Consider the following 56,797-nt stretch of genomic DNA (forward strand, 5'->3'; position numbering starts at 1 on the left):
GAGCGTGGCCGAGGCGGCCGAGCGTCACGGCTATTCCGTCGCCGCCGCCAAGGTCAGCATCCATCGCAGCTTCAAAGCTCTGACCGCGCGCTTCGCGGCTGGAGCAGCAGGGTCCAACGATGAAGACTGACGACCTGATCACCAGCCTGGCGCTGGACTTGCCGCCCACGTCTCAAAGCGACGTCGACCGTCGTGTGTTGCTGTTCATGCTGCCGGCGGCGGGCGTCGCCCTTTCCGGTGTTGTGTGGTGGCTGGGACTGAGGCCGGATTTGATGTCGGCCATCGCCGGACCGACCTTCTGGGCGAAGGCGGCCTATACGGCCGCCCTGTGCGCCGCCGGCTTCTGGCTCCTGGATCGACTGGGGCGGCCGGGAGCTTCGACGCGACGTCCATTAATTCTGCTTGCAGCCATTCTTGCCGTCGCGGCCGGATGGGCTGTCGTGGAGTTGCTGGGCGCCGCGCCTGACGCGCGAATGGACATGGTCATGGGTCGCTCCGCCAGGGTCTGTCCGACGAACATCCTGTCGCTCGGCGCTCTGGCGGCGCCGTTCATCTTCTTCGCTGCGAGACGATTCGCCCCTGTGAAACCCGCTTTCGCCGGCGCCGCCGCCGGTCTTCTGACCGCAGGGCTGGCCGCGACCGCCTATGGCCTGCATTGCCCCGAGCACACGGCCGCCTTTGTGGCGGTCTGGTACACCTTGGGCATGGGCCTCGTCGCGGCCTTGGGCGCTGCTCTGGGTCGTTTCGCCTTCCGTTGGTGAGCATGTGCGCGACACTGCCGTTGAGCGGTCTTGAGGCGCTTCCGAGTGGTTTCGACAGACAGTGTGGTAGGCCCGGAGGGACTCGAACCCCCAACCAGACCGTTATGAGCGGTCGGCTCTAACCATTGAGCTACAGGCCCCCAAGGCGCGCCCCGGCGGTAGGGGTTTCGCCTAGCAGGCGCGGGCGCGGCTTGCCAAGCGGGGGCGGGCAAGAAGGCGATCTTTCGGCGATTTCACGAAGATGAACGGAAACTGCCAAGGCGCACGGGCGTTGGTTCAGGCGAGAACGGCCAAGGTCGTTGCAACGGATCGGCGAACGCGCCGGTCCCGGATCGCTTACGGAGAAGACTGCATGACCCGCACCCTGGCCGCCGCCCCCCTGAAGACCCTGTCGTTGAAGACCGTCGCCCTGGGCGGCGCCGTCGCCGCCGCCGCCTTCCTTGCCGCCGCCACGCCGCGCGCCATGGCTCAGACGGCCGAACCCATGGGAGCCATGCACATGATGCAACCCGCGCCGTCGCTGAACCTGTCGGCCTATGGCGAGGTGAAGGCCGCGCCGGACATGGCCACCATCACCTTCGGCGTGCAGACTGAGGCCGTCACGGCTCAGCAAGCCATGCGTGACAACGCCACGCAAATGACGCGCGTCGTCGCCGCCCTGCGCCGCGCGGGCATCGCCGAACGCGACATCCAGACCTCGGGTCTGAACCTGTCGGCGCAGTACGACTACGTCCAGAATGAACCACCCAAGCTGCGCGGCTACCAGGCTGTGAACCGCGTGACGGTGGTCATCAACGACCTGAGCAAGGTCGGCACGACGGCCGACGCCGTGGTTGCCGCCGGCGTCAACCAGATCGACGGCATCAGCTTCGGCCTGAAGGATCCGACCGCCGTCGAAAACCAGGCGCGCCAGCTGGCCGTGCGCAACTTGCAGGCCAAGGCCCAGCTGTACGCCCAGTCGCTGAACGTCCAGCTGTCGGGCATTCGCAACCTGACCGAGGGCGGCGGCTATGCGCCTCAGCCGCCGATGCCGATGTTCGCCGCCCGCGCTGTGTCGATGGATCGGGCCGAGAGCACCCCGGTTTCCGCCGGCGAACTGACGGTGCGGATCGACATCACGGGCGTCTACGACATCGCCCGCTGATCGCATCAACCGGATGAAGAAAAGGCCCGCCGTCGCCGGCGGGCCTTTTTGCATTCTGAGAGGCGAAGCGCCTTAGCCGGCGTTCTTGATCGCGTTGGCGTCGTCCAGCAGGACCACGTTCGGGTTCCACTGGCGCGCCTCTTCCTGCGGCAGCTGGCCGTAGGTGACCACGATCACCTTGTCGTTCTTCTGCACCAGGCGGGCGGCGGCGCCGTTGACGCCGATGACCTTGGAGCCGCGCGGCGCCTCGATCGCATAGGTGGTGAAGCGCGCGCCATTGGTGATGTTGAGCACATCGACCTGCTCGTGCGGATAGATGCCGGCGGCGTCGAGCAGGTCCATGTCGATGGCGATCGATCCCTCGTAATCGAGATCGGCCTGGGTCACCGTGGCGCGGTGCAGCTTGGACTTCATCAGGGTGACCAGCATCGTGCGGTCTCCAGCAAGAAAAACGCGGGGCGCAGGCCTCGCTCACAGGCGGCTCATATAGGGATTTTCGGGCCTCGCATCAATCCGCACGCTGCGTCGCAGCAATCGGGTGCGGCTGCGAACGCGACGTCGACCGACGGATTGCACGCGCTTCATTTGACGACGGCCCGCGTCCCCCTATGCTGGCGACGCCATTTCCGGCCTGCGAGCGCGCGTTTTCCCTCCGATGAAGCAATTCTTCCTGACGGTCCTTGGTGTCTTCACCGGGCTGATCCTGTTCGTCGTCGTCATTCCCGTGGTGCTGCTGACGGTCGCCGTCGCCTCGTCGTCCAAGCCGACGACGCCGGCGACCACCGTGCTTGAGCTGGACCTGCGCGGCGGCGTCAGCGACCAGCCGTCGTCCAATCCGTTCGCGGCCTTCGGCAGTTCCGGCCTGGCCCTGACGGACGTGGTCGATGGCCTGCATCAGGCCCAGAGCGACAGCAGCGTCAAGGCTCTGCTGATCCGCCTTCCGGAAAGCGGCATGACGCCCGCCACGGCCGACGAACTGCGCCAGGCCATCCATCGCTTCCGCAACGCAGGCAAGCCGGTCATCGCCCACAGCCAGGGCTTCGCCCCGTCGGGCGCGGTGATGTCCACCTATATGGTCGGGGCCTCGGCGTCGGAGCTGTGGATGCAGAACACCGCCGGCTTCCAGGCCACGGGCTTCTCGGCCGACAGCCTGTTCCTGGGCCGCGCCTTCCAGAAATACGGCGTCAAGCCCGAGTTCGAACAGCGCTACGAGTACAAGAACGCCGTCAATGAATACACCCAGAGCGATTACACCGGCCCGCACCGCGAGGCGATGACGGCCTGGATGACGTCGATCTACGACACCGCCCTGGCCAACGCGGCCAAGGATCGCAAGACGACGGCCCCGGCGCTGAAGACGGTGATCGAGGCCGGCCCCTATTCGGCCGAGCAGGCGCTCAGCAACCGGCTGATCGACAAGGTGGGCCAGGTCGAAGAGGCCGAGATCGCCATCAAGACCCGCGCCGGCAAAGGCGCCGAGATCGTCGAGTTCGGCAAATACGCCAGCCAGAAGGGCGAACGCACGGGTTCGGGCAAGAACGCCATCGCCATCGTCGGCGGGGAGGGGGCCATCGTCACCGGACGCGGCGGCGGCGCCAGCTTCGGCGGCGGCTCGTCCATCCATTCCGACGACACGGCCGAGGCCATCTACGACGCGATCGAGGACAAGAGCGTCAAGGCGATCGTCTTCCGCGTCTCTTCGCCGGGCGGTTCGCCCGAAGCGTCCGAGCAGATCCTGGCCGCCGTGCGCGCGGCGCGGGCGGCGGGCAAGCCGGTGGTGGTGTCCATGGGCGCCTATGCGGCCTCGGGCGGTTACTGGATCAGTTCCGAGGCCGACTGGATCGTGGCCCAGCCGACGACCCTGACCGGCTCGATCGGCGTGTTCGGCGGCAAGTTCGTCTTGGCCGATGCGCTGGGCCGGTTCGGCGTCGACATGCGTGAGCTGACGGTGGGCGGGGAATACGCCGACGCCTTCTCGCCGACGCAGGAGTTCACGCCCCAGCAGCGCGCGGCCTTCGCCGGTTCGATGGACCGGATCTACGACGACTTCATCACCCGTGTGGCGACGGGCCGCAAACTGTCGCCGGACCGGGTGCGCGAAATCGCCAAGGGTCGCGTCTGGACCGGGGCCCAGGCCCTGCCTCTGGGCCTCGTCGACCAGCTGGGCGGCGTGACCGAGGCGGTGAATAAGGCTCGCCAGCTGGCCAAGATCCCCGACAACGAGCCTGTCCGCTTCAAGCATTTCCCCAAGCAGCAGTCGCCGTTCGAGGCCCTGTCGGAAATGTTCGGCGTCCAGACCGAGGCGGCCAAGGCCCTGGTCATGCTGGGCGGCGTCATGGCCGATCCCCAGGCCCAGGCCGTGATGCGCCGGATCGACAGCGACCGCATGCGCAGCCAGGGCGCGGTGGTTCTGGCCGATCAGCCGATCTTTTGACGGGGCACGGCGCACGCGACCGTGCGTCGCGGTCCATTGACCGCAGGCCCCGATGGACCGACATTGCGTATCAGGCGTTCCTCGGATCGCCTGAAAGGATGATCCATGTTCCAGCCTGAACGTCTCGCCGCCATCGGCCATGCCGCCCGCCACCGTCCCAACGGCCTGGTGGCGTCCGTCATGTGGGTCGCCGGCATGATCGCCGCCGTCTGCGCCATGGCGGTCGGCGCCGTCCTCGCCGTTTTCACCGCTGCGGCCGTGGCGGTGATCGCGCTGTTCGCCGGCGTTCTGGTCTTTCTGGTCGGTCTGGTCATGCGCACCCGCCGCAATATCGCGCCGCGTCGCCGCAACAGCGATCCCGACCTGATCGAGGCCCACAAGGTGGACGGCGCCTGGGTCGCCTATGGCTGGGAGCGCAACGGCCGCTGAGCCGACGCCGCCCATGACGTCCTACATCGACGCGCCTTCGCCCAACTTCGACGTGCGCCGTGCGCCGCCGGACATGCTGGTGTTGCACTACACCGGCATGCAGACCGGCGAGGCCGCGCTGGCCCGCCTGCGCGACCCGGAGGCCAAGGTTTCGGCCCACTATCTGGTCGAGGAAGACGGCCGCGTCTTTCAGCTGGTGCCCGAGGAGCGCCGCGCCTGGCACGCCGGCCGCGGCGTCTGGCAGGGCGAGGACGACTGCAACGCCGCCTCCATCGGCATCGAGATCGTCAATCCCGGCCATGAGTTCGGCTATCGCGCCTTCCCCGAAGCCCAGATCACGGCCGTCATCGCCCTGATCTCCGATATTCGCAGTCGCTGGACCATCGCCGACAACCGCATCATCGCCCATTCCGACCTGGCGCCGGATCGCAAGGAAGATCCGGGCGAGCTCTTCCCCTGGAAACGTCTGGCCGAGGCCGGGCACGGCCTGTGGTTCGAGCCCGCGGCCGAACGGGTGCAGGCCTTGGGCGGCCTGCTGCAGAAGGGCGATCAGGGCATCGGCCCGATGGTGCTCAGCGCCGGCTTGCATCGGCTGGGCTATGGCCTGAAAGCAGGCGGCGACTACGACGCCGCCGTCGAAACCGCCGTCCGCGCCTTCCAGCGTCATTGGCGCCCGGCCCGCGTCGACGGCGTCGCCGACGGCGAAACCCGCGCTCGCCTGGTCGGCCTGCTCCAACTGGCCAGCGCCGAGAGTGTCACGGGCGTATTGAATTGACGTTCGCGCCGCTAACGCGCATCTAGCGCGCGCCAGACGGCTGGGCGGTCGCGGCGGACTTCGCGTCCGTCGAGGAAAGTCCGGGCTCCACGGTGAAAAGGCGGCGGATAACTTCCGCCCGGGGTGACCCGAGGGATAGCGCCACAGAAAGCAAACCTCCGGCCTTGCGAGGCCGGTAAGGGTGAAAGGGTGGGGTAAGAGCCCACCGCGGACCTGGCAACAGGGACGGCATGGCAAGCCCCGCCTGGAGCAAGACCAAATAGGGACATCGCGCGGGCTCGCTCGCGGGGCTCACCGCCTCAGATGTCCGGGTAGGTCGCGAGAACCGATCAGCAATGGTCGGTCCAGAGGAATGATCGTCGCCGTTCTCAGGAACGGAACAAAACCCGGCTTACAGGCCGTCTGGCATACTTTTCTTTAGGCCTATCGGCCTTCGGCCTGCTTGAGGCCGATTTTCTCGGCCTACCGCGCTTCGCGCTGCTTGAGGCCGACTTTTTTCTTTGGGCCTATCGGCCTTCGGCCTACTTGAGGCCCGTAGGGTTGGCGTTGGCGCCCTCCCTAAGCGCGTCGCCTAATCCGAGTTGGGATTATCCCCGCAATTCAGCGTTCTGGCGGCGGTCCCGCGTGTTGGCGGGCGTTAACCTATTGTCTGGCAATGGAAGGTTAGAACGCCTCACAGCCTGTGAATACTTTGTTTGTTCCGTGTATGTTCCAGCTGTTCGAGCGTGCTTAAGTCGTCACACGTCAAAACATGGTTAAATCTTGGCTTTGATCCCATTGAGGCCCATTTCATCCCATGCTATCCCAGCACCATGATTTGGGGCTGAGAGGCGGGCGCGGCGGGCGTTCGTCAGGGCATCTAGGGACGGGCCGAAGGGCTCGATTGGACAGGGCGTGTTTCTCTCGACCTATGAGAAGCAGCTGGACGGCAAGCGCCGTCTCCTCATCCCCAACGATTTCCGCACGACCGAAAACGGCGCCGCTGGCGGCGTCTTCATCTTCCCCTCGATCGAGGCCGACTGTCTGGAAGCGGGCGGCGATCGCCTGTTCGCCGTCTATGCCGAAATGATCGAGGCCCTGCCGTTCGGCTCCGAGGAGCGTTCGGCGCTGGAGTGGCAGGTGATGGGCGAGCAGGTGCGTCTGGCCTACGATTCCGGCGGTCGGATCACCTTGCCTGAGGCGCTGTGCGCCGAGGCGGGTTTGGGCGACACCGTCGTCATCGTCGGCCTGAACGACCGTTTTCAGATCTGGTCGCGCGAGAAATGGGCGGCCCGCCGCGCCGAACAGCGCGCCTTGGCCAAGGCCGGCATGGCCCAGATCGGCGCCCTGAAGCTGGCGGCCCAGATGAAGCTGGCGGGAGGCGGATCGTGACCGACGTTCTCCCCAACGCCCCTCACGCCCCCGTCCTGCTGGCCGAGGTGATCGAGGCCTTGGCGCCCACGCCCGGCGATGTCGTGATCGACGCCACCTTCGGCGCCGGCGGCTATACCCGCGCCATTCTGAAGACCGGCGCCCAGGTCGTCGCCCTGGATCGCGACCCGACGGTCCAGCCGCACGCCGACGCCGTCGCAAGCGACTTCCCCGGCCAGTTCCAGCTGATCCGCACCCCCTTCTCGGGTCTGGCTCAGGCGTTCGCCGACAGCGGCAAGGCGAAGCTGGACGGCGCCGTCTTCGACATCGGCGTCTCGTCAATGCAGCTGGATCAGGCCGAGCGCGGCTTCTCCTTCATGCGCGACGGTCCGCTGGACATGCGCATGTCCGATGAGGGCGCGACCGCCGCCGACATCGTCAACACCTGGGACCACGGTCCCCTGGCCCACATCTTCAAACTGTATGGCGAAGAGCGCCAGTCGGGCCGCGTCGCCACCGCCATCCTGCGTCGCCGCGCCGAACAGCCGTTCACCCGCACCCTGGATTTGGCCGAGGTGGTCGAAAAGGCTCTGGGCGGCCGTCGCGGCGCGCCCATTCATCCGGCGACGCGGGTGTTCCAGGCCCTGCGCATCGCGGTCAACGACGAACTAGGCGAGCTGGAACGCGGTTTGGAGGCCGCCGAGGCGACGCTCGCCCCCGGTGGACGCCTCGCCGTCGTCACCTTCCATTCGCTGGAAGACCGCATCGTCAAGGCCTTCCTGACCGAGCGCACGGGCAACAGCCCCGCCGGTTCGCGTCATGCGCCGATGGCCGTCGATCCGCGCAAGCCCAGCTTCACGCTCCAGTTCAAGGGCGCGCGCGAGGCGGGCGACGAAGAGCGTTCCACTAACCCGCGCGCCCGCTCGGCCAAGCTGCGCGCCGCCGTGCGCACCGACGCCCCGGCCTGGGGTCGGATCGATGGGAGAGCGGCGGCATGACCACGGCGCCCTTCTTCACCTATTCCCGCACCGCCCTTCAGCGCCTGTTCGACTGGAAGGTGCGTGGCGTGCGCTGGGTCGAGATCATCGGCGTGGCCCTGGTCGCGATCATGATCGTGTCGGTCTATGCCGCCAAGGCCGCCGCAGCGCGTGAGAGCAGCCGCATCGCCCAGATTGAACAGGACATCCGCGAGAACGGACAGCGCGTCCGCCTGCTGCGCGCCGAGGTCGCCCGGCTGGAGCAGCCCGCGCGTCTGGAAAGCCTGTCTCGCCAGATCGGCATGGCTCCCGTCGCCGTCGCCCGTCAGGCCAAGGAAGGTCAGCTGACCGCCCTGAAACCCGTCCCCGCTCAATCCGCCGCATCTGCTCCCGCAGCCGCGCCGGCGCCCGCCGCCGTCGCCGACGACGCGCCCGTTCCCACGCCTTCGCCGGAGCCGGCGCAATGAGCGTTCAGGATCATCGCTATCACCGTCCCGCGCCGGGCGCCGATTTCCAGGAACGACTGCAAGGTCGCCTATCGCCCTTCTGGCGCTGGCTGACCGAACTGGTCTGGCGGCTGGAGCACGGCTTCGAGCGCGCCCGCGCCGACGCCCGCCCGGAAGAGGACACCCGCGTCCGAATCTTCCTGATCCTGATCGTCTTTTCCTGCGTGTTCGGCGGCCTGGCCATCGGCGCGTCATACAAGGCCCTGTTCGCCCCGGCCAACGGCCTGGGACGCGGCGTCAATCCGAACGCCCTGGTGCGCGGCGACCTGACGGACCGCAATGGCGAACTGCTGGCCACCAACATCGTCCACTACGGCCTCTACATCGACCCCGCGGAGATCTGGGATCGCGACCTGGCCTATCGCCAGATCCGCCGCGCCCTGCCGCGCATCTCGGCTGAGCGTCTGAAGAAGGTGCTGGGCGGCGACCGTCGCCTGATCGCCCTGACCGGCCTGACGCCTCAGGAAAAGGCCGCGGTCCACGACCTGGCGCTGGGCGGCGTCACCTTCGAGCCCGAGGACCGTCGCGCCTATCCGTTGGGGACCTCGGCCGTCCATCTGATCGGCGACGCCGACACGGGCGGGCAGGGCGTCTCGGGCGCCGAACTGGCCTTCAACGACGAGATCCGCGCGGCCGGTCAGCGCGGCGAGGCCTTCCCCCTGTCCATCGACTTGCGCGTGCAGGGCGTGCTGGAAAACGAACTCGCCGCCGCCGCGATCAAGAACCAGGCCAAGGGCGCCGTCGGCATCGTCACCGACGTCCAGACCGGCGAGGTGCTGGGCATGGCGTCCTGGCCGACCTTCAACTCGGCCGACCGCGGCGCGGCGCCCGACGGCGCCACGCTGAACCGCGCGGTTTCGGGCCACTACGAAATGGGCTCGGTGTTCAAGACCTTCACCGTCGCCGCCGGCCTCGACACCGGCCGGGCCGACATGAACACCCTGTTCGACGCCTCCCAGGCCTTCCAGATCGGCGATCGCAAGATCAAGGACTTCCACGCCCAGAACCGGGTGATGACGCTGGAAGAGGTCTATCTGCACTCCTCCAACATCGGCACGTCGCAACTGGCGGTGCAGATGGGCCCCAACACCATGCGCGACTATTTCCGACGCCTGGGCCTGCTGGACGCCGCCAAGATCGAGCTGAAGGAATCGGCTAAGCCGGTCGTGCCGCGTCGTTGGGACAACTCGACCCTGGCGTCGCTGTCCTTCGGCTACGGCATCATGATCACCCCGGCCCAGATGGTTCAGGCCATGGGCGCCCTGACCAATGGCGGTCGGATGATCCCGCTGTCGCTGCGCAAGGGCGGCGCCCGCAACGTCCAACCGCAACAGGTCGTCACCGAAGAGACCTCGCGCGCCATTCTCGACCTGCTGCGTCGCAACGTCGTCAAGGGTTCGGGCGGTTTCGCCGACGCGCCGGGCCTGCGGGTCGGCGGCAAGACGGGCTCGGCCAACAAACTGGTCGGCGGCCGCTATGACCCCAGCCACGCCCTGGGCTCCTTCGCGGCGGTCTTCCCCGTCGACGGCCCGCTGAACGGCAAGCGCTACGCCATCCTGATCGTGATGGACGAGCCGGGGACCTATCCCAAGACCGGCGCCTATGTCGCCGCGCCCGCTGTGCACAATATCGCCGACCGCATCGCCGGCTTCCTGGGCGTCGAACGCCGCGACGACCGCTGGCGCACGGCCTCGGGCGAGAAGATCCCGCAATATCAGGACGTGGCGGGGGACGGGCTTTGAGCGCGCTTCACCTGTCCGACCTGCTGCGCCGCGACGTGTCCTCGGACCCGGTCATCACAGGCGTCACCGCCGACAGCCGCAAGGTCTCGCCCGGCGCCCTGTTCGTCGCCCTGCCGGGCACGGCCGCCGACGGCCGCGCCTTCATCCCGCAAGCTCTGGCGCAAGGCGCGGCTGCGGTTTTGGCCCCGACCGATACGCCGGATGGCGCGGCGCCCGTTCTGGTCACCTCGGGCGACGTGCGCCGGGCCTACGCCATCGCCGCGCGCGGCTTTTACGGCGCCCAGCCCAAGACCTGCGTCGCCGTAACCGGCACCAACGGCAAGACGTCGGTCGCCACCTTCTGCCGCCAGATCTGGGCCGGGATCGGCCACAAGTCCGCCAGCATGGGCACGCTGGGCGTGATCGGCCAGAAGGGCGTCAAGACCTACGCCCTGACCGGCCCCGGCCTGACCAGCCCCGACGCCGCCGAGGCTGCGCGCCTGATGGCCGAACTGGCCGCCAAGGACGTGACACATGTCGCGCTGGAGGCCTCCTCCCACGGCATCGATCAGCGCCGCCTGGACGGGGTCGCCTTGAAGGCCGCCGCCTTCACCAACCTGACCCAGGACCATCTCGACTATCACGGCACCATGGCGGACTATCGCGCCGCCAAGATGCGCCTGTTCGAAACCCTGCTGCCGCGCGGCCGCACCGCCGTGCTGAACGCCGATTCCGACGCCTATTCGGTCTTCGCCTCGGCCTCGATCATGGCGGGCCTGGGCGTCATGGGCGTGGGCGAGCGCGGTCGCGACCTGACCCTGATCGGCCGGCGTGCGACGCCTGAGGGCCAGCGTCTGACGATCGACGTGCGCGGCGACATTTGCGAAATCCTGCTGCCGCTGGCCGGCGCGTTTCAGGCGTCCAACGCCCTGGTGGCGGCCGGTCTGTGCATCGCCGCCGGCGATCCCGCCGACGCCGTCATCGGCGCGCTGGAAGGCCTGACCGGGGCGCAAGGCCGCCTGCAGCGCATCGACGGCGGCCTAGAAGGCCAAGAGAACAGGGGGAGGGGCGAGGTCTATGTCGACTACGCCCACACGCCCGACGGGCTTGAGACGGTCTTGAACGCGCTGCGTCCGCACGCGACTGGCCGACTGATCGTCGTCTTCGGCGCCGGCGGCGATCGCGATCGTGGCAAGCGTCCCCTGATGGGCGAGATCGCAGGGCGTCTGGCCGACATCGCCATCGTCACCGACGACAATCCGCGTTCCGAAGACGCCGCCGCCATCCGCGCCCAGGTCCGCGCCGGCTGCCCGGACGGGATCGAGATCGGCGACCGCCGCGCCGCCATCGAGGCCGCCGTCGAAATGATGCGTGACGGGGATGTGGTGGTCATCGCCGGAAAAGGGCATGAACAGGGTCAGATCGTCGCGGGCGTGACCCACCCCTTCGACGACGCCACTGTCGCGTCCGAGGCCCTGTCTCTCTATGCCTGAAAACTCCGCCCGCCCGCTCTGGTCGGCCGCCGAAGTCGCCGCCGCCACGGGCGGCGTGCTGCACGGCGACGACCGCCCGATTACGGGCCTGACCTACAACAGCCGCGAGATCGTCCCCGGCGATCTGTTTCTGGCGCTGAAGGGCGAACGCGACGGACATCAGTTCGCCAGCGGCGCCTTCGCATCGGGCGCTGCGGCCGCCCTGGTCGAAAACGAGGTCGACGTCGGCCCGTGCGTCGTTGTGCCCGACACCTTGCGCGGCCTCGAAGCCCTGGGCGTCGCCGCTCGCGAGCGCGCGCCCCATGTAAGGCGCGCAGCCGTCACCGGCAGCGTCGGCAAGACCAGCGTCACCCAGGCGATCAAGGCGGGCCTCGACCTCGCCGGTCCCGCTCACGGGTCGATCAAGAGCTACAACAACCACATCGGCGTGCCCCTGACCCTGGCCCGGATGCCGGTCGAAACCCGGCGCGCCGTGTTCGAGATCGGCATGAATGCGCCGGGCGAGATCGCGCCGCTGTCGCGCTTCGTCGCCCCCCACGCCGCCTGCGTCACCACGGTCGGTCCGGTCCATATCGAGGCCTTCGCAGACGGCGAGGCCGGGGTCGCGCGTGAAAAGGCGACCATCTTCCAGGGTCTGGTCCCGGGCGGTGCGGCCGTGGCGAACGGCGACGTCGCCTTCTCGGCTATCCTGTGCGACGCGGCCAAGGCGGTCGGCGCGCGTCTGCTGACGTTCGGATCCGACGCCGGCCATGACGCCCGTCTGCTGGACTTCCGGCCGGACGCCGAGGGCGCGGCGGTCGCCGCCGAACTGTTCGGGCGACGCATCGACTATCGCCTGGCCCAGTCCGGCGCCCACTGGGGCCTGAACAGCCTGTGCGTTCTCTTGATGCTCGACGCCCTGGACGTGTCGCTAGACACGGGCCTGGAGGCTCTCGCCGGGTTCCAGCCTCTGACCGGACGCGGCCAGACGCGCACGGTCACGACGCCGGACGGCGCCTTCACCCTGATCGACGAAAGCTACAACGCCAATCCGCTGTCCATGGCCGCCGGGTTCAAGACCCTGGGCGCGCGCTCGACCTCGGGCCGCCGCGTCGTGGTGCTGACCGACATGCTGGAGCTGGGCGACCAGAGCCGCGACCTGCACGAAGGGCTCGCCGCCCCCATCGACTCCGCCGGTCTGGACCTGGTCCACGCCGCCGGTCCCGAGATGCGCTGGCTCTACGACGCGCTTCCGGTCTCGCGACGCGGCGTCTGGCGCGCGACGGCGGCGGAACTGGCGGCCGAGGCGGCCCTGCTGGTCGCGCCCGGCGACATCGTCATGGTCAAGGGTTCGAACGGCTCCAAGGCCTCGCTGGTGGCAAAGGCGCTCGCCGACCTTCAAGGCCGCGACACGACGCCCACGACGCGATAGGGAAGCCGAATGTTTTACCTGCTCTATCTCTACTACGCCGACGTGGCGCACCAGTATCCGCTGCTGAACCTGGTTCAGTACCAGACGGTGCGCGTGGCCCTCGCCATGGCCACCGCCATGATCGTCGCCGTCGCCATGGGCAGCCGCTTCATCAACTGGATCCGCGCCAAACAGGGCCGGGGCCAGCCGATCCGCGACGACGGCCCGGTGTCCCACCTGTCCAAGGTGGGCACCCCGACCATGGGCGGTCTGATGATCCTGGCCGGCATCGGCGTGGCGGTGCTGCTCTGGGGCGACCTGACCAATCCCTACATCTGGATCGTCAGCTTCGTGACGGCGGCCTTCGGCGTGCTGGGTTTCATCGACGACTACGCCAAGGTGACGAAACAGACCTCGGCCGGCCTGACCTCCAAGCAGAAGCTCCTGGCCCAGACCGTCGTCGCCGTCGTCGCCGGCGTCCTGACCGTCCTGTGGATGACCGTCTCGCCGACCTCGCCAGGGCTCGAGACGTCGATCGCCTTCCCCTTCTTCAAGGCCGTGCTGCTGAACATCGGCTGGTTCTATGTGGCGTTCGCGGCCTTCACCATCGTCGGCTTCTCCAATGCGGTGAACTTGACGGACGGTCTGGACGGCCTGGCGACCGTGCCGGTGATGATGGCGGCGGGCGCGTTCGGCGTGATCAGCTACCTCGCCGGCAACTTCGTCTTCGCCCAGTATCTTCAGGTCCACCACGTGCCTGGCGCGGGTGAACTGGCCATCTTCTGCGCGGCCATGATCGGCGGCGGCGCGGGCTTCCTGTGGTACAACGCCCCCCCGGCCAAGATCTTCATGGGCGACACCGGTTCGCTGGCTCTGGGCGGCGCGCTGGGCGCCATCGCCGTCACCACCAAGCACGAACTGGTCCTGGGCATCGTCGGCGGCCTGTTCGTCATGGAGGCCGCCTCGGTCATGATCCAGGTCGGCTATTACAAGCTGACGAAGAAGCGCATCTTTCTGATGGCGCCGGTCCACCACCATTTCGAGAAGATGGGCTGGCCGGAATCCACGGTCGTCATCCGCTTCTGGATCATCGCCGGCGCCCTGGCCCTGCTGGGCCTGTCGACGCTGAAGCTGCGCTGATCCGATGATCCCCGTTCCCGGCTTTGAAGGCAGGCGGGTCGCGGTCTTCGGCCTGGGACGGTCGGGGATCACGGCTGCGCGCGCTCTTCAGGCCGGGGGCGCGATCCCGATCCTGTGGGACGACGGCGAGGCCGGCCGCGCGCAGGCGAAAGGCGAGGGCTTCACGGTCGAGGACCTGGCTGCCGCCGACTGGTCCGACTTCGCCGCCCTGGTGCTGTCGCCCGGCGCGCCCCTGACCCATCCCAGGCCGCACTGGACCGTGGACCTGGCCCGCGCGGCCGGCGTGCCCGTCCTCGGCGACATCGAACTGTTCGCCCGCGCCCTGGCCGCCCGGCCGAAGGATCAGCGGCCGCGCGTCGTCGCCATCACCGGCACGAACGGCAAGTCCACCACCACCGCCCTGATCGGCTGGGTGCTGAAATCGGCGGGCCTGACGGTCCACGTCGGCGGCAATATCGGCGTCGGCGTCCTGGCCTTGCCCGAACCCACGCCCGACGCCGTCTATGTGATCGAGGTCTCCAGTTATCAGCTCGACCTGACAACCACCTTCGCCCCCGATGTCGCCATCCTGACCAACATCAGCCCCGACCACCTGGACCGTCACGGCGGCATGGACGGCTATGTGGCGGCCAAGGCGCGCATCTTCGTCAATCAGGGACCGGATGGTGTGGCCCTGGTGGGCGTGGACGACCCCTGGGGGCAGGGGATTGCGCGTGACCTGTCAGATCGCGCCACCGTCATCTCGACTCACCCCTCACAGAGAGCAGAAGGATATGTTGCGCAGCCGGGCGCGGTTTCGAAGGATGGTGAACGGGTCGCCGATCTCACCACCGCTCGCTCACTCCCCGGCCGTCACAACGCCCAGAACGCGGCCTTCGCCTATGCGACCGCCGGCGCGCTTGGCATTGATCACGACGCCGCCGTCGCCGGCCTGCTGTCCTTCCCCGGCCTGGCCCACCGTATGGAGGCGGTCGGCCGCCTCGGCTCCGTGCGCTTCATCAACGATTCCAAGGCCACCAACGCCGACGCCGCGCGTCAGGCCTTGGCCTCCTATCCGTCCGTCTTCTGGATCACCGGCGGCGTGCCCAAGGCCGGCGGCATCGCGGACCTCGCCGACCTCTTTCCCCGCATCGCCAAGGCCTATCTGATCGGCGATGCGGCCCCGGCCTTCGCCGAAGCACTTGCTGATACGCCCCACGTCATCGCCCACACCCTCGACGCCGCCGTGGCCGCCGCCGCCGTCGATGCGGCCTCTGCCGGCGGCGATCAGATCGTCCTTCTGTCCCCCGCCTGCGCCAGTTTCGATCAGTTCAAGGACTTCGAGGCGCGCGGCGAGGCCTTCCGCGCCGCCGTTCTGGCCCTCGGCGCCGTCCCGGAAACCGCGTCATGAGCGCTCCCTACACCCCCGCCTTTTCCCGTAACGACCAAAGCCATGTGGCCCAGTGGTTCTGGACCGTGGATCGCGGTCTGTTGGGCGCGGCGCTCGCCCTGATGGCTCTGGGCGTGGCGCTCAGCTTCGCCTCCAGCCCCGCCGCCATCCTGGCCGATGAATCGATCACCGACCCCTTCCATTATTCCTGGCGGATGATGGTCTTTTCGGGCGTGGGGCTCAGCATCATGCTGACGACCTCGCTGATGTCGCCGCGCGGCGTGCGGCGGATCGCGGTCCTGGCCCTGTTCGGGGCCATCGTCGTGATGATGGCCTTGCCGTTCATCGGCGATACGGTGAAAGGGGCCGCCCGCTGGGTCAACTTCGGCCCCTTCAGCCTGCAACCGTCCGAGTTCGCCAAGCCCGGCCTGATTGTCTTCGCCGCCTGGATGTTCGCCGAGGCGCAAAAGGGCCAAGGGGTGCCCGGCGTCACCATCGCGTTTGGTTTCTACGCCCTGACCGTCTCGCTGCTGCTGATCCAGCCCGACATCGGCCAAACGCTTCTGATCACCACCACCTTCATGGCCGTTTTCTTCATGGCGGGGGTGCCGTTCAAATGGATGGCGGTTCTGGCCAGCCTGGGCATGGCGGGGCTGGTGTCGCTGTATTTCGTCTTCGGCCATATGCGCGACCGCCTCAGCCGCTTCTTTTCGCCCGAGACGACCGACACCCACCAGATCGACAGCGCGTCCGAGGCCATTCGCGCCGGCGGCCTGCTTGGACGCGGCATCGGCGAGGGCGTGATGAAGCGTCGCGTGCCCGACCTGCACACCGATTTCATCTATTCCGTCGGCGCCGAGGAGTTCGGCCTGATCCTCAGCCTGATCATGATTAGCCTCTACGCCTTCATCGTCATTCGCGGCATGCGCCGGGCGATGAAGCTGACCGACCCGTTCGAGCAGACGGCGGCGGCGGGCCTGTTCATGCTGATCGGGCTTCAGGCCTGCATCAACGTCGCGGTGAACCTGAACCTGATCCCGACCAAGGGCATGACCCTGCCCTTCATCAGCTACGGCGGCTCCTCCATGCTGGCCATGGGCCTGACCATGGGCTTTGCACTCGCCCTGACGCGGCGCCGCCCCGGCGCCTACGAACCCGGCGCCAGCCTGACCATGGGCCGGCGGTTGCTGTAGTTCTCTTTCGTCGTCCCGCGATCTCGCTACGCCAGTCGGAGGAGGACGAAAGAGCGGTTAGCCAGCCTTCTTTGACGAAAACATCCGGACGATTTCCGTCGCTTACCGCTCGCGATCGACCGTCTCCTGCCCACGCCGCAAAACCGTGCGATCCTGTCGCCGCCCCATTCCTCGCCGCACCGTTCCTGGCCGACATTAGACAGATTAGACGAATTAGACGGTGTTTTTGCCTGCCCACCGTCTGAACTTCAGACTATTCAGACCCTCTTTTTCGGAGCCTCGCCCATGACCAAGCTCTGCGTTGTCGCCGCCGGCGGCACCGGCGGCCATATGTTCCCGGCCGAGGCGCTGGCGCGCGAGATGGCGGCGCGCGGCTGGCGCGTCGTCCTGGCGACCGATCATCGGGGCGAACAATACGCCCACGCCTTTCCGGCCGAGGAACGGCTGGCGCTGGACGCCGCCACCGGCTCCGGCCCACTGGGCCTGATCAAGGCCGGCGTCGCCATCTTCAAGGGCGTGGTCCAGGCGCGAACGGCCTTCGACCGGCTGGGCGCCGACATCGTCGTCGGCTTCGGCGGCTATCCGTCCGCCCCGGCCCTGGTCGCCGCCGTCACGTCCCAGCGACCGACGGTGATCCACGAACAGAACGCGGTCCTGGGCCGCACCAACCGCATCCTGGCCCCCTATGTCGGTCAGGTCGCCTCATCCTTTCCGACACTCGAACGCGCGCCGGCCAAGGTCCAGGGCCGCTCGCACGTCGTCGGCTCGCCGGTGCGGTCCGAGATCCGCGCCCTGTTCGACCGCACCTATGTCGCCCCCGCCGCTGACGGCCCGATCCATCTGCTGGTCACCGGCGGCAGCCAGGGCGCCCGCATCCTGTCCGAGACCACGCCCCGCGCCCTGGCCGCCCTGCCGGAAGCCCTTCGCCGTCGCCTGAAGGTGCAGCAGCAGTCCCGCCCCGAGACGCTGGAGGCCGCCCGCCAGATCTATCTGGAGGCCGGGATTGAGGCCGAGGTCGCCCCCTTCTTCCGCGACATGGCTGAACGGCTGTCCAAGGCGCATCTGGTCGTCGGCCGTTCCGGCGCCTCGACCTGCGCCGAACTGGCGGTCGCGGCCCTGCCGTCCGTCCTGATCCCGCTGAAGATCGCCACCGACGACCACCAGCGCCTGAACGCCAAGGCCCTGACCGATGCGGGCGCGGCCGAGGTCATTCTGGAAGACGACCTGACCGTCGATCGCCTGGCCTCGACCCTGACCAGCGTTTTGTCCGATCCGGCGCGCCTGTCGGCCATGTCCGCCGCCGCCCGCAGCGTCGCCATCCCCGACGCCGCCCAACGCCTGGCCGACCTCGTCGAGGCGACGGCGGGACGTGCATAATGTCTCCTCCCCACGTGTGGGGAGGGGGACCGCGTAGCGGTGGAGGGGTTCTTCGCGCCGAAGGAACCCCTCCGTCACGGCGCGAAGGGCGCGCCGCGCCACCTCCCCATCGCTTCGCGACAGGGAGGAGACATCAACCCTCTCGGCCCTGACGCGTTAGGAAGCCATGCCTCCCGAAATCATCGCCGTCACCCGCCAGATCCGCGCCCTGTGGCATCGGTTCGACTGGCTGCCCGAATGGGCGGTCATCGGCCTGGTCCTGCTGGTCTTCGTCGGCGGCGGCTGGCTGACGCACAAGATCGTCTTCGCCATCCTGCGTCGCGTCGTTCGGAACAAGGATCTCTTCTGGCGCGGCGTGGTCGAACGCGCCCGGGTCAAGCTGCGCGTCCTGATCATCATCATCGGCATCGGCATCGGCGTGACCGTCTCGCCCATGGATCCCGGCCCTTCCGAGGATATCCGCAGCGCTCTGCTGTTCCTGTTCATCCTCACCCTCGGCTGGATGGCGTCGGGCGTGCTCGACATGTGGTCGGTCATGCATCTCAAGCGGTACAATATCGCCGTCGAGGACAATCTGCTGGCCAGGAAGCACCTGACCCAGACCCGCATCCTGCAGCGGGTCGCCAAGGTCGTGCTGTTCATCGTCACCGTGGGCCTGGCTCTGATGACCATCGCCGGCTTCCGTCAGTGGGGCGTCAGCCTGCTGGCCTCGGCCGGCGTGGTCGGCATCATCGCCGGTCTGGCGCTTCAGCCGATCCTGACGAACATGGTCGCCGGCATCCAGATCGCCCTGACCCAGCCCATCCGCCTGGACGACGCCGTCATCGTCGAGAACGAGTGGGGCAATGTCGAGGAAATCACCTCGACCTATGTGGTGGTCAAGCTGTGGGACTGGCGCCGGATGGTGCTGCCCCTGTCCTACTTCATCACCAAGCCCTTCCAGAACTGGACGCGCGAGAACGCCCGCCTGATCGGAGTCGCCTTCTTCTACGTCGATTACGAAGCGCCCATCGACCGGCTGCGCACCGCCTTCGAGGGCATCGTCAAGGCGTCGAAACACTGGGACGGCGACGTGCAGGTGATGCAGGTCACCGACATCACCGAACGCGTGCTTCAGGTGCGCTGCCTGGCCAGCGCCCGCTCGGCCCCGGTCGCCTTCGACCTGCGCTGCGAGATCCGCGAGAAGCTGATGGCCTTCATGCGCGACGAATGCCGCGGGGCCCTGCCGCGCGACCGGATCGAATGGCCACAAGGGTCGGACAAGCCCGCCGAGGGGGCCGTTAGTCCGCCAGCGCCCTTTGTCCCTGGCTGATGGCCTGCTCCAGCGTCAGCGCCTGGGCCGGCCGTTCGGCTCCGCAGGCGATAGCCAGCAGCTCGGCTGCATCCCCGCCCGGCGCGGCGTCATAGGCGGGGGCGGCGTCGGGCGTCGCCGGCCCTTCCGTCCCGTCCGCCTTCAAAGAGGAGAAGTCCAACCGATCCGCCGTCCTCGCGCGGCAGTCGAACGCCCACCGCGACCAGCCCCCGACATAGGTCACATCTCCGACCTTGAACCCGGCCTCGGTGACCTGCAGCTCCCGCATCCGCGCCACGTCGCCCTCGCGTTCGATCGAGGCCACGTCGGCATAGATGGCGAACCGCCCCACGCCGGTCGGGACCAGCTGCGGATCGGCGAGCGCGAGCAGCAGGGCGATCATGCGACCAGGGTCTCCGCCTGTTTCAGGTCCACGCTGACCAACTGGCTCATGCCGCGTTCGGGCATGGTGACGCCGTACAGCCGGTCCATCCGGCTCATGGTCACGGGGTTGTGGGTGATGACGATGAAGCGGGTGTCGGTGCGGCTGCGCATCTCGTGCAGCATCCGACAGAAGCGGTCCACGTTGGCGTCATCCAGCGGCGCGTCCACCTCGTCCAGCACGCAGACCGGCGCGGGGTTAGCGAGGAAGACGCCGAAGATCAGGGCCGCCGCCGTCAGCGCCTGCTCGCCGCCGCTCATCAGGCTCATGACCGACAACCGCTTGCCGGGCGGGCAGGCGTAGATCTCAAGCCCGGCCTCCAGCGGGTCGTCCGACTCGACCAGCTTCAGCTCCGCCTGGCCCCCGCCGAACAGGGCTTCGAACAGGGTCTTGAAGTTGGCGTTGATCACGTCGAACGCCGCCACCAGCCGCTCACGGCCCTCGGCGTTCAACTCGTCGATGCCGTCGCGCAGCTTGGCGATCGCCTGGGTCAGGTCGATCCGTTCCGACTTCATGCTGTTCAGCCGCTCGCCGTATTCGACCGCCTCGTCTTCGGCGCGCAGGTTGACGGCCCCCAGGGCCTCGCGTTCGCGCTCCAGCCCATAGAGCAGGCTCTCGGCCCCGGCGGCGTCGGGCGGGCGGGCGATGGCGTCGTCCGTCAGCTTCTGACCCAGCTCCTGCGGCGACATCTGCGCCGTCTCGCGCAGGGTGGTCTCGGCCTCGGCCAGCTTCTCGGCTGCGGCCTCGGCGCGGGCGGACAAGCCGGCGCGCGCCTCGCGGGCCTGCGACGCGGCGGTCTCGGCGGCGCGCGATGCACGGTCGGCCTCGCTCGCCTCGGTCTCGGCGACGGCCATGGCGTCCGACGCCGCCTGTTTCCTCTGTTCGGCGGCGACCAGGGTGTCCAGCAGCTTGCCGCGCTGCTCGGCGAAGCCCTGGGGCGCGACCTCGGCCTGTTTCAGCAGGGCGGCGGTCCGGTCGGCGTCCTTGGCCAAGGCGGCGACGCGGCCGGCGCTGTCCCTGGAGCGCGTGACCCAGCCCTCGCGCGCGCGGGTCAGGCTGCCCAGCCGCTGCTCGCGGCCCTGACGATCGCGGGCCTCGGCGTCGCGGTCCGACAGGGCGGTCTGGGCGGTGGTGCGGGCGGCGTCGGCCGTGGCGCGGGCGGCAGTCAGCTCATCGCGCAAGCCGGCGATCGTCTCCGAGGGGGCGTCGGTGGTCTGGGCGGCGTCCAGGGCGGCTTGCGCCTCGGCTGCGTCGGCCGCCAGCCGGGTCACGGTGTCGTCCAGCGCCTGGGCGCGGGCCTCGCGGCGGGCCTGCTCGCGGGCCAGGGTTTCCACGCGGTCGCGGGCGGTGGTCACGGCCTTTTCGGCGGCGAAGGGCTTCAGGCGCGCGGCCTTGACCGCGTCTTCAGCGGCGCGAAAGGCTTCTGTCGCCGATTTCTGAGCCGCCTGCGCCTGATCCAGCGCTGGTCTGCCCTTGTCGATCTCGGCCTCCAGCTCGGCCAGTCGCGTGCGCTGGGCCAGCCGCACCGCGGCCGGGCGCGGCGCCTCGGCGCGGCTGACGAACCCGTCCCAGCGATAAAGGTCGCCCTCGACCGTCACCAGGCGCGCGCCGGGAGGCAGAAGTCCCGCCAGCCGGGCCGCCTCGGCCTTCGGCGCCACACCGCAAAGAGCGAGGCGCGCCGTCAGCTGTGCCGGCGCCTGAACATGATCCGAAAGCGGCGTGATACCGGCGGGCCAGGACGGGGAGGGCGCATCCGCTCCGCCCCAATAGGCGGCGGCTTTGGCGTCCAGCGCCGCGTCCAGATCGTCACCCAAGGCGGCGGCCAGGGCGGCCTCGTAACCCTTGTCGGCCCGCACTTTGTCCAGGGCGGGGGGATGGTCGTGCTTGCCGGTGACCAGCAGTTGGGCCAGGCCGCGCGCCTCGGTTTGAAGTCGGCCCAACCGGTCCTCAGCGGCGCGGGCGGCGGTGCGGGCCTCCTGTTCGGCGCGGGCCAGTTCGCCGCGTGTCGCCTCGGCCGCCTCGACGGCGTCGCGCGCCGCGGCAAGGTCGGCCTGCGCCGCTTCCAGCGCTTGGCGGGCGGCTTCCAGCTCTAGCGTTTCCAGCGGCCCTAGAGCCTCGCGTTCGCGTCGGGCTTGATTGTGCTGGGCGGTGATGCGGGCCAGTCGGGCCTCGGCGTCGCGCTTGCGGGCCGTCTCGGCGTTGGCGCGGGCCTCGACGGCGGCCAGCATCCCCGCCAGCCGTTCGACCTCGCCGTCGGCAGCCTTGCGGGCGTCCTCAGCGGCCGCCAGGGCCTTGTCCAGTTCGGGGCCGCGTTCGGGGGCGGCGGCGATCTCGGCCTTCAGCCGGCTCAGTTCGTTCTCCAGCCGGTCCAGTTCGCGCTGGGCGTCGGCGGCCATGCCGTCTTCGCGCGCGGCGTCGGCTGCGATGCGTGCGGCCTCGGCCTTGAGGCGATCCACTTCCGCGCGGGCCGCCTGTTCGGCCATGTCCAGCCGATCGCGCTCCAGGCTGGCGCGGTGCAGCAGCGCGGAGGCGACGGCGTCCTCCTCTCGCGCGGGCTTCAGAGCGTCCTGAGCGGACAGGGCGGCCGTCTGGGCGGCGGCGGCGGCAGTCGTGGTGTCGGCCACCGCCCGGTCGGCTTCGCGCAGTTCGGCGGCGGCGGCCTCTGCGGCCAGACGCGCGTCGTTCCAACGCACATAGAGCAGGGCGGCCTGAAGGGCGCGGATCTCTGCTGAGATCTTCTTGTATTTCTCGGCCTGGCGGGCTTCGCGCTTCAACCGGTTCAGCGCCGTCTCCAGCTCGCGGCCGATGTCGTCCAGCCGGTCCAGGTTGGTCTCGGCGGCCTTGAGGCGCAGCTCGGCCTCGTGCCGACGGGTGTGCAGACCGGCGACGCCGCCCGCTTCTTCCAGAATGCGCCGGCGGTTCTGCGGCTTGGCGGCGATCAGTTCCGAGATTTGGCCCTGACGCACCAGGGCGGGTGAGTTGGCGCCGGTCGAGGCGTCGGCGAACAGCAGCTGGACGTCGCGGGCGCGCACCTCCTTGCCGTTGATGCGGTAGGTCGAACCCTGGCCCCGGTCGATGCGGCGCGACACCTCCAGCACGGGGCTGTCGGTGAAGGGCTGGGGCGCGCGGCGCTGCGTGTTGTCGATGGTCAGGCTGACTTCGGCGTGGCTGCGCGGAGGACGGCCAGCGGCCCCGGCGAAGATGACGTCGTCCATGCCCTGGCCGCGCATGGCCTTGGCCGAGTTGGCGCCCATGACCCAGCGCAGGCTTTCAAGGACGTTGGACTTGCCGCAGCCGTTCGGGCCGACGACGCCGGTCAGGCCGGATTCGATGTGCACCTCCGCCGGATCGACGAACGACTTAAAGCCGACGAGCCGGAGGCGCTGGAACTGCATCGTCCTGGCGGACTACCGAAGCAGCGGATCGATGGCGGCCGACAGGGCCTCCAGCGAATGCTCCATCACCATCGTCCCGTTGACGAAGAAGGTGGGCGTGCCGGTGACGCCGGCGGCGCGCGCGCCTTCGATCTGGGCGTCGAGGGCCGTACGGATGGTGGGGCCGTTCAAGCAGGCTTCGATCTGCTCGCGGGTCTTGCCGCTGGCGGCGATGCCGGCGGCGAACCAGGGTTGGGCGCCGGTCGTCTGCAGATTGGCCTGATCGCGCATGAAGACGGACGCCACGTCGAAATAGCGTTCGGGCGCGGCGCACAGGGCGACCGCAGCCGCGGCGGCGGCGACATTGGCGGGCGCGGTCGGCAGGTTGCGGTGAACCAGCCGGACCTTGCCGGTGTCGATATATTTGGCCTTGAAGGCCGGCAGCACGGTGTTGTGGAAGTCCGCACAGTGCGAGCAGGTGAAGGACGCGTATTCAATCACCGTGACCGGCGCATTCGCCCGACCCAGGATATGATCCTGGGCCGTGACGGGCGGGGGCGCATCAGCGGCGAGCGCCGGCGTCGCCAAACCGCCGGTCAGGGCGGCGAGGGCGAAACCGGCGGCGATGAAGGCGCGTCGCATCATCTGATTTGGCCTCGGTTACTTGGCCAGGGCCGCGTCGATGGCGGTGGACAGGTCGGCCAAGCTGGCGCCTTCGCCGCCGGGCGAGATGACCTGGGTTTCGTTGACGTAGAAGGCCGGGGTGCCGGTCACGCCTTGGGCGCGCGCGGCCTGCACGCGCTTCTCCATGGCGGCGACAGCGTCCTTGTCGGTGACGCAGTCGTTGAACTGCTGCTCGGACAGGCCAGCGGCCTGGGCGGTGCGCAGCAGCCAGTCGCGCGGCGAGGACGTCAGCATCTCCTGCTGCGTCGCCATCAGCTGGTGAACCACGTCGAAATACTTGTCCGGGCCGGCGCAGCGCGCGACCAGGAAGCCGGCGGTGGCGGCGTCGATCGGCGGGGTCGGCAGTTCGCGGAAGACGTAGCGGACCTTGTTGGTGTCGACGTATTTGGCCTTGAACGCCGGCCAGGTGTTCTTCTGCCACAGGGCGCAGTGGGGGCAGGTGACCGAGGCGTATTCGACCACCGTGACCTTGGCGCCTTCGGGCGCGCCCAGACCCATGTCGCCTTCCGCCGCACCCTTGGCGCCGCCGCCGCAGGCCGCCAGAGCCATGGTCGCCAGTGCGGCGCCGGTGATGGCCGCACGACGGCTCATGCGGGCGAAGCGGGATTCAGTGTCGGCCATGAAGGTTCCTCGGATCGGATCGTTGGCGATGATCGCGCGATTCCCCGGGAATGGCGCAACCCTGAACTAGTCTGGAACAGGTGCGGCGAAGTTTTGTCAACAGCGCCTTATCCGCGCGCCCAGGCCCGATCGATCGTCGGTGCGGGGATGAAACTTTGCGGCCTGTCCTGACGCGGCGGCGGATCGCTTATGCCCTGCTGGATGAAGCGCATCGCCGACAGCAGGCCGGACCGTGAGAAGGGCTTTGGGATCACGCCGTGCGCGCCCAGAAAGTCCTCGGGGATCATCTTGGGGTTTGCCGTCAGAAAGACGACGGCTGTGGACGGCCAGCGATCCTTGATCAGGCGACACACGTCCAGACCGCTGGAGTTATCCGCCAGCTGGATGTCGACAAAGGCGATGTCGGGCGGCGCGTCGAGCGACAGCGACTCGACCTCGCTCAGGGACATGGCTTCTCCGACCAGCCGGTGGCCTTCGTCCTCAAGCATCGCCTCGAGGTCCATCACAAGCAGGGCCTCGTCCTCGACGATCAGGATGTCGAAGTGAGGCCCGGCGGCGCGCACCTAGCCGCTCACGGGGAAGTCGACGACCGCGCGCGTTCCGGGGTCGGCTGGCAGCCACAGCGTCTTGCCGCCGATCTGCTTTGAAAGACGACCGATCAAAGTCTTGCCCAATCCCTGATGCGCAGCGCCGGGAATGCCGGGGCCGTCGTCCTGAACAACGACCTGGCCGCCTTGTTCCGTTCTTTTGGCCAAGACCTGCAATCGGCCGCCGCGATCCTCGGGGAAGCCATGCTTGATCGCATTGGTCAGCAGTTCGTTGATGATCAGCCCGATCGACGAGGCATGGGTCGAGGGGATGAACATGGGCTCCACATCGACGGACACCTCGATATCGGTGCGTCCTGTCGAGCCAATCACATCGGCGACCAGGGTGTTGGTAAAGGCGCCGACGTCGAACTGGGTGACGTCTTCGGACTGATAGAGTTTGCGGTGAACGGTCGCCAAGGCGTCCACCCGCTCCAGCATGGAGTCGAGGGTGGCGGTCAGGGCCGGATCGGACAGCGAGCGCGATTGCAGCCGCAGCAGCGAGCCGATCATGGTCAGGTTGTTCTTGACCCTGTGATCGACCTCGTGAAGCAGCAGGGTCTTGGCGGCGAGCGCCTCTTGCAGATCGGCGGTGCGAGCGGCGACTTCGCGTTCGACCAGGGCCTTTTGCTTTTCGACGTAGACCTGAGCCTCAATCCGCTCGGTCACATTCAGCTGCGAGGCGAAGAAATACTCGATCTCCCCCTGGGCGTTGCGCACCGGGCTGATGAACAGGGCGTTCCAGAAGGTGCTGCCGTCCTTGCGATAGTTCAGCAGATCGATGTGGATGTCGGCGCCGGCCTCGAGAGCTTCGCGGATCTTGGCGACGGCGGCCTTGTCGGACTTCGGCCCCTGAAGGAACCGGCAGTTCTGGCCGATGATCTCATCGCGCTCATAGCCGGTCAGATCCTGGAAGGCCTTGTTGGCGAAGACGATCGGATTGTCGTCGCGACGCGGATCGGTGATGACCATCGGCATGCGCGTGCCACGTATGGCGGCGGCGAACGGATCTCCACGCCCGATTTCGTGTTCGACGACATCGGTAAGTCGCCAGTCGTCTTGCTGCTTCATCGGGACTCGGAATACAGGCGCGCGACCGGAAGCGCCGTGCGGATATTTGTCGCTTTACAACCTCTTCCTACAGCACCGGGGGGCGACTGCCAACCAAGGCGCGGCGCTCAGTCGGGCTTGATGTCGGAGCGCGACAGGGCGACGCGGCCCAGCCGGGCCAGGGCGGCGCGCAGATTGTCGGGGGCTGAAGAGATCGATGCGGCCAGATCGGCCTCGGCCTGGGCGGGCAGGGGCGGCGGCTTGGCGCTGCGTTTGGGACGAGCGGCGGCCTCCTTCAAAGGGGCGACCGGACCCTGGGCGATGCGCAACCGATCCACCGTCCCGGCGCCCAGGAACAGGTTGACGCGGGCCAGGATGTCCTCGGACTGGTGCTGGATCAGCAGGGCGGCGGCGCCGGCGACGCGCAGCTCCAGCACGCCGGGCTGGCCGCCCTTGCCCTTGGTCAGCTTCTGCGGTCGGGTGACGCGGGCCAGGCGGTCTCCGACGATCTCGCGCCAGCGGGGCTCCAGCGCGCCTGCGCCGCGACCGAACTGCTCGTCCAGCTTCTTGATCAGGGGCGTCAGAGCCTTGCCTGCGCGCGGCGCCGGTCGGGGGACCGGACGGGTGCGGCGGCGAGACAGGATCTCGCGGACCTCGGCGTCTGTGGGCAGCGTGCGGCGCATGGGTCTATATAGCCCGACCGATGCCTGACGTCTCTCCCGACATAGACCTGATCCGCTCCCAGCTGCTGGCCTGGTACGACGCCCATGCGCGCAGCCTGCCCTGGCGAGCCGCCGTCGGCGCGGCGCGGACCGAGCCATACCGCGTCTGGTTGTCGGAGGTCATGCTGCAGCAGACGACCGTGCCGCATGCGACGCCGTATTTCCACGCCTTCACCACGCGATGGCCGACGGTCTCGGACTTGGCGGCGGCCGAGGATGCGGAGGTGATGGGGGCCTGGGCCGGGCTGGGCTACTATGCGCGTGCGCGCAATCTGCTGGCCTGTGCGCGGGCGGTGGCGGGCGAGCATGGCGGGGTGTTTCCGGACACCGAGGCGGCGCTGCTCGCCCTGCCGGGCGTGGGCGCCTATACGGCGGCGGCCGTCGCCTCCATCGCCTTCGACCGGGCGGCCAATGTCGTGGACGGCAACGTCGAGCGGGTCATGGCGCGGCTGTTCGCGGTCGTGACGCCGGTCCCGGCCGCCCGGACCGAACTGAGGCGGCTGGCGGGCCTGTTCGTCACCGACGAGCGGCCTGGGGACTGGGCGCAGGCGTTGATGGATCTGGGGGCCACAGTGTGCCGGCCCAAGTCGCCGTCGTGCGGGACCTGTCCGGTGGCCAGCGAATGCCTGGGTCTGGCCACGGGCGACCCGGCCCGGTTTCCGATGAAGACGAAGAAGGCGGACCGACCGCATCGGCGGGGCGCGGCCTATGTGCTGATCGACGAACTGGGGCGGGTCGCAGTCGAGACGCGACCCGAAAAAGGGCTGCTGGGCGGAATGCTGGGCCTGCCGACCAGCGACTGGACGACGGGCGAGCCTGCTGCCGCAGCGCCTATCGCGGCCGACTGGCGCGAGGCGGGGGCGGTGGAGCACGTCTTCACCCACTTCAGCCTGACGCTGACGGTGATGACCGCGCGCAGCCAGGCGGACGGCCCCTATCGCTGGATGTCGCTCGAGGCGGCGCGGGCCGCCCTGCCGACGGTCTTCGCCAAGGCGCTGGACCGGGCGAGCGTGCCTGATCTGTTCGGCTGAAGCCTAACGCAACGTGCGGATCGAAACCTTGCCCTGCTTGTGATGCGGGATGACCACGGCGCGACCGTCGGCGTGCTGGATATTCAGATCGACAACGGCGCCGCCGACTTCCAGACCTGTGATCTTGAGACGGTCCAGACCGGCGGGCAGGACGGGGTCAGAGAGATCGACCGTCTCGGTCCAGGCGTCGATCGACAGGCCCAGGGTGGCCTGAAGCATCAGGAAGACCGATCCCGCCGCCCAAGCCTGGGGCAGGCAGGCGACCGGATAGGCGATGGGCGGCTCGCCCGGCTCACGCGGGAAGCCGCAGAACAGTTCGGGCAGCCGCAGGTGGAAGTGGGCGGCCGCAGCGTAGATCTCGGCCAGGATTTGCGCGACCGCATCGCGCTCGCCGTAAGCCGCCATGCCGGCGGCGGCCATGGCGGTGTCGTGCGGCCAGACCGAGCCGTTGTGATAGCTCATCGGATTGAAGCGGGCCTGTCCGACCTCCAGGGTGCGGATGCCCCAGCCGGTGCGGAACTCGGCGGTCAGCAGGCGTTTGGTGACGCGCCGCGCGCGTTCCAGCGACGGCAGGCCGGTGAACAGCAGGTGCCCTGCGTTGGAGGCGATGGCGCGACATTGCTGGCCGTCGCCGTCGAGGGCCACGGCATAGAAGCCCTCATCTTCCATCCAGAACTTTTCCTCGACCAGCGAGCGGACCTGTTCGGCGCGCATCCGCCATTCGGTCGTGCGATCGTCGTGCAGGCGCTCGCCCAGATCACCCAGCGCTTTCCAGGCGGCGAAGGCGTAGCCCTGAACCTCCAGAAGCGCGATCGGACCTTTGGGGAAGCGACCATCGGCGTGGAAGATGGAATCCTCTGAGTCCTTCCAGCCCTGGTTGGACAGGCCGGTGTCGGCGCCGCGCTGGTAGTCGATCAGGCCGTCATTGTTGCTGTCGCCATAGTCGCGCATCCAGTCGGCGGCCGCGATCAGATTGGGCCAGAGCTTGCGGATCAGATCCAGATCGCCGGTGCGGTTGGCGTAGGCGCCGGCCAGGGCCACGAACAGGCAGGTGGTGTCGACACCGCCATAGTAGAGACCGAACGGCACCTCGTGCAGGGCGCTCATCTCGCCGCCGCGCGTCTCGTGCATGATCTTGCCAGGCTGGCTGTCCCGGTAGAGCGAGGTCTCGGTCGCCTGACGCGAGGCCAGATAGGTCAGCACGCCCTTGGCCAGCGACGGATCCAGCCAAAGCATTTGCCAGGCCGAGATGATGCCGTCGCGGCCGAACGGGGTCGAGAACCACGGCGTGCCCGCATAGGGATAGGGGCCGGTCGGCAGGTCTGTGGTCAACAGCGCCATGTCGGCGCGCGACTGGTCCAGCCAGTCGTTGAAGCGCGGGCTGCGCGGGCCGCGCACCGAGGCGCCGCGCCGGCGTTTGGCGCGCATGGCCAGGCGCGCCTGTATGGCGTTCTGTCGCCAACGGTCGGCGTCCGGTGTCTCGCAGGCGTCCACGCCGCATTCGATGAACAGATCCAGCGAGCGGCCCTTGGGCAGGCTGAACATGAACTCGGCGCGCTGATGCGTCAGGCGCGCGGGCGGTTCGGAGAAGGCGATACAGCTGGATCGATCCACGTCGTCCAGCCCGGTGTAGCGGAAGGTGACGCGGCGACCGTCGGTGGTCGGCGTGTGGATCGTCCCGCGCTTGGCCCGAGGCGTGCCGCGCACCTGGAAGATATCGAAGAAGTCCGCGCCGAAGTCGAAGGCCAGCGGCAGAAGGATGTCCTCCACCCCGTGGTTGACCATGCGGATGCGCTCGAACATCCGCCGGTTCCACAGGAAGCGCCGGCGCTCGATATGCAGGACACCAGCCGGGGCCGATCGACCGCCCATCGGGGGCAGGGGACGGTTGGTGGTGTGGCAGGAGAAGAAGACGTTGTCCTGGCTGACGCCGGACGACAGGCGCGACGGCTTTAGCAGGCCGACGGTCATGGCCCAGCGCGACAGGACGCGGGTGTCACCCGCGAACAGGCCGTCGGCGCCGCCCTTCATGTCGCCCCACCCGTCGGCGACCAGGAAGGTGTCGCCTTCCTTCAGCGCCATCAGCTGTTCGAGACCCGTGGCCTCGACCGATTCACCGGCGGTCAGTTGAGTGGAATAGGCGTCGTCCATGCGGTCTCTTCCCCGTCGTTGTGAGGCCTCGGCCGAACGTGTCGCACCCGAATGCGGCGCTCAGGGGCCGCTTGCAGACTTTAATGGGCAAGTCGCCGACGAGTTCAGGCGAACCTGTGCTTTTTCATCGCCAAGCGACCTGAGAGACTTACTTGATCAGCCGTACGACGCCGATGGACCGCGCGATGTCGCGGAAGGCGGCTTCCAGAGCGGCGCTGTCTTCTGCCAGGAAGGCATGGTCGGAATCGCTGGCGCAGGTCCTCAGCAAATTGCGCCCGTTCTGCGTGGGCACGTTCAGGCCGACGGTGAAGACCTCGATCTTGTTCGACTTGGCATAGGTGCAGATCGAACCGAAATCGGCATCCGTCGCCGCCAGCTCATTGGCTTTGGCCGTTGCGACGTGCGCGCCGTCCGACGAGCGGTAACGCAGGGTGTTCACACCGTCGGTCATCAGCACCAGAATCTTGCGCGGCGTGCGGTTCGCTGGGTCATAGGCGCCGCCTTCCTGGAACGGCGCGGTGGGCGACAGCAGATTGATGCCCCAGATCAGGCCGGATGGAATGTGCGTCTCGGGCTTGTAGCCGCCGACATTGATGACAAGATTCTTGATCGCGTTCAGGACGCTGGATTTGCTCTTGGACAGGGGGCTGACCGCATTCAGGCAGCTCTGGCCTGTCGTCAGGAAACCTTTGTAGGGCGTCGCCGGCGACTGGTCGTTCAGCCGCGTCGTGCCGACGTTGCGCGAATAGACGCAGCCGAACCACTTGTAGCTGACGTTGCAAGCATAGGGAGGGACCGTGACCGTCTTGACCACCTGATCCTTGTAGCAGGTGCCGGTCTCGCTGACGCCGTCGCGCACGGTGGTGCAAGGATAGGGCGTGCCGCCGCTGTATGTCGTCTTGGTCGTGCAGGTGCGCTCCTGAACATAGTCGTCGGGCACGGAAATCCACGGGGCCTTGCGATTGGCAATCCCGACATTGACGTAGTCTGCATAAGGCACGACGCCGATCGAGACCTCGTCGCTTTCGGTCGCCATCAACTCGTTGACTAGCAAACTGGCAGAGGTCTTCAGCGCATCGATCCGCTTGATCGACCGGCTGTCCTTTTCGCTCATGGACCAGGTGTTATCGAGCACCAGAACAGTCTCGATCTTCTGCGCCACGCCACGCGTCGCCTCGGACAGTGCGTTGATATCGAACTGTTTGACGCCGGCCAGACCCGCAAAGATGGGTTTGACCCCGCCCTTGAACGTCACCCTGACGATTTTGCCATCGACATATTGGGTGCCGGTCTTCCAGCCGTCGATCAGTTGGCCGGTCTTCAGATTGGCCTCCAGATAGGGATCGCTGACCGCTTTCAACTCCTTGACCGTCTGGGCGCGGGAGGCCGCAGCGCCCAACGCTGCTGCATCGAGCGCTTCTTGCACCTGGTTCCTGACCGAGACATAGCGATTGATGTCGATGGCCAGGCCGACCATCAGTGTCAGGCCCATGGCGGACAGGGCGAAGAAGGTCGCGATGTTGCCCGCGGTATTCCGGCGCAGATGCGCCAGCCGCCGCTTCATCGCTCTCCATTGCATAGTCGTCGCCCCGATTTGGGACGACCGTAATGGATAAGCTTAACTTTTGGGTGAACGCCGTTACTAACTTAAGATTGCAACGATGTTCCGACTGAGTTGGTTTCAGGCGATGGCGGCGAAGCTGCGGTCTTCACGCGGACGCAGCGGGGTGACCACATCGTCCAGCGCAGTCTCCGCAAACGGACGGCGCGCCAGCAGGTCGCCGTAAACGTCCAGATAGCGCCGCGCCATGGCGGTGGCGGAGAAGCGCAGGTCAAAGCGCGCGCGCACGGCCTCGCGGTCCAGCAGATGGACGCGTCCGGCCGCAGCGATCGCCTGCTCCATCGTGTCGACCAGGAAGCCTGTGGCGCCGTCTTCGATGACCTCGGGCGTCGAGCCGCAGCGGAAGGCGATCACCGGGGTGCCGCAGGCCATGGCCTCTATCATCACCAGACCGAACGGCTCCGGCCAGTCGATGGGGAAGAGCAGGGCTTCGGCGCCGCCGAGGAAGGCGGACTTCTGATGGTCGCCGATCTCGCCGATGAACTCGATCAGCGGATTGCCCTCAACCAATGGGCGGATCGTTTCTTCCCAATAGCGTTTGTCGGCGGCGTCCACCTTGGCGGCCATCTTCAGACGCTTGCCCAGTTTGGTGGCGATCTCGATGGCACGGTCGGGGCGTTTCTCGGGCGAGATGCGACCCAGGAAGGCTAGATAGCCCTCGGACTTCGGGGAGAAGATGTACTGTTCGCCCGGCATGCCGTGATGGACGGTGGCTTTCCAGTTGGCAAAATGCAGCGGCTTACGCTGATCGTCGGAGATGGAGACCAGGCCGAATTCGCTCCAGCGCGCGTAGACGCCGGGCAGGTCCTTCATATCCAGACGGCCGTGCAGAGTCGTCAGGGTCTTGTCCGCATATTTCTGGAACAGCGGGAAGTGGACCATGTCGGTGTGGAAGTGGATGACGTCAAACTCGTCGGCGCGGTCCAGAACTTCGCCCAGCATCGACAGGTGGGCGGCGAGATCGGACTTCAACGGCGCCGGATCCAGGCGGATGGCCTGATCGCGTACGGACACTAGCCGCGCCTTGGTCTGGGCGTCAGCGCTGGCGAACAGCGTCACGTCGTGGCCCAGATCGACCAGGGCGTCGGTCAGATGCGCCACCACACGTTCCGTGCCGCCGTACAGCTTGGGAGGCACGGCCTCATACAGCGGGGTGATCTGCGCGATTTTCATGGTGATGTGCTCCGACACCGCATCTTGGCGGGCCGTTGGCATCAATGGTCTCGCAACTGCGAAGTTCCGCCGCAGCTGACTAATTTTTACATAGGTTTCGCGGGGTTACAGCGACGCTGACCTGTAATGAGTGTGCGAAATCGTACGTTTCAGCGACGCATTGTCGGCTAAGTGATTGATGTGGCTTACGCGACGCGCGGTCGCAGCGGGCTTACATCGCGGCGCGAACTTCCGAGCGGAGGGCGTCGATGGATTTCAGCCCCTGGTCGGTCTTGAACCGCCAGTAGGTCCAGCCGTTGCAGGCCGGTGCGTTTTCCAGCAGCGCGCCCAGCTTGTGGATCGAGCCGCTGAGCGAGCCGTGAACCAGCGAACCGTCCGCACGAACACGCGCCTCGCGCTCACCCTTTGGGCAGTACAGGCGGTCGCCGGGTTGCAGCAGGCCGGCCTCGACCAGAGCGCCGAACGGCACCTTCGGCTCGGCGCGCTTGGAGCCTGTGACCATCAGGTCTTCGGGGCGGGCAGGGATGACCGAGGCGATGCGGGTTTCGGCGACCTCGGCATAGGTTTCGTCACGCTCGATGCCGATGTAGTGGCGGCCCAGCCGCTTGGCGGCGGCGCCGGTGGTGCCGGTGCCGAAGAAGGGATCCAGGATCACGTCGCCGGGGCGGGTCGCCGACAGCAGGACGCGATGCAGCAGCGCTTCGGGCTTCTGGGTCGGATGGGCCTTCTTGCCGTCGGCGTCCTTGATCCGCTCCTCGCCCGTGCACAGGGCGAAGGTCCAGTCTGAGCGCATCTGGGTGTCTTCGTTGAAAGCCTTCAGCGCATCATAGTTGAAGGTATAGCGCTTCTGATCCCGCGACTTGGCGGCCCAGATCAGGGTTTCGTGGGCGTTGGTGAACCGGGTGCCCTTGAAGTTCGGCATAGGGTTGGACTTGCGCCAGATGATGTCGTTCAAAACCCAGAAGCCCAGATCCTGGATCGCCGATCCCAGGCGGAAGACGTTGTGGTAGCTGCCGATCACCCAGATCGAGCCCTCGGGCTTCAGGACGCGGCGGCATTCCGCCAGCCAGGCGCGGGTGAAGGCGTCGTAGTCGGCGAAGCTGGCGAACTTGTCCCAGTCGTCATCGACCGCATCGACCTTGGAGTTGTCGGGACGCAGCAGGTCGCCGCCCAGCTGCAGATTATAGGGCGGATCGGCGAAGACCATGTCCACCGAGGCGTCGGGCAGGCTCTTCAGCACCTCGATGCAGTCGCCACGATGAATGACGTCCTTTGTAAGGACAGGGGTCTTCAGATCGGACATGGAACGCGGCCCCGCAACAGTGAGACCGCTATGGTGAATCCTTGTGGTTAAGGTCGAGTAACCGGCGCGAAGCGATCGCGCCGGTTATCAGTCGCCTTACGCCAGCATTCGCACCTTGGGCTCGCGGTCCCAATGGCGGGTGCGGGCGGGGGCGAGGAAGCCTTTGGCGTCCTTGGACAGATCGATGACGCCGGTGTCCGGCTCGACGCCCGCCTTGTCCAGCAGGGGCTGGGCCTCGGGCGTGTGGCCGATGGCCTTGAGGTGACCGAAGGCGTCCTTGGCGAAATCGACTGCGGCGCCTTCTTTCAGCATCTGGGCGCAGCCGTCCTCGGACAGAACGATCGCCACGGCGTCGAAAAGGACCGACGGACTGCCGGCCAGTTGACCATCTGCCGCCAGCGTCTTGCTGTCCTTCAGCTTGGCGCCGCCGATCTTGGGCGCGACGATGAAGACCGAGCCGCCGTCGCCTTCAACCTCAGCCTTGACGGCGTCGACGACCGCGCCGTCCGAACCGTCGGCGACCAGGATGGCGACCTTTCGGCCCTTCAGGGTGTCGGGATATTTGCCGACGATGCGCAGGGCGGGCGAGGCGTCCAGATCGATGGGCGCCACACCGGGGTCGGACGCCTCGGGGAGAGGCAGGTTCAGGCCGTCTGCGACCCGCTGTGCCAAGGTCTTATCGACGTTCTGCAGATTGGCCAGAACACGCTCGCGAACGTGGGCGAGCGACACCTTGGACAGTTCGAACACGATGGCGCTGGCCAAGTGGGCCTGTTCGATCTCGGTCTGGGAGCGGAAGAACAGTCGCGCCTGGCTGTAGTGGTCGGCGAAGCTTTCGGCGCGCAGCCGGACCTTTTCGCCCTCGACCGGGATGGGCGCGGTGCGGAAACCGCCCTTGGGATCTTCACGCGGGCCGCCGTCCTCGCCCCCCTCGGACAGGCTGTTGGGCTCATAGTTGGCGCGGCCCTTCGGAACAGCCATCTGCATATGACCGTCGCGCTGGAAGTTCTGGAAGGGGCAGCCCTTGGCCTGGTTGATCGGGATCTGGTGGAAGTTGACCGTGCCCAAGCGCGACAGCTGAGTGTCCTGATAGGAGAACAGCCGGCCCTGCAGCAGCGGATCCTCCGAGAAGTCGATGCCCGGCACGATGTTGGTCGGCAGGAAGGCGACCTGTTCGGTCTCGGCGAAGAAGTTGTCCGGGTTGCGGTCCAGCACCATTCGGCCGATCACGCGGATCGGATAGTCTTCTTCCGGCACCAGCTTGGTGGCGTCCAGAATATCGAAGGGCAGGGCGTCGGCCTGTTCCTGGGTGAACAGTTGCACGCCGAACTCCCATTCGGGGAAGTCGCCCTGATCGATGGCCTCATACAGGTCACGGCGATGATAGTCGGGATCGGCGCCGGCGATCTTGACCGCCTCGTCCCAGCAGGTCGATTGCGTCCCCAGCTTGGGCCGCCAGTGGAACTTGACCAGAGTCGCCTCGCCTTCGGCGTTGATTAGCCGGAAGGTGTTGACGCCGAAACCTTCCATCATGCGCAGGCTGCGCGGGATGCCGCGGTCGGACATAGCCCACATGACCATATGCATGCTCTCGGGCATCAGGCCGATGAAGTCCCAGAAGGTGTCGTGGGCGCTGGCCGCTTGGGGATAGCCCTTGTCCGCCTCCATCTTCACCGAATGGATCAGGTCCGGGAACTTGATCGCGTCCTGGATGAAGAAGACGGGGATGTTGTTGCCAACCAGATCCCAGTTGCCTTCGGTTGTATAGAATTTGACCGCAAAGCCGCGCACATCGCGCGGCGTATCGACCGAGCCCGCGCCGCCGGCGACGGTCGAGAAGCGGGTGAACAGCTCGGTCTTGTTACCGACCTCGGTCAGGATCTTGGCCGTGGTGAACTCCGACAAACTGTCGGTCAGTTCAAAGAAGCCGTGGGCGGCCGAGCCGCGGGCATGGACGATCCGCTCAGGGATACGCTCGTGGTCAAAATGCTGGATCTTCTCGCGGAGGATGAAGTCTTCCAGCAGGGTCGAGCCGCGCGGCCCGGCCTTGAGCGAGTTCTGATTGTCGCTGATCGGCGTCCCGTGATTAGTGGTCAGACGGGTCTCAGGCGTCGAGGCGGTCTGGTGCACCTCGCCGGCGTTGCCGATTGTCGGCGCGCCGGCCGGCTTTGCGTTCTTGGCCATCTTGGGAGTCCTTTGGAGCAGCGGCGCAAGCGGGAGCCGCGCGCGTTCCCGAAGACAACTCGGTGGAGGCGCAATAGTTCTGTGCGAGTTCGCGCACAGCCGCGCCCGATCGTCCTTAGAAAAGTTCGCTCCGTATGCGGCGCGCCCTTCGCAGGAGGCGAGGCGGCGTTTATGAGGCGAAAATGATCGCACGCCTTCGCCCCGTCCCGTTCGACCTCGGTCCCGTTCATTTCGTCGGCATCGGCGGCATCGGCATGAGCGGCATCGCCGAGATCATGCTGAAGATCGGCTATTCGGTGCAGGGCTCTGACGCCAAGGCGAGCGCCAATACCGAACGGCTGGAACAGCTCGGCGCCAAGATCTTCATCGGCCACGACGCCGCCCATGTGGGCGAGGGCGTTTCGGCGGTGGTCTATTCGACGGCGGTCAAGGCCGACAATCCCGAGATGAAGGCAGCCCGCGAGCGCCGCATCCCGCTGGTGCGCCGGGCCGAGATGCTGGCCGAGCTGATGCGGCTGCAGTTCTCGATCGCGGTGGGCGGCACGCACGGCAAGACGACGACGACCTCTATGGTGGCGGCCCTGCTGGATGCGGCGGGCCTGGATCCCACAGTGGTCAACGGCGGCATCATCAACGCCTATGGCACCAACGCCAAGGTCGGCGACGGCGACTGGATCGTGGTGGAGGCGGACGAGTCGGACGGCAGCTTCCTGCGCCTGAAATCGACGGTCGCCATCGTCACCAATATCGACCCCGAACATCTGGACCACTACGGCGACTTCGACGGGGTGCGGAAGGCGTTCGTGGATTTCGTCGAGAACATCCCCTTCTACGGTTTCGCCGCTGTCTGCCTGGACCATCCCGAAGTGCAGAAGCTGGTCGCAGCCATCGATAACCGGCGGCTGGTGACCTACGGCGTCAATCCGCAGGCGATGGTGCGGGCCGACAATGTCGAGATGGGGCCGGACGGCTGCCGCTTTGACGTGGTCATCCAGAATGGCGAAACCCATGTGATCTCGGGCGTTCATCTGCCGATGGCCGGCTGGCACAATGTGTCGAATGCCCTGGCCGCGATCGCCGTGGCGCGCGAACTGGATGTGTCGGACGACGCGATCCGCACAGGCTTGGCCGGCTTCGGCGGGGTCAAGCGGCGCTTCACCACCACGGGCGTCGTAGGCGGCGTTCGCATCGTAGACGACTACGGCCACCATCCGGTCGAGATCGCCGCCGTGCTGAAGGCTGCGCGTCAGGTGACGGACGGTCGGGTTATCGCCGTGGTTCAGCCGCACCGCTACACGCGTCTGCGCGATCTGATGGACGAGTTCTCGACCTGCTTCTCGGACGCCGACAGCGTGATCGTCGCCGACGTCTATCCCGCCGGCGAACAGCCGATCGAAGGGGTGGACAAGCACGCCTTGGCCGACGGGGTGCGCCGCTACGGCCATCGCCACGTCCAGGCCCTGGAGAACGCCGCTGTCCTGCCGCGCCTGATCAAGGACGAGGCCAAATCCGGCGACGTCGTCGTGCTGTTGGGCGCCGGCGACATCACCAGCTGGGCCTATGGCCTGCCGGCGCAGTTGGAGGCTCTGGCGTGATCGCTCTGCCCGAAATGCGCGGCAAGCTGCTGCGGAACGAGCCGCTGGCGCCCTATACTTGGTTCCGGGTGGGCGGCGCGGCCGAGGCCCTGTTCATTCCGGCGGACGCCGAGGATCTGGCGGACTTCCTAAAGGCGCTGGACCCGGCCGTGCCGGTGACGGTTCTGGGCGTCGGATCAAACGTCATCGTCCGTGATGGCGGGGTCGAGGGGGTGGTGATCCGCCTGGCGGGTCGCCCGTGGGCGCAGATCACGACGGACGGCGACACGGTCACGGCCGGCGCGGGCGCGCTGGACTCCATGGTCGCCAAGGCCAGCGCCAAGGCGGGAATCGCCGGGCTTGAATTCTACGCCGGCATTCCGGGCACGATCGGCGGCGCCCTGACCATGAACGCCGGCTGCTACGGCTCCGAGACCAAGGACGTTCTGGTTTCGGCCTGGGGCCTGACGCGGGCGGGCGAGCGGGTCGATTACGATCTGGCCGACTTCGGCTACACCTATCGCCATTCCCGGGCGCCGGCCGACTTCATCTGGATCGAGGCGACCTATCGCGGCACGACCGACGAACCCGAGGCGGTGGCGGCCCGGATCTCCGAGATCACAAGCCGTCGCGAGACGACCCAGCCGATCCGCGAGAAGACGGGCGGCTCGACGTTCAAGAACCCCGAGGGCCATTCGTCGTGGAAGCTGGTGGATGAGGCCGGCTGGCGCGGCAAGCTGCACGCCGAAACCGGGGGAGGGGCCAAGTTCAGCGAACTGCACTCCAACTTCATGATCAATCCCGGCGAGGCGACAGCCGCCGACATCGAAGGCCTGGGCGAGGCGGTTCGCGCCGATGTGTTGGCCAAGACCGGCGTTCAGCTGGAGTGGGAAATCAAGCGGATCGGCCGACGCTGATCGGCGGTTGCGCAGGGACATGCCGCACGTTAGGTGAGGATTTCTCGGGGGAGAAATCAGATGAAGCGTATCGCAGCCGTCGTCGGCCTTGTTGCCATGGTCGCAGAACCGGCCCACGCCCAACTCGTCACCCGCACGGCGGTCGGCCCTGCGGTTGCGGGCGGCCAAAACCGGATCGATCTGACGCGGTCCAGCGCGGGATATACCTATTTCAACCGGGCGGGCGCCGATCTGGCGCAGCACGACGCCGCGTTGAACGGGTGTCTCGCCGAGGCCTCGCGGATGACGCAGCCTGATGACAACAGCGCCGCTGCAGCCGGTGCGGCCGGTGGTCTGCTGGGCATGTTGGTGGTCGGCGTCATCCAGGGCGCGATGAACGGGATGCACGAGCGCAGAGGCGTCGCCGCCAATGTCGAAAACTGCATGGTCGTGAACGGTTGGCGTGTCGTTCGACTGGACGAGACCGACGGCAAGGCGCTGGACGCGCTGGAGCAGGCGGAACTCCACGCCGCCCTGGCGGACGACGTCGGCGCCGACCAGCCGAAGGGGGAGATCGTTCGCATCTATGACAATGACGCTGTGCGCGGCGAAACGGTGCTGATCGGAAAATCAGGCGATCTGGATAAGGCGTCGTTGAGCCTTCAGGCCTTGCCGCCGCAAAGCACCACGCCGCCGGCCGCCCGCAAAGGCCCGCAGGCCCCGCGCACCGCGCGTCCGCCGCGCGCGCTAAAGCCGGAGGACGTCGCCGTGGCGTCCGGGGACGCTCTCGTCACCGTGCGTCTGACCGGCATGGCGGAGCAGGGCGGCCGCACGCTGTTCTTTACCCGCCAGGGGCCCGCGCCCGATATTCAGCCCTGGGAGCAAGACGGTCGTCCGGCGCTGTTCGCCGTCGCCCTGCCAACGCGCGGCGCTGTTCGTGGCGATCGCACGCGGGCCGTGACCCAGACCTTCTCGGTGCCGCCTGGTCGCTGGCGTCTGAGCGCGGTCAATGTCGGCCAGTACATCACCCATTTCTGCCTGGGGAACTCCGGGTTCGAGGCCCGCGACGGCGAGGCCGTCTATGCGGGAGCGTTTGATCTGTCGGGCGAGCAGTTGCGACCGGACATGACGTTGCGCGACGATTTGTTGGCGCCCACGTCGCCGGCCGCAACGGCGGGCCTGCGTCACCGCGCAGCGGAATGGTCGTATGGCGACAAGGAACAGTGTCAGGGCGCATATCTGTACGCGCTGGACCTGACTCCGCCATCCGAGACGGTCGCAGAGGCGGCTGCGCCTCAGGTCACGGGTGCGGATGACCCGGTCGTCGTGGTCGAAACGCCGGCGCCATCAACACTTCAGTGACGCCATTACGGTTTGGTTGACGGGCTGTTAACGACCTGCGCGGCATCCAGTCGGTTCTGGAGCCGCCGATGACCCGCCCCTTCTCTTCTCTTCATGTCGCCGTTCTGATGGGCGGCCTTTCCGCAGAGCGGGAGGTGTCCCTCTCGTCGGGCGAGCAGTGCGCGCAGGCGCTGGAGCGGCAGGGCGTGCGCGTCAGTCGCGTGGACGCCGGGCGAGATCTGGCCAACGTGCTGTCCGGTCTAATCAAGCCGGACGTCGTGCTGAACTGTCTGCACGGCGCTTGGGGCGAAGACGGCTGTGTTCAGGGCGTGCTGGAGACTTTGCGGATTCCCTACACCCATTCCGGCGTGCTGGCCTCGGCTCTGGCGATGGACAAGGACAAGTCCAAGGCCGTGCTGCGCGCGGCGGGCATCAAGGTGCCGGGCGGTGGTCTTTATGATCGTCACGAAGTCGCCAGCCGCCACGTCATCGACCCGCCCTATGTGGTCAAGCCCAATGCTGAGGGCTCGTCCGTCGGCGTCTTCCTGGTGCGCGAGGGCGCCAACCGTCCGGTTTCCGAGGTGGGCGAGCCGGGCTGGGCGTACGGCGAGCAGGTCGTCGTCGAGCCCTATATCGCCGGCAAGGAGCTGTGCGTCACCGTGTTGGGCGAACCGGCCGGGCCGCGCGCCCTGACCGTCACGGACATCACCCCGACCAAGGGCTTCTACGATTACGAGGCCAAATATGCGCCTGGCGGATCGGTGCACGTCCTGCCGGCCGTCCTGCCGCCGCACGTGTTCGAACAGGCGCTTCGTCAGGCCGAGGCGGCGCACGTCGCAATGGGGTGCCGCGGCGTGTCGCGATCCGACTTCCGTTATGATGATGTTAAGGACGATCTGGTCCTGTTGGAGGTCAATACCCAGCCCGGCATGACTCCGACTTCGCTCGCGCCCGAGCAGGCCGCCCATACCGGGATGAGCTATGACGATCTGGTTCGGTGGATGGTGGAGGACGCCTCATGCCCGCGGTAGTTCGCGGCGGTCGGCGACAGGGTTCTAATCAGGCTCCACAGCGCGGTTCGGCTTCCAAAGGCGGGGGACGGTCGCGCAGCGGGGCCCAGAACGCGTCCGCCGTTCCCGGCAAGATGGCCGCCATCGGCCGTGTCGATATTTCGCCACGCACCGCTGTGATCGCCCTAGGCGCCGGCGCGCTGCTGCTGGTCGGGGTTCTGGCCACGGGCGCCCGCGCCGAGCGGATCGGCGCCTCGGTTTCGCATGGCCTGGATAATGTGACGGCCGGCATGGGCCTGACGCTGAAGCGGGTGCACATCACTGGCGCCTCGCCCGAGGCCGAGCCGGCGATCCAGCGCGCGCTGGGCTTGTATTCCGGTCAGCCGATCACCGGCCTGGATCTGGACGCCATCCGCACGCGGGTTCAGGGCGTGGGTTGGGTCAAGGAAGCGCGCGTGGTGCGCCTGTTGCCCGACACCCTGATCGTCGAGGTCAAGGAACACGACCGCCTGGCCGTCTGGCAGGAGGCCGGTCAGATCAAGGTCATCGACAACCGGGGCCAGGTCATCGACGGCGCCGACGCGCGTCGTTATCCAACCTTGCCGCTCGTCGTGGGCAAAGGCGCCGACGTGGCGGCGGGCGAAATCCTGCCTCTGCTGGCCCAGCGCCCGCGACTGATGGGGATGGTGGACGCCCTGGTGCGCGTGGACGAGCGCCGCTGGGACCTGCGTCTCAAGGACGGCAGCCTGATCCAACTGCCTGCCACTGAACAGGAGGCGGCCCTGATCCGCCTCGATGCGCTGGACCAGCGCGAACGCCTGCTCGACCTGGGCTTCGCCCGCGTCGATCTCAGAACTCCGGACGAGGTCGCCGTGCGACCCGCCGGCGACGCCTAAGGACCGTAGAGACATGACCAAACAACGCGGCGCGGCGAATGATCACGGTCGGGGCATGGATCCTCGCGCCGGTCGTGCGCCCGTGGTCGCGGCGCTGGACATCGGTCAGTCCAAGGTCTCGTGCTTCATCATGAAGCCGGACGGCGTGCGTCACGCAGACCGCACCATCCGCGTCGCGGGCGCCAGCCACGTTCAGTCCAAGGGCGTGAGGGGCGGGGCGATCATCAACATGGATGAGGCCGCCCAGGCCATCGGTCATGCCGTCGAACGCGCCGAGCGCGCCGCCCAGAGCCCGGTTTCCGGCGTCGTCGTCACCACGGCTATCGGCCAGATGGCCAGCCACCGGGTGCAGGCCCGCGTCTCGCTGGGCGCCAATCCGGTCGGCGACGCCGATCTGGCGCGCGCCATCGGCATGGCCCTGGCTCAGATCCGCCTGCCCAACCGTCGCCCGATCCACGTCCTGCCCATCGCCTGGTCGGTCGATGGCGCGCGCGGCGTGCATGATCCGCGTTCGATGCGGGGCGGCTCGCTGGGGCTTGATCTGTTGGTGGTCTCGATGGCCGAGAACGTGTTCACGACCCTGAGCCACTGCCTGGAGCTGGCGCACCTCGACCTGCAAGGCGTCGCCGCCGCACCCGTCGTGTCGTCGCTGGCCGCGCTGGAAGAGGACGAGATGGACCTGGGCGCCGTCTGCATCGATATGGGCGGCGGCTCGACCAGCGCCGCGGTCTGGGGCGGCCGGTCCCTGCTGCATATCGAAAGCCTGAACGTCGGCGGCGACCACGTCACCTCCGATATCGCGCGCGGCCTGTCGACGTCCAAGGCCGGCGCCGAACGGCTCAAGACCCTTCACGGCTCGGCCATGGCCAGCGCCAATGAGGACCGCGAAATGCTCGAAGCCCCGCCGCGCGGCGAGGACGCCTCGGCCGGCCCCGTCATCGTCCCGCGCGCCATGCTGAAGACCGTCATCGCTCCCCGCGTCGAGGAAACGCTCGAACTGCTCCGTGATCGACTGAAAAACGCAGGCGTCGGCCTGGAGCCGGGCGCGGGTCTCGTCCTGACCGGCGGGGCCAGCCAGCTGAACGGTGTGCGCGAACTCGCCGTGCGCGTCTTCGACCGTCCTGTCCGCCTCGGAAAACCCCAACGAGCGCCACATTTGGCCGACGCAGCCTCCGGTCCCGCCTTCTGCGCCACCGCCGGCGTTCTCCTCCGCGCCGCCTACGGCCCGCGCGAGGCGGTGTCTGCAAGGAAGCTGATGGCGCGCCAGATAACCGCTGCGGATGCGCCGCGAATCCACCGTGGGAACGTGGTGGGACGTGTGGCTGGTTGGCTCAGAGATAATCTTTGACACGAGCACTTGGCGCTTGGCGCCCCTCGTGAAGGCACTGATAATCTCTTAAGGCATCATGGCAAACATTGGCTGCGTGTAAGGCGTACACGCATTCCGATTGTGATTTTTCGGAATCAAAAACTGTTGCTCGACTGTAACAGTTCCGACGCGTGGTGGCCGGATTTTGGTCACAAAGCTTGCCGTTCCGTCGGAATGCATTAGACGAGATGCTCAAGCGCGCATCCGTGATTGGGGTGTGGATTGCTGTTGTTCGCTACATTCCATTGGGGCCACAAAATGCATTTGAAACGACAATATCTGTTTGGGACGACGATTCTTGCCGGCGTTCTGGCGGTCGCTGCGCCTTCGTTCGCGCAATCGACCTCCGGCAGCCAAGACGCAACCGAAGTCGGCGAAATCGTCGTCACCGGTTCGCGCATCGTCCGCCCGAACCAAGACGCGCCTACCCAGGTGCAGGTCGTGTCGTCCGAGGCCATCGAAAACACGGGTGAAGTGAACCTGGGCGAAATCCTCCGCACCTTGCCCGCCGCAGGCGTTTCCTCGCTGACGCCCACCAACTCCAACTTCTTCACGCAAGGCAACGGCGTTGCGACGGTCAACCTTCGCAACCTCGGCGAAGACCGCACCCTCGTTCTGGTGAACGGCCGTCGCTTCGTCGCCGGTCTGCCGGGCACGCAAGTTGTCGACTTCAACAGCCTGCCGACCGAGTTCATCGACCGCGTCGACGTCGTCACTGGCGGCGCCTCCTCGATCTACGGTTCTGACGCCTTGGCCGGCGTGGTGAACATCATCACGGACAAGGACTACGAAGGGTTCCAGCTCTTCGGTCAGTACGGCATCACCGATCGTGGCGATCGCGAGAACTACAAGGTTGGCACCAAGTTTGGTTCGAACTTCGCCGATGATCGCGGCAATTTCGTCGGCACCCTATCCTATCAGGAAAACAAAGCCGTCTACGCCCGTGATCGCGCCGACCGTGGTATGGATCGTGACGGCCTGGGTGGTCTGAACTTCGCGGACGGCACTTTCGGCGAAACGCGCTACTTCTTCGGTTCGAGCTTCATTCCGCGTGGCGTGGCGATCGTTCCCGGCATCGGCCTGAACAACTCGAACCGCGTCTATGAGCCGACGACTGGCGCTCAACGCCCGTATGCTGCTGCCACCGACGGCTTTAACCGTCAGGGCAGCCGTCAGCTGTACGTGCCGAATACGGCGCTGCAGTTCTCCGGCCAGGCGCTGTATGACTTCAACGACAACAATCGCTTCTTCTTCGAGGGGTCATACTACCGCGGCCAAACCAAGAGCGACATCGAGCCGAGCCCCGTTTCGGGCGCGGACATCTTCCGCGACGCGCAAGACGTTGGTTTGAACCCGCAGTGCTCGGCCACCGGCTGCCTTTATGGTATTCCCTTGGTCAGCGCGATCGTTCCCGAGTCCATCCGTCAAGCGGTTCGTGATCGCACGCCCGGTCTGACCGATGCTCAGCGCGTCGTTGGCTTCCAACGCCGCATGACCGAGTTCGGCAACCGTCAGAACGAAGCGACCCGCGACCTGTTCCGCGTGGTTGCTGGCCTGGAGGGCGAGCTTCCGGGTTCGATGAACCTCAAGTATGAAATCAGCGGTAACTGGGGTCGCAGCTCGGAGCAGCAGCTCACGAACGGCGGCATCCTCAAGGATCGCCTGATCAATACGCTCGACGTGGTCGACACGGGTGGTGGCGTGCTGGCTTGCCGCAATATCGCAGAGCGTGCTCGTGGCTGTACGCCCTTCCGTATCTTCGAGGAAGGTGGCGCGTCGCAGGGCGTGGTCAACTACATCAAGGTTCAGAACTCGTTCGACTCCTTCGTCGATCAGAAGGTTCTGAACGGCTTCCTGAGCGGCGATCTCTTCGAACTGCCGGCTGGTCCCATCCAGTTCGTCGTGGGTTCGGAATACCGTCGTGAAGAGTCGCGCAACACGCCTGACTCCACGCTTCAGCAAGGCTTGGCCAGCGGCAACATCGCCCCTGAAACCAAGGGTGATTTCAAGGTCATCGAAGGCTTCGCCGAACTGCGCGTGCCGCTGCTTCGCGACATGCCGTTCGCGCATCAACTCGACCTGAACCTGTCGGGCCGCCTCTCGGATTATTCGACCGTCGGCAACACCGAAGCCTGGGCTGCGTCGCTGGAGTATATGCCAACGGACTGGATCAAGTTCCGCTCGCAGTATTCGGTCGCTGTGCGTGCCCCGAACATCAGCGAGTTGTTCTCGGGCCGGTCGCAGACCTTCCCGACCAACCTTGATCCCTGCCGCGGTTTGACGACCTCGGGTGGCCAAGCTGCGTTTACGAACACGCGTGTGGACATCGCCAACCCGTCGAACGTCGCCGCCAGTGGTGTCAATGCATCGACGATCGGAAGCGATCAGGCCCGGGCCTGCTTGGCGGATCCCACCCTGGCGGCGCGTGTCGCCCGTGACGGCGTGTTCGCTCAAACCCAAGCCGAGGCACAAGGCACGGGCGGCTTCAACAGCGGCAACCCGAACCTGAGCCAAGAAAAGAGCACCAGCATCACCGGCGGTGTTCTGTTCAATGCGGATTGGTATGACTGGCTGTCGCCCTTCTCGCTGTCGGTCGATTACTTCAACATCGAAATCGACGACATCATCGCCAACCTGGCGCGCGGCACCAGCTTGAACGAATGCTATGTCAACAGCGGCGGCGTCTACAACGCGTCCAGCCCGTTCTGTCAGTCCGTCATTCGTTACGCATCTGGTACGGCGCAGGTCGGCGCAATGCGTGAACTGAACTCCCAAACGCAGAACCTGGGAACGTTCAAGACCAGCGGTATCGACGTTCAAGCCAGCTACACGTTCGACTTCGACAACTTCCCCGTCACCCGCAACTTCGGTGGCAACTGGGGTACGCTTGTCGCCAGCCTGACCTATCAGCACCTCGACGAGTACAAGACTTCGCCGTTGCCGGGTGCGGAGCTGGTTGAATCGGCAGGCACCACGGGCCTGTCGAAGAACAAGGCTCAACTGGATCTGCTGTACCGTCGCAATGCTCTGACGGTGTCGTGGCAAACCCAGTTCGTCGGCGAAAGCTGCTACTTCGACCTCGACGACTGCGCCGACAACGATGTCAGCGGCTACATCGGCCTGAAGACCTTCTCGGATCTGCAGGTTCGCTACGCCGTCACGCCGAAGGCCACGGTCTTCGCCGGCGTCGACAACATCTTCGATGAGTATGTTTATATTGGCCAAGGCTATGGCCAACCGACCGGCTGGACGACCGAACCGGCTGTCTATGATGGCCTGGGACGTCGCTTCGTGATGGGCGCGCGCGTCAGCTTCTAAGCTGTCGTAGTTTCTTGAAGTGGGCGGAAGACGGAAACGTCTTCCGCCCATTTTCAATTGCGACCATCAGCCTAACGACTTCACGATTTTCGACAAATCAGCGGCAAAGCTTTTGGTTTGTGCTGTTCTTCGGGCCGACTCACATTATCGCCGTAACCTTCTCTTAACCTTCATGGGCGCAATCCTTAACGCGCTCATAACCAAAGCGATTCGGCGGGGCGGTCGGTTGGTTTGAAGGGGCGGGTCAGCAGGTCGGAAACAGAAAATGTCGCTCTCATTGGTCAAGCCGCAACACACTGAACTGAAGCCCCGCATCGTCGTGTTCGGCGTCGGCGGCGCCGGCGGCAACGCCGTGAACAACATGATCGACGCCGGCCTCGAAGGGGTCGAGTTCGTCGTGGCCAACACCGACGCGCAGCACCTCAGCTTCGCCAAGACCGATCGCCGCATCCAGCTGGGCGAGACCATCACCCAGGGTCTGGGCGCCGGCGCCCACCCCGAAGTCGGCATGAACGCCGCCGAGGAGTCCGCTGACGAGATCCATCAGCACCTGGAAGGTGCGCACATGGTCTTCATCACCTGCGGCATGGGCGGCGGCACCGGCACCGGCGCGGCCCCTGTCATCGCCAAATGCGCGCGTGATCGCGGCATCCTGACCGTCGGCGTCGTAACCAAGCCCTTCACCTTCGAAGGCCGTCATCGCATGCGCCTGGCCGACGCGGGCGTCGCCGAGCTGCAACGCTATGTCGACACCCTGATCGTCATCCCGAACCAGAACCTGTTCCGCGTCGCCAATGAGCGCACGACCTTCGCCGACGCCTTCGGCATGGCCGATCAGGTCCTGCACTCGGGCGTGCGCTCGATCACCGACCTGATGATCCTGCCGGGCCTGATCAACCTGGACTTCGCCGATGTGCGCGCGGTCATGTCCGAGATGGGCAAGGCGATGATGGGCACGGGCGAGGCCACGGGCGACGACCGCGCCCTGCTGGCGGCCCAGAACGCCATCGCCAACCCGCTGCTGGACGAGACCAGCCTGAAGGGCGCCAAGGCCGTGCTGGTGAACATCACCGGCGGTCTGGACATGACGCTGCTGGAAGTCGACGAAGCCGCCAACGCCATCAGCGCGGAAGTGGACGGCGACGCCAACATCATCTTCGGCGCGGCCTTCGACCCGGCCCTGGATGGCAAGATCCGCGTCTCAGTCGTCGCGACCGGCATGGACGAGGGCGAAGTGCGTCGCATCGAACCCATCGCCCCGCCGGCCGCCAGCGCGCCGCTGGCTGGTCATGACGCTCGCCGCTCGGCTGGGGGTTTGTATGGCACGCAAGCCTCGCGCGCGCCGGAACCGACCCGCGACGCCTACCGTGAGCCGGTTCGCGCAGAAGCCCCGCGCGCGCCTGAGCCCCGCATCGAGGCGGCGCCGGTCGTGCCGACCTTTCAGGCCCCTGCCGCTCGCGAACCGGAACCGCGCCCCGAGCCGGTGATCCGCGTCGCCGAGCCGCAGCCGCGCGCTCTGGACCCCATCGTTGATCCTTGGGTCGAGGAATATGAAACCCGCGCGCCGGCCCCGCGCGTCGCGCCGCAAGGCGATCTCTATGAGCGCGCCGCGCCTGCGGCCCAGCAGCCTCAGGCCGACGATGGTTACGACGACCGTGACCACCGCCGCAGCGGCTGGAGCCTGTTTGGTCGCGGCAAGCGCACCCAGCCTCAGCACGACATGTCCTATGCGCCGCAATCGTCGCATCAGGCGCGCTCTTCGGCTCAACCGGTCCAACATCAAGAACCGGAGGCGGGACAGGCCGATGACGACCTGGAAATCCCATCCTTTCTCCGCCGTCTGGCCAACTAAACGTCCCAAATGACGATGAAACGCCCCGGAGCCCGCCTCCGGGGCGTTTCTCGTTCTCGGATGTGTCTCAGACCGAAACAATCCGAAACCGGACTTTGATTTCGCGCTTGCGGCATGACCGCTAGATGAAACGCAGGGCGCAATCCGCACGGCGTGCGGCGCGCAAAGGAAAGAGCGAGTTCAGGTTTGTCGGTCAGAAGCGACCATCACGAACGCACCATCGTCGCCCCGGCCATCATCGCCGGGGTCGGGGTGCACACCGGCCGCCGGGTGCGGCTGGCGGTTCGGCCTGCGCCATCTGGCACGGGCATCGTCTTCGTGCGCACTGACATCACCGACCGCGACAACCGCATTCCGGTGTCGGGCGAGGCCGTGCTTGACGCCCGCCTGAACACCATGATCGAGAACGGCGCGGGCGTTCGCCTTTCGACCATCGAGCATCTGATGGCCGCTTTCGCGGCGCTGGGCGTGTCGAACGCCGTGATCGAGGTCGACGGACCGGAGCTGCCGATCCTGGACGGTTCGGCGCTGGAGTTCGTGAAGCTGCTGGACCGGGCCGGTTTCCGACCGCAGCCGACGCCGCAGCGCTACATCGAGATTCTGGAAACGGTCCATGTCGTCGAGGGCGACAAGCATGCGGCCCTGATGCCGTGCGACCGCTACGAGATGCGGTTCGAGATCGACTTCCCGTCGGCCGTGATCGGCAATCAAGTGATCGACTTCGTCGTGGACGAACCGACCTTCCGCAAGGAGATCATGGCCTGCCGCACCTTCGGTTTCGCCCATGAGGTCGAGGCGTTGCGCAAGGCGGGTCTGGCGCGGGGCGGCTCGCTGGAGAACGCCGTGGTCATCGACGGCGACGAGATTTTGAATCCCGGCGGCCTGCGCATGGAACGCGAGTTCGTCCGTCACAAGGCGCTGGACGCCATCGGCGACCTGTATGTCCTGGGCGCGCCGCTGTTGGGTCGCTACGAAGGCTACAAGGCCGGTCACGCCCTGAACAACAGGCTGGTCCGCGCCCTGTTGGCTGCGCCACATGCGTGGCGCGAAGTGACGCGCGTGCCGGAGCTGGCGCGGGTGGGCTGAGGCCTGCGCTCTCCCTCCCCGGAACGGGGAAGGAGAGACGTTTGCGCTAAACTCCGATCACGCTGATCAACCGCCCGAAATCTGGCTCGCTCTGCTGGAAGGCGCGGCGGTTCGAGTAGAAGCGTTCCGCATCCGCGCAGGTGTCGTGGCCGGTCCAGACGGCTTGGCCGACCCCGGCTTGCTGGAGCCGCCACAGGACGAAGCCGGGCAGGTCGAACTGGCGTTTGTCGTCGGTGTCGCCGGGCTGGAAGAAGCGCTCGCTGCCAGGGTCGTGGTGGATGAAGCGGTCCTCGAAATCGACGCCGACCTCGTAGCTGGCGGGGGCGATGCACGGGCCGACGACGGCCAGGGTGCGCCGAGGCTCGGCGCCCAGGGCCTGCATGGCGGAAACGGCGGAGTGGATGACGCCGCCCAGCGCGCCCTTCCAGCCGGCGTGGACGGCAGCGACGATGCGGGTCTCGGGATCGGCCATCAGGATCGGCGCGCAGTCGGCGGTCAGGACTGAACACAACAGGCCCGGCTCGGCCGAGACGACGGCGTCGCCTTCCGGACGGTCGCCATGCCAGGGACCTTCGGCCACACGCGCCACGGCGGAATGGATCTGGTAGCAGCCGTTCAGATGATTGGCGTCGGCATTGAAATGGGCCGCGACGCGCCGGCGGTTTTCGGCGACGGCGGCCGGTTCGTCCTTGGAGCCGACGCCAGCGTTCAACCCTTCATAGATGCCGGTCGAGACGCCGCCCGCACGGGTGAAGAAGCCGTGGGCGATGCCGACGGCGGTCAGAAGCGGGTGGGTGATGGGGGCCAGGTCGCTCATGCCCCTACCTATATCAGGCGTCCCAGCCGGGCACGACCATGGATCGGGGTGCGAAGATGGCGGCGGCCTTGAACAGGGTTCCCATCTGGTTGTCGCCGGTCAGCCGATGCAGCTGGCGGTCGATGACGCCGGACGCGGCGGGGCGGCCGGATTTCAGCGCCGCGGCCCGGGCCTCGATGCCCAGCCGGCGCAGGAACTCGCCTTGGGGCAGGCTGCCGGTGACGTCGGCGCCGGTTCGCACCGCGCCTTCCAGCACCAGGGGGAAGTCGGCCCATTGGGTTAGGTCAGCTTCGCCTGGTGTTGCGAGGGGATCGACCTTCTGGTGACGACGCAAGGCCTGGAGCGTGTCGCCGGCTTCGGGGCAGGCGCGGCCATAGTCGATCAGCAGGGCGGCGCCCGAGGCGGCCTTCATCAACAGGCCGAGGTCGCGGCCGAAGACCGCCTGCTGATCCGAAATTTCCAGAATGCCGCCTGGCGCGATCTCGAAGTCCGGCTTCTGAAAACCGCCGGAAATGGCGGTCAGGCCGAAGATCAGGTCGCCATCGTCTGTGACGCCGATGCAGCGCTCGGCCCAGCCGCCGTCGGTGCGGACGAACTGACGGGCGGGCATGCAGTCCAGCACTTCGTTGGCGATCAGGATGACAGGGGCGTCGGTCTCGATCGCCGTCAGGCTGCGGACCCAGCGCGGCGACAGGTCGGCGCCGGCTAAGGCTTTGGCCTGGAGGTCGCGCAAGGGGGCGCTGGGTTCGATCAGGATCAGATCGCAGGCTTCGAGAAAGCCCGGGACTAGGCGGGCGGCGCGCAAGGCGTCGCTCATCAACGTACCGTCGCCGGGGCCGACCTCGACCAGGCGGAACCGCTCGGGCGCACCCAGCCGGTTCCAGGTTTCGACCGCCCACAGGCCGATCAGTTCACCGAACATCTGGCTGACCAGGGGGGCGGTGATGAAGTCGCCACGCGCGCCCAAATCTGGACGCGACGCATAGTAGCCGCCCTTGGGATCGTGCAGGCAGCGGGTCACGTAGTCGGCGACCGTCATCGGACCCGTCAAGGCGATCTCGCGCGCCAGACGGGCCTTGAGGGTTTCGGTCTCGCTCATGCCTCAGCGGCAGCCGGCGGGCGCTTCCATGCGCGCCAGATCAGCCAGGCGCCGACCAGGATCATCGGGATCGACAGCATCATTCCCATGGTCAGGCCGAACGGGAAATCTGGCATGCCGATATCCGGCTCGCGCACATTCTCCAGCGCCGCACGGCAGACGCCATAGCCCACCAGGAACAGGCCGGTGATATAGCCGGGCTTCTTCAGCAGGCCGAACTTCCAGATGGCAATGGAAAGGACGGAGAAGAGGACGATCCCCTCAAGACCCGCCTCATAGAGCTGGCTGGGGTGGCGGGGCGCATCGCCCGCGGGGCAGAAACCGTACATCTGTTCAATGCGGGCGTTGCAGAAGCGCACGGCCCAGGGAACGGTCGTCTCGCGGCCCCACAACTCGCCATTGATGAAGTTGGCCAGGCGGCCGAACATCAGGCCGATCGGCACGACAGGTGCGACCAGATCCCCGAGGCGCAGCATGTCGATCTTCTGCGACCGGGCATAGAGGACGATGGCCAGGCAGACGCCCAGGAAGCCGCCGTGGAAGCTCATGCCGCCGGTCCACAGCTGGAACAGTTCAAACCGCTCGCCCAGCGTCTGGCCGGTGAACAGCTGGCCGTACATGGCCGGCTTGTAGAAGAGGGCGTAGCCCAGGCGGCCGCCCAGGATGATGCCCAGCACGATCCACAGCACCAGGTCGTCCAGTTGCGTCGTGGTGACAGGCGGCTTGCCGGGCGCCCACAGCCGCTGGGTCTTGGTCAGGCGCGCGGCGTACCACCAGCCCAGCACGATGCCGGCGACATAGGCCAGCGCGTACCAGCGGATCGGAAGCGGTCCGAGGTGGATCAGGACCGGATCGAATTCGGGAAAGGGCAATGGGCGTTCCTGTGCGGGACTGTCTTTGACAGCGGTTTAGCAAGCGTCGCCGCCGTCGTCGCCTGTGAAGACGCATCACGACGCCTTGATGGCGCCCGCGAAGCAGCAGAAAGAAAGGTTTCGTTCACCATAGTCGGTGAACCTTCGTTAACGACGTTGAGGTCGGAGCCGCCATGCAGACCCGCAATCCCATTCTGGACGAGTTCGCCAAGCTGACGACCGGCGCCATGGGCCTTGCCCAGGCCGCAGGCGAAGAGGCCAAGACCGCCTGGCGCGCCCAGGCTGACCGGATCGCCGCCGAAATGGACCTGGTCCGTCGCGACGAGTTTGATGTTCTGAAGGACGAGATCGCGGCTCTGCGGGCTGAGATCGCAGAGCTGAAGGCCGCCCAAAAGCCGGCTGCAAAGCCCGCGAAGGGAACGTCCACAGATGGAACTCAACCCGGGGACGCAGCCGGTTGAGCCGAATCTGCGAACAGGCTTACCGTTCTGTTAACGCCCGCGATTCTCGCGGACGCAGCGTGAAAGACACTTGATGGACATCGCCCGGCCCGAGGAAGTGGACGTGCCCTTCGACCCGCTTGAGGTCGTCGAGCATGTGCTCACGGCCGAGAATCTTCCGTTCGACCGCACCGACGATGGCGACCTCGCCTTTGCTCTGGCCGGCGACTGGAAGGACTATGAGCTGTGGTTCGCCTGGCGTCCCGAGGGCGACTGTCTTCAGCTGTGCTGCGCGCTGGATCTGAAGGTGGCCAAAAGCCGCAAGACGGCGGCCTATGAACTGGTCGGCCTGATCAACCAGCGCACCTGGATGGGCCATTTCGAAGTCTGGGCCGAGGACGGGGAGATCGTCTTCCGTCATTCGCTGGCCTTGCCGATGGGTGAGCGTCCGACCCTGGCCCAGGCGGCGTCGATGATCGACGCGGCCATCGAGGCTTCGGATCGCTACTATCCCGCCTTCGACTTCATGGTGCGCGGGAACAAGAAGCCGCAGGAGGCGATCGACGCCTGCCTGTTCGAGACCGTCGGCACCGCCTGATGCCAAGCGCGGCATCTGTGCCGGGGCCCGTTGTCCTGGTCGGCTGCGGCCGGCTGGGCTCCGCCATTCTGGAAGGCTGGCTGCTGACCGAGACGGTGGCGGCATCCGACCTGATCATTCTCTCTCCGTCTAAGAAGCCGGCTGCCGAGACGGCGCGGGCCAAGGGCGCGCGGGTCAATCCGCCGCTGGAGGTCCTGACCGAGGCGGCGGTAATCGTTCTGGCGGTCAAACCGGCCATGTGGCGTCAAGTAATGGCTCCGCTGGCGCCGTTCCTGAACGACCGAGCCGTCATCCTGTCGGTAATGGCGGGCGTGACGGCGCCGACGCTGGCGGAAGGCCTGGGAAGCTGGCCCATCGTGCGGGTGATGCCGACGACCGGTGTGTCGCGCGGGCGCGGCGTGGCCTCGGTCTGGTCGGCGGATACGCGCGCCGAGGGCATCGGGCGGGCATTGTTCGAGCCGATGGCCGAGACGGTCGTGCTGGCCGACCAGGCGCTGATGGATGCGGCGACAGCGGTGGCCGGCTCGGGCGCAGCCTATTTCTACGCCTTCACCGAAGCGCTGGCGCGGGCCGGGGAGGCGGCGGGTCTGGATGCGGCGACGGCCGATGTGCTGGCGCGCGCGACCCTGAGGTCCGCAGCCGACTCCATGGGTGACGACGGGCTGGAGGCCCTGATCGGCCGCATCGCCTCGCCTGGCGGCTCGACCCGCGCCGGGCTTGACGCCATGGCGAAGGACGGCCGCCTCACGGCGATGCTGGACGAGACGGTCGCGGCGGCGGTCAGACGCAACCGCGAGATGGGCTAGAAGCGTCCGCGCTCGATCTGATCGCCGAAGCGCTCGAACGCGCGGTCAGCGTCGCGCCAGACGCTGTAGCCCCAGACGTCGTTGATGCTGGGCGTGAAATAGGAATAGTCCACGGGCCGCGTCACACCGTCCGCCATCACGATCTCGCCTTTGATGGCCGCGCCGCCGATCGACACGCTGCGGATCGGGTCGAGGCCGGGCGTCTGACGGACCTGTTCGAAAGTCGGCCGGTTGGGCTTCAGGTCGACCAGGACCAGATTGGCGGTCGCGCCCGGATAACGCTGGGCCAAGGCCTTTCCAACCTCGGCCTGAAGGCCGGCGATCTGTTCGTTGACCTCGCGGTCGCCGAGCTTTTCGACCTCGCGCTGAAGCTGCGGCCCGACCGTGACGTTCACCGTCGGCGCTTGAGCCTGAGCCATGGCGGCGACGGCGAGTGTCGCGGCCAGAGGTGCAAAGAAGGCGAGTTTACGCATCGAAATCATCTCCAAGCCCTGTCGCCCTCAAGATGACCCTTGCAGCGTTGTTTCGCCAGACCCTGCTGACGAAAGCTTTAAAGCCTTAGGCGGATTCAGCCACGGTGACCGCGCCGGGGATGCGGATGGTCGCTTTCAATCCGCCCAGTTCGCTACGATCCAGGGTGACGTCGCCCCCGTGGCCGCGCGCCACGTCGCGCGCGATGGCCAAGCCCAGACCGACGCCCTTGCGGTTCTGGTTGCGGGAGTCGTCCAGGCGCGAGAAGGGCCGGAAGGCCTCGTCGTACATGGCTTCGGGAATGCCGGGTCCGTCGTCCTCGACGATGATCTCCAGCCCGCCGGACGCCAGGGCGCGGCCCGACAGCCACACATGTTCGCCGTGCGAGGCGGCGTTGCCGGCCAGGTTCACCAGGGCGCGCTTGAAGGCGAGGGGGCGAACGGAGGCGGTCAGGCCATCAGCCACGACAACTTCGACCTCGGCGCCGGCGCGTTTTGCATCCTCGCCGGCGGCGTTCAGCAGGTCGGAGATCGAGACAGGCTTCGGCGGTTCGCCCGCCTCGCCACGGGCGAAGTCGAGGTATTCGTCGATCATGTGTTCCATCTCGTCCAGGTCGCCGCGCATGGCGGACTGGCGCTTGAACGGTGGCGCCAACGCCAGTTCGAGACGCAGACGGGTCAGGGGCGTGCGCAGGTCGTGGCTGACCGAGGCGAGCAGGGCGGTGCGTTGATCGATGTGGCGTTGGATGCGGTCGCGCATGGCCATGAAGGCCACGGCGGCGGCGCGGACCTCGCGCGCGCCATGCGGCTTGAACCGTGGCACGGTTTCGCCGCGCCCGAAGGCTTCTGCTGCGTCGGCCAGACGCTCGATGGCGCGGACCTGATTGCGGATGAACAGGATGGCCACGCCCATCAACAGAACGGTCGCCACCGCCAACCACAAGACGAAGATATGAGCCTGCGTCGCCACCGCGCGCTCGCGTGGGGCGATGATGCGCAGCACCCCTTGCGGCTCCTGCACCTGGATGTCGACGTAGGCGGGATAGCGGGTGGTGTCGAACCAGTAGGGGCGGTCCAGACGCGCATCTAAGGCCTTGTCCAGCACCCGGTCCACCACGCCGATGGCGCCGCGGCGCTCTTCCGTCGGAAGGGTGCGCCCGTCCTGAAGCACGATGGACAGGGACATGGACCGCTCGGCGCGATTGGCCAGCTTGTCCAGGTTCGCCGGGCTGGGGTCGTCCTCATAGCTCTCGACGGCCCAGGCGATGTCGCCGGCCAAGCCTTCGGACAGGCGCGCGGTCACCGTCTGCCAGTGAGCGTCGAAGAAGACCCACGTCACCGCCATCTGCATGACCAGCACCGGCAGGACGATAATCAGCAGCGACCGGCCCCATAGCGAGGTCGGCAGGCGCCGCTTCAGAAAGCGCGGCCACAGATAGGCGGGCAGAAGCCGCATCGGCTCAGTCGGGAGCCAGCATATAGCCGACGCCGCGCACCGTCTGGAGATAGCGCGGGTTCTTGGGATCGACTTCCAGCTTGCGGCGCAGGCGCGTCACCTGGACGTCCACGGCGCGGCCGGTGATGTCGGCGGTGTCGGGCGACAGACTCATCCGCTCGACCGGAGCATGGGCATGAAGCGCCAGGGTCTTGAGCAACTGGGCTTCGGCCTCGGTCAGACGCTGGGGCGCGCCGTCACGGCTCAGCTCCAGCCGCTCCATATCGAAGACGGCGGTGCCCAGCTTGATCTCCTTGGGACCGATCGGCTTGCCGCCGGTGCGACGCAGGATGGCGTCGATCCGCAGCACCAGTTCGCGCGGCTCGAAGGGCTTGGACATGTAGTCATCGGCGCCGCGCGACAGACCCTCGATCCGATCCTCGGCGTCTCCGCGCGCGGTCAGCAGCAGGACCGGCGTCTTGGACAGTTCGGCCTTGTTGCGGACCCAGCTGGTCAGGTCCAGGCCGCTTTCGCCCGGCATCATGACGTCCAGCACGACCAGATCGAACTCGATCAGCTCCATCATCCGCTTGGCGGCGGCCGCGTGCGCGGCGCCCGTCACGCG

At 67.0% G+C, this 56,797-nt stretch carries 50 protein-coding genes, 1 tRNA gene and 1 other RNA gene (2 of these 52 cut by a window edge); 31 read left to right on the top strand and 21 right to left on the bottom strand.

The annotated features are described in order from the left end of the window. Positions 1–130, top strand: the final stretch of a protein-coding gene (locus tag GGC30_RS02185; RefSeq protein WP_066550105.1) for a sigma-70 family RNA polymerase sigma factor. Its footprint begins 431 nt before the window's first position; 130 of the gene's 561 nt are visible here — the last part of the coding sequence; its start codon lies off the left edge, out of view; the stop codon is at positions 128–130. Continuing rightward, positions 120–761: an NrsF family protein gene (locus tag GGC30_RS02190; protein ID WP_153922513.1), complete on the top strand. Its 642-nt coding sequence runs from the start codon at positions 120–122 to the stop codon at positions 759–761. The genes GGC30_RS02185 and GGC30_RS02190 overlap by 11 nt, the downstream gene beginning before the upstream one ends. A 64-nt stretch (positions 762–825) precedes the next feature. Here GGC30_RS02190 and GGC30_RS02195 read toward each other — a convergent pair. After that, positions 826–901 (bottom strand) — tRNA-Ile (locus GGC30_RS02195). Positions 902–1,113: 212 nt separating this feature from the next. On the opposite strand from GGC30_RS02195, the gene GGC30_RS02200 reads away from it, so the two are divergent. Beyond that, the gene (locus tag GGC30_RS02200; RefSeq protein WP_153922515.1) at positions 1,114–1,905 is read left to right on the top strand and encodes an SIMPL domain-containing protein; all 792 of its coding nucleotides are present in this window, start codon (positions 1,114–1,116) and stop codon (positions 1,903–1,905) included. 72 nt (positions 1,906–1,977) lie between these two features. On the opposite strand, the gene panD is transcribed toward GGC30_RS02200, so the two are convergent. Then, a complete protein-coding gene (panD, locus tag GGC30_RS02205) occupies positions 1,978–2,334 on the bottom strand; it encodes an aspartate 1-decarboxylase (protein ID WP_017504542.1) in 357 nt (118 codons plus the stop codon). 226 nt (positions 2,335–2,560) lie between these two features. On the opposite strand from panD, the gene sppA reads away from it, so the two are divergent. The 4 genes from sppA (at position 2,561) to rnpB (ending at position 5,953) form a co-directional block, all read left to right on the top strand. Continuing rightward, positions 2,561–4,339, top strand: a complete 1,779-nt coding sequence (gene sppA / locus GGC30_RS02210) for a signal peptide peptidase SppA (RefSeq protein ID WP_055754065.1) — start codon at positions 2,561–2,563, stop codon at positions 4,337–4,339. 105 nt (positions 4,340–4,444) lie between these two features. Then, positions 4,445–4,768, top strand: coding sequence for a hypothetical protein (locus GGC30_RS02215; RefSeq protein WP_153922517.1), 324 nt, complete (start codon positions 4,445–4,447; stop codon positions 4,766–4,768). Between the two features lie 13 nt (positions 4,769–4,781). Next, positions 4,782–5,543 (top strand): N-acetylmuramoyl-L-alanine amidase, encoded by a 762-nt coding sequence (locus tag GGC30_RS02220; RefSeq protein WP_153922519.1) that lies wholly within the window; start codon positions 4,782–4,784, stop codon positions 5,541–5,543. Between the two features lie 32 nt (positions 5,544–5,575). Continuing rightward, an RNA gene (gene rnpB, locus GGC30_RS02225) (RNase P RNA component class A) lies at positions 5,576–5,953 on the top strand. Between the two features lie 645 nt (positions 5,954–6,598). On the opposite strand, the gene GGC30_RS16730 is transcribed toward rnpB, so the two are convergent. Further along, positions 6,599–6,667 carry a hypothetical protein gene (locus GGC30_RS16730; protein ID WP_350224835.1) on the bottom strand — a complete coding sequence of 23 codons (69 nt, stop codon included), beginning with the start codon at positions 6,665–6,667 and terminating at the stop codon, positions 6,599–6,601. On the opposite strand from GGC30_RS16730, the gene GGC30_RS16735 reads away from it, so the two are divergent. The 11 genes from GGC30_RS16735 (at position 6,666) to GGC30_RS02280 (ending at position 19,371) form a co-directional block, all read left to right on the top strand. Continuing rightward, positions 6,666–6,914 carry a division/cell wall cluster transcriptional repressor MraZ gene (locus GGC30_RS16735; RefSeq protein ID WP_350224834.1) on the top strand — a complete coding sequence of 83 codons (249 nt, stop codon included), beginning with the start codon at positions 6,666–6,668 and terminating at the stop codon, positions 6,912–6,914. The genes GGC30_RS16730 and GGC30_RS16735 overlap by 2 nt on opposite strands. Further along, complete coding sequence (gene rsmH / locus GGC30_RS02235; RefSeq protein ID WP_370451837.1) at positions 6,911–7,891, top strand: 16S rRNA (cytosine(1402)-N(4))-methyltransferase RsmH; 981 nt, start codon at positions 6,911–6,913, stop codon at positions 7,889–7,891. Before GGC30_RS16735 ends, rsmH begins: the two co-directional genes overlap by 4 nt. Next, positions 7,888–8,337, top strand: coding sequence for a cell division protein (locus tag GGC30_RS02240; protein ID WP_153922521.1), 450 nt, complete (start codon positions 7,888–7,890; stop codon positions 8,335–8,337). The genes rsmH and GGC30_RS02240 overlap by 4 nt, the downstream gene beginning before the upstream one ends. Then, a complete protein-coding gene (locus GGC30_RS02245; protein ID WP_017504535.1) occupies positions 8,334–10,118 on the top strand; it encodes a penicillin-binding protein 2 in 1,785 nt (594 codons plus the stop codon). The genes GGC30_RS02240 and GGC30_RS02245 overlap by 4 nt, the downstream gene beginning before the upstream one ends. Next, positions 10,115–11,590: a UDP-N-acetylmuramoyl-L-alanyl-D-glutamate--2,6-diaminopimelate ligase gene (locus GGC30_RS02250; RefSeq protein ID WP_153922524.1), complete on the top strand. Its 1,476-nt coding sequence runs from the start codon at positions 10,115–10,117 to the stop codon at positions 11,588–11,590. Before GGC30_RS02245 ends, GGC30_RS02250 begins: the two co-directional genes overlap by 4 nt. Then, positions 11,583–13,001 (top strand): UDP-N-acetylmuramoyl-tripeptide--D-alanyl-D-alanine ligase, encoded by a 1,419-nt coding sequence (gene murF, locus GGC30_RS02255; RefSeq protein WP_153922526.1) that lies wholly within the window; start codon positions 11,583–11,585, stop codon positions 12,999–13,001. The genes GGC30_RS02250 and murF overlap by 8 nt, the downstream gene beginning before the upstream one ends. Before the next feature lie 9 nt (positions 13,002–13,010). Continuing rightward, positions 13,011–14,120 carry a phospho-N-acetylmuramoyl-pentapeptide-transferase gene (gene mraY, locus GGC30_RS02260; RefSeq protein ID WP_017504532.1) on the top strand — a complete coding sequence of 370 codons (1,110 nt, stop codon included), beginning with the start codon at positions 13,011–13,013 and terminating at the stop codon, positions 14,118–14,120. 4 nt (positions 14,121–14,124) lie between these two features. Next, positions 14,125–15,510, top strand: coding sequence for a UDP-N-acetylmuramoyl-L-alanine--D-glutamate ligase (murD, locus tag GGC30_RS02265; protein ID WP_153922528.1), 1,386 nt, complete (start codon positions 14,125–14,127; stop codon positions 15,508–15,510). Then, the gene (locus tag GGC30_RS02270) at positions 15,507–16,682 is read left to right on the top strand and encodes a putative peptidoglycan glycosyltransferase FtsW (RefSeq protein ID WP_055805836.1); all 1,176 of its coding nucleotides are present in this window, start codon (positions 15,507–15,509) and stop codon (positions 16,680–16,682) included. Before murD ends, GGC30_RS02270 begins: the two co-directional genes overlap by 4 nt. Before the next feature lie 285 nt (positions 16,683–16,967). Then, positions 16,968–18,059, top strand: a complete 1,092-nt coding sequence (gene murG / locus GGC30_RS02275; protein ID WP_153922530.1) for an undecaprenyldiphospho-muramoylpentapeptide beta-N-acetylglucosaminyltransferase — start codon at positions 16,968–16,970, stop codon at positions 18,057–18,059. A 166-nt stretch (positions 18,060–18,225) separates the two neighbouring features. After that, positions 18,226–19,371, top strand: coding sequence for a mechanosensitive ion channel family protein (locus GGC30_RS02280; RefSeq protein WP_153922532.1), 1,146 nt, complete (start codon positions 18,226–18,228; stop codon positions 19,369–19,371). Here the strand turns inward: GGC30_RS02280 and GGC30_RS02285 are convergent. From GGC30_RS02285 to GGC30_RS02315, 7 genes are all read right to left on the bottom strand, one after another. Further along, positions 19,340–19,753, bottom strand: coding sequence for a surface-adhesin E family protein (locus GGC30_RS02285; protein ID WP_055805826.1), 414 nt, complete (start codon positions 19,751–19,753; stop codon positions 19,340–19,342). The two genes, GGC30_RS02280 and GGC30_RS02285, sit on opposite strands and share 32 nt — an antisense overlap. Continuing rightward, positions 19,750–23,187 (bottom strand): chromosome segregation protein SMC, encoded by a 3,438-nt coding sequence (gene smc, locus GGC30_RS02290; RefSeq protein ID WP_153922534.1) that lies wholly within the window; start codon positions 23,185–23,187, stop codon positions 19,750–19,752. Before smc ends, GGC30_RS02285 begins: the two co-directional genes overlap by 4 nt. A 12-nt stretch (positions 23,188–23,199) precedes the next feature. Further along, positions 23,200–23,811: a thioredoxin domain-containing protein gene (locus GGC30_RS02295; RefSeq protein WP_153922537.1), complete on the bottom strand. Its 612-nt coding sequence runs from the start codon at positions 23,809–23,811 to the stop codon at positions 23,200–23,202. Between the two features lie 15 nt (positions 23,812–23,826). After that, the gene (locus GGC30_RS02300; protein ID WP_153922539.1) at positions 23,827–24,471 is read right to left on the bottom strand and encodes a DsbA family protein; all 645 of its coding nucleotides are present in this window, start codon (positions 24,469–24,471) and stop codon (positions 23,827–23,829) included. Between the two features lie 107 nt (positions 24,472–24,578). Beyond that, positions 24,579–25,034 (bottom strand): response regulator, encoded by a 456-nt coding sequence (locus GGC30_RS02305; protein WP_370451838.1) that lies wholly within the window; start codon positions 25,032–25,034, stop codon positions 24,579–24,581. Next, positions 25,035–26,129 (bottom strand): PAS domain-containing protein, encoded by a 1,095-nt coding sequence (locus GGC30_RS02310; protein ID WP_153922541.1) that lies wholly within the window; start codon positions 26,127–26,129, stop codon positions 25,035–25,037. Between the two features lie 107 nt (positions 26,130–26,236). Then, positions 26,237–26,791 carry a DUF721 domain-containing protein gene (locus GGC30_RS02315; RefSeq protein WP_153922544.1) on the bottom strand — a complete coding sequence of 185 codons (555 nt, stop codon included), beginning with the start codon at positions 26,789–26,791 and terminating at the stop codon, positions 26,237–26,239. A gap of 20 nt (positions 26,792–26,811) precedes the next feature. Here GGC30_RS02315 and mutY point away from each other — a divergent pair, with 20 nt between their 5' ends. Then, entirely contained in the window at positions 26,812–27,861 is a 1,050-nt protein-coding gene (gene mutY, locus GGC30_RS02320) for an A/G-specific adenine glycosylase (RefSeq protein ID WP_153922546.1), read from the top strand. A 3-nt stretch (positions 27,862–27,864) separates the two neighbouring features. Here mutY and GGC30_RS02325 read toward each other — a convergent pair whose 3' ends face one another. From GGC30_RS02325 to GGC30_RS02345, 5 genes are all read right to left on the bottom strand, one after another. After that, a complete protein-coding gene (locus tag GGC30_RS02325) occupies positions 27,865–30,012 on the bottom strand; it encodes an amylo-alpha-1,6-glucosidase (protein ID WP_153922548.1) in 2,148 nt (715 codons plus the stop codon). 148 nt (positions 30,013–30,160) lie between these two features. Then, positions 30,161–31,576 (bottom strand): VWA domain-containing protein, encoded by a 1,416-nt coding sequence (locus GGC30_RS02330; protein WP_194943505.1) that lies wholly within the window; start codon positions 31,574–31,576, stop codon positions 30,161–30,163. 117 nt (positions 31,577–31,693) lie between these two features. Continuing rightward, positions 31,694–32,806: a glycosyltransferase family 4 protein gene (locus tag GGC30_RS02335; protein ID WP_153922553.1), complete on the bottom strand. Its 1,113-nt coding sequence runs from the start codon at positions 32,804–32,806 to the stop codon at positions 31,694–31,696. 211 nt (positions 32,807–33,017) lie between these two features. Further along, positions 33,018–34,109, bottom strand: coding sequence for a site-specific DNA-methyltransferase (locus GGC30_RS02340; protein ID WP_055805799.1), 1,092 nt, complete (start codon positions 34,107–34,109; stop codon positions 33,018–33,020). Between the two features lie 96 nt (positions 34,110–34,205). Next, positions 34,206–36,293: a catalase gene (locus GGC30_RS02345; RefSeq protein ID WP_153922555.1), complete on the bottom strand. Its 2,088-nt coding sequence runs from the start codon at positions 36,291–36,293 to the stop codon at positions 34,206–34,208. A gap of 182 nt (positions 36,294–36,475) precedes the next feature. On the opposite strand from GGC30_RS02345, the gene murC reads away from it, so the two are divergent. From murC to lpxC, 9 genes are all read left to right on the top strand, one after another. After that, entirely contained in the window at positions 36,476–37,888 is a 1,413-nt protein-coding gene (gene murC / locus GGC30_RS02350) for a UDP-N-acetylmuramate--L-alanine ligase (RefSeq protein WP_153922557.1), read from the top strand. Between the two features lie 14 nt (positions 37,889–37,902). Beyond that, positions 37,903–38,784 carry a UDP-N-acetylmuramate dehydrogenase gene (gene murB / locus GGC30_RS02355; RefSeq protein WP_153922624.1) on the top strand — a complete coding sequence of 294 codons (882 nt, stop codon included), beginning with the start codon at positions 37,903–37,905 and terminating at the stop codon, positions 38,782–38,784. A gap of 60 nt (positions 38,785–38,844) precedes the next feature. Beyond that, positions 38,845–40,125, top strand: a complete 1,281-nt coding sequence (locus GGC30_RS02360) for a hypothetical protein (protein ID WP_153922559.1) — start codon at positions 38,845–38,847, stop codon at positions 40,123–40,125. Positions 40,126–40,193: 68 nt separating this feature from the next. Continuing rightward, positions 40,194–41,135 (top strand): D-alanine--D-alanine ligase, encoded by a 942-nt coding sequence (locus tag GGC30_RS02365; RefSeq protein WP_153922561.1) that lies wholly within the window; start codon positions 40,194–40,196, stop codon positions 41,133–41,135. Then, entirely contained in the window at positions 41,123–42,010 is an 888-nt protein-coding gene (locus GGC30_RS02370) for a cell division protein FtsQ/DivIB (RefSeq protein WP_194943506.1), read from the top strand. Before GGC30_RS02365 ends, GGC30_RS02370 begins: the two co-directional genes overlap by 13 nt. Positions 42,011–42,065: 55 nt before the next feature. After that, the gene (ftsA, locus tag GGC30_RS02375) at positions 42,066–43,358 is read left to right on the top strand and encodes a cell division protein FtsA (protein ID WP_039247066.1); all 1,293 of its coding nucleotides are present in this window, start codon (positions 42,066–42,068) and stop codon (positions 43,356–43,358) included. A 249-nt stretch (positions 43,359–43,607) separates the two neighbouring features. Then, positions 43,608–46,697, top strand: a complete 3,090-nt coding sequence (locus tag GGC30_RS02380) for a TonB-dependent siderophore receptor (RefSeq protein WP_157076446.1) — start codon at positions 43,608–43,610, stop codon at positions 46,695–46,697. A gap of 265 nt (positions 46,698–46,962) precedes the next feature. Next, positions 46,963–48,549 (top strand): cell division protein FtsZ, encoded by a 1,587-nt coding sequence (gene ftsZ / locus GGC30_RS02385; RefSeq protein ID WP_055803793.1) that lies wholly within the window; start codon positions 46,963–46,965, stop codon positions 48,547–48,549. A 186-nt stretch (positions 48,550–48,735) separates the two neighbouring features. Next, the gene (lpxC, locus tag GGC30_RS02390) at positions 48,736–49,635 is read left to right on the top strand and encodes a UDP-3-O-acyl-N-acetylglucosamine deacetylase (RefSeq protein ID WP_153922564.1); all 900 of its coding nucleotides are present in this window, start codon (positions 48,736–48,738) and stop codon (positions 49,633–49,635) included. Positions 49,636–49,681: 46 nt separating this feature from the next. On the opposite strand, the gene pgeF is transcribed toward lpxC, so the two are convergent. The 3 genes from pgeF to lgt are packed head-to-tail and all read right to left on the bottom strand — an operon-like array spanning position 49,682 to position 52,423. After that, entirely contained in the window at positions 49,682–50,452 is a 771-nt protein-coding gene (gene pgeF, locus GGC30_RS02395; RefSeq protein ID WP_153922565.1) for a peptidoglycan editing factor PgeF, read from the bottom strand. Positions 50,453–50,465: 13 nt separating this feature from the next. After that, positions 50,466–51,551 carry a class I SAM-dependent methyltransferase gene (locus tag GGC30_RS02400; RefSeq protein ID WP_153922566.1) on the bottom strand — a complete coding sequence of 362 codons (1,086 nt, stop codon included), beginning with the start codon at positions 51,549–51,551 and terminating at the stop codon, positions 50,466–50,468. After that, on the bottom strand, positions 51,548–52,423 hold the full coding sequence (gene lgt, locus GGC30_RS02405) for a prolipoprotein diacylglyceryl transferase (protein WP_153922567.1): 876 nt from the start codon (positions 52,421–52,423) through the stop codon (positions 51,548–51,550). Before lgt ends, GGC30_RS02400 begins: the two co-directional genes overlap by 4 nt. Before the next feature lie 173 nt (positions 52,424–52,596). On the opposite strand from lgt, the gene GGC30_RS02410 reads away from it, so the two are divergent. The 3 genes from GGC30_RS02410 (at position 52,597) to GGC30_RS16690 (ending at position 54,267) form a co-directional block, all read left to right on the top strand. Then, the gene (locus tag GGC30_RS02410) at positions 52,597–52,884 is read left to right on the top strand and encodes an accessory factor UbiK family protein (RefSeq protein WP_153922568.1); all 288 of its coding nucleotides are present in this window, start codon (positions 52,597–52,599) and stop codon (positions 52,882–52,884) included. 73 nt (positions 52,885–52,957) lie between these two features. Further along, the gene (locus tag GGC30_RS02415) at positions 52,958–53,461 is read left to right on the top strand and encodes a YbjN domain-containing protein (protein ID WP_017504503.1); all 504 of its coding nucleotides are present in this window, start codon (positions 52,958–52,960) and stop codon (positions 53,459–53,461) included. Between the two features lie 17 nt (positions 53,462–53,478). After that, the gene (locus GGC30_RS16690) at positions 53,479–54,267 is read left to right on the top strand and encodes a pyrroline-5-carboxylate reductase family protein (protein WP_370451839.1); all 789 of its coding nucleotides are present in this window, start codon (positions 53,479–53,481) and stop codon (positions 54,265–54,267) included. Here the strand turns inward: GGC30_RS16690 and GGC30_RS02425 are convergent. From GGC30_RS02425 to GGC30_RS02435, 3 genes are all read right to left on the bottom strand, one after another. After that, a complete protein-coding gene (locus GGC30_RS02425) occupies positions 54,264–54,740 on the bottom strand; it encodes a hypothetical protein (protein WP_066555023.1) in 477 nt (158 codons plus the stop codon). The genes GGC30_RS16690 and GGC30_RS02425 overlap by 4 nt on opposite strands. 85 nt (positions 54,741–54,825) lie before the next feature. Next, a complete protein-coding gene (locus GGC30_RS02430) occupies positions 54,826–56,193 on the bottom strand; it encodes an ATP-binding protein (protein ID WP_153922570.1) in 1,368 nt (455 codons plus the stop codon). Positions 56,194–56,197: 4 nt separating this feature from the next. Next, positions 56,198–56,797: the 3' portion of a response regulator gene (locus tag GGC30_RS02435; protein ID WP_369796268.1), read on the bottom strand. The gene runs 132 nt beyond the window's last position; the window shows 600 of its 732 coding nt (coding positions 133–732); its start codon lies off the right edge, out of view; the stop codon is at positions 56,198–56,200.

Origin of the sequence: Brevundimonas sp. SPF441 (assembly GCF_009661015.1) — a bacterium.
Taxonomy (GTDB): Bacteria; Pseudomonadota; Alphaproteobacteria; order Caulobacterales; family Caulobacteraceae; genus Brevundimonas; species Brevundimonas vesicularis.

Bases quoted from the DNA above. Each gene is read 5' to 3' on its own strand.
- GGC30_RS02190 (WP_153922513.1), top strand. From the start codon at position 120: ATGAAGACTGACGACCTGATCACCAGCCTGGCGCTGGACTTGCCGCCC.
- GGC30_RS02200 (WP_153922515.1), top strand. From the start codon at position 1,114: ATGACCCGCACCCTGGCCGCCGCCCCCCTGAAGACCCTGTCGTTGAAG.
- panD (WP_017504542.1), bottom strand. From the start codon at position 2,334: ATGCTGGTCACCCTGATGAAGTCCAAGCTGCACCGCGCCACGGTGACC.
- sppA (WP_055754065.1), top strand. From the start codon at position 2,561: ATGAAGCAATTCTTCCTGACGGTCCTTGGTGTCTTCACCGGGCTGATC.
- GGC30_RS02215 (WP_153922517.1), top strand. From the start codon at position 4,445: ATGTTCCAGCCTGAACGTCTCGCCGCCATCGGCCATGCCGCCCGCCAC.
- GGC30_RS02220 (WP_153922519.1), top strand. From the start codon at position 4,782: ATGACGTCCTACATCGACGCGCCTTCGCCCAACTTCGACGTGCGCCGT.
- GGC30_RS16735 (WP_350224834.1), top strand. From the start codon at position 6,666: ATGGGCGAGCAGGTGCGTCTGGCCTACGATTCCGGCGGTCGGATCACC.
- GGC30_RS02240 (WP_153922521.1), top strand. From the start codon at position 7,888: ATGACCACGGCGCCCTTCTTCACCTATTCCCGCACCGCCCTTCAGCGC.
- GGC30_RS02245 (WP_017504535.1), top strand. From the start codon at position 8,334: ATGAGCGTTCAGGATCATCGCTATCACCGTCCCGCGCCGGGCGCCGAT.
- murF (WP_153922526.1), top strand. From the start codon at position 11,583: ATGCCTGAAAACTCCGCCCGCCCGCTCTGGTCGGCCGCCGAAGTCGCC.
- mraY (WP_017504532.1), top strand. From the start codon at position 13,011: ATGTTTTACCTGCTCTATCTCTACTACGCCGACGTGGCGCACCAGTAT.
- murD (WP_153922528.1), top strand. From the start codon at position 14,125: ATGATCCCCGTTCCCGGCTTTGAAGGCAGGCGGGTCGCGGTCTTCGGC.
- GGC30_RS02270 (WP_055805836.1), top strand. From the start codon at position 15,507: ATGAGCGCTCCCTACACCCCCGCCTTTTCCCGTAACGACCAAAGCCAT.
- murG (WP_153922530.1), top strand. From the start codon at position 16,968: ATGACCAAGCTCTGCGTTGTCGCCGCCGGCGGCACCGGCGGCCATATG.
- GGC30_RS02280 (WP_153922532.1), top strand. From the start codon at position 18,226: ATGCCTCCCGAAATCATCGCCGTCACCCGCCAGATCCGCGCCCTGTGG.
- GGC30_RS02285 (WP_055805826.1), bottom strand. From the start codon at position 19,753: ATGATCGCCCTGCTGCTCGCGCTCGCCGATCCGCAGCTGGTCCCGACC.
- smc (WP_153922534.1), bottom strand. From the start codon at position 23,187: ATGCAGTTCCAGCGCCTCCGGCTCGTCGGCTTTAAGTCGTTCGTCGAT.
- GGC30_RS02295 (WP_153922537.1), bottom strand. From the start codon at position 23,811: ATGATGCGACGCGCCTTCATCGCCGCCGGTTTCGCCCTCGCCGCCCTG.
- GGC30_RS02300 (WP_153922539.1), bottom strand. From the start codon at position 24,471: ATGGCCGACACTGAATCCCGCTTCGCCCGCATGAGCCGTCGTGCGGCC.
- GGC30_RS02310 (WP_153922541.1), bottom strand. From the start codon at position 26,129: ATGAAGCAGCAAGACGACTGGCGACTTACCGATGTCGTCGAACACGAA.
- GGC30_RS02315 (WP_153922544.1), bottom strand. From the start codon at position 26,791: ATGCGCCGCACGCTGCCCACAGACGCCGAGGTCCGCGAGATCCTGTCT.
- mutY (WP_153922546.1), top strand. From the start codon at position 26,812: ATGCCTGACGTCTCTCCCGACATAGACCTGATCCGCTCCCAGCTGCTG.
- GGC30_RS02325 (WP_153922548.1), bottom strand. From the start codon at position 30,012: ATGGACGACGCCTATTCCACTCAACTGACCGCCGGTGAATCGGTCGAG.
- GGC30_RS02330 (WP_194943505.1), bottom strand. From the start codon at position 31,576: ATGAAGCGGCGGCTGGCGCATCTGCGCCGGAATACCGCGGGCAACATC.
- GGC30_RS02335 (WP_153922553.1), bottom strand. From the start codon at position 32,806: ATGAAAATCGCGCAGATCACCCCGCTGTATGAGGCCGTGCCTCCCAAG.
- GGC30_RS02340 (WP_055805799.1), bottom strand. From the start codon at position 34,109: ATGTCCGATCTGAAGACCCCTGTCCTTACAAAGGACGTCATTCATCGT.
- GGC30_RS02345 (WP_153922555.1), bottom strand. From the start codon at position 36,293: ATGGCCAAGAACGCAAAGCCGGCCGGCGCGCCGACAATCGGCAACGCC.
- murC (WP_153922557.1), top strand. From the start codon at position 36,476: ATGATCGCACGCCTTCGCCCCGTCCCGTTCGACCTCGGTCCCGTTCAT.
- murB (WP_153922624.1), top strand. From the start codon at position 37,903: ATGCGCGGCAAGCTGCTGCGGAACGAGCCGCTGGCGCCCTATACTTGG.
- GGC30_RS02360 (WP_153922559.1), top strand. From the start codon at position 38,845: ATGAAGCGTATCGCAGCCGTCGTCGGCCTTGTTGCCATGGTCGCAGAA.
- GGC30_RS02365 (WP_153922561.1), top strand. From the start codon at position 40,194: ATGACCCGCCCCTTCTCTTCTCTTCATGTCGCCGTTCTGATGGGCGGC.
- GGC30_RS02370 (WP_194943506.1), top strand. From the start codon at position 41,123: ATGCCCGCGGTAGTTCGCGGCGGTCGGCGACAGGGTTCTAATCAGGCT.
- ftsA (WP_039247066.1), top strand. From the start codon at position 42,066: ATGGATCCTCGCGCCGGTCGTGCGCCCGTGGTCGCGGCGCTGGACATC.
- ftsZ (WP_055803793.1), top strand. From the start codon at position 46,963: ATGTCGCTCTCATTGGTCAAGCCGCAACACACTGAACTGAAGCCCCGC.
- pgeF (WP_153922565.1), bottom strand. From the start codon at position 50,452: ATGAGCGACCTGGCCCCCATCACCCACCCGCTTCTGACCGCCGTCGGC.
- GGC30_RS02400 (WP_153922566.1), bottom strand. From the start codon at position 51,551: ATGAGCGAGACCGAAACCCTCAAGGCCCGTCTGGCGCGCGAGATCGCC.
- GGC30_RS02410 (WP_153922568.1), top strand. From the start codon at position 52,597: ATGCAGACCCGCAATCCCATTCTGGACGAGTTCGCCAAGCTGACGACC.
- GGC30_RS02415 (WP_017504503.1), top strand. From the start codon at position 52,958: ATGGACATCGCCCGGCCCGAGGAAGTGGACGTGCCCTTCGACCCGCTT.
- GGC30_RS02425 (WP_066555023.1), bottom strand. From the start codon at position 54,740: ATGCGTAAACTCGCCTTCTTTGCACCTCTGGCCGCGACACTCGCCGTC.
- GGC30_RS02430 (WP_153922570.1), bottom strand. From the start codon at position 56,193: ATGCGGCTTCTGCCCGCCTATCTGTGGCCGCGCTTTCTGAAGCGGCGC.